The sequence below is a fragment of the Citrobacter sp. Cpo045 genome (assembly GCF_030332875.1).
Taxonomy (GTDB): domain Bacteria; phylum Pseudomonadota; class Gammaproteobacteria; order Enterobacterales; family Enterobacteriaceae; genus Citrobacter; species Citrobacter portucalensis.
In genome coordinates, this window is the sequence record NZ_JAOWGZ010000076.1 from 230686 (window position 1) to 288356 (window position 57671).

54 protein-coding genes (2 of these 54 only partly in view) are annotated in these 57671 nt (G+C 51.9%); 25 read left to right on the plus strand and 29 right to left on the minus strand.

Features of this window, described 5'->3' with window-relative positions; all coding sequences use genetic code 11:
• Both entF and wzz(fepE) read left to right on the plus strand, forming a co-directional pair.
• A protein-coding gene (entF, locus tag OGY13_RS04760) for an enterobactin non-ribosomal peptide synthetase EntF (RefSeq protein WP_213753041.1) crosses the window boundary here: on the plus strand, positions 1-157 show its final stretch. 3734 nt of this gene lie to the left of the window's left edge; only the last 157 of its 3891 coding nucleotides appear in the window; the start codon falls outside the window, past its left edge; it ends in the stop codon at positions 155-157.
• A gap of 229 nt (positions 158-386) precedes the next feature.
• Positions 387-1520 (plus strand): LPS O-antigen length regulator Wzz(fepE), encoded by a 1134-nt coding sequence (wzz(fepE), locus tag OGY13_RS04765; protein ID WP_060682602.1) that lies wholly within the window; start codon positions 387-389, stop codon positions 1518-1520.
• A 46-nt stretch (positions 1521-1566) separates the two neighbouring features.
• Here the strand turns inward: wzz(fepE) and fepC are convergent, their stop codons facing one another.
• The 3 genes from fepC to fepD are packed head-to-tail and all read right to left on the minus strand — an operon-like array spanning position 1567 to position 4357.
• Positions 1567-2364 (minus strand): iron-enterobactin ABC transporter ATP-binding protein, encoded by a 798-nt coding sequence (gene fepC / locus OGY13_RS04770; RefSeq protein WP_167820324.1) that lies wholly within the window; start codon positions 2362-2364, stop codon positions 1567-1569.
• A complete protein-coding gene (fepG, locus tag OGY13_RS04775; RefSeq protein ID WP_186805012.1) occupies positions 2361-3353 on the minus strand; it encodes an iron-enterobactin ABC transporter permease in 993 nt (330 codons plus the stop codon). Before fepG ends, fepC begins: the two co-directional genes overlap by 4 nt.
• On the minus strand, positions 3350-4357 hold the full coding sequence (gene fepD / locus OGY13_RS04780; protein ID WP_003831192.1) for a Fe(3+)-siderophore ABC transporter permease: 1008 nt from the start codon (positions 4355-4357) through the stop codon (positions 3350-3352). The genes fepG and fepD overlap by 4 nt, the downstream gene beginning before the upstream one ends.
• A gap of 109 nt (positions 4358-4466) precedes the next feature.
• On the opposite strand from fepD, the gene entS reads away from it, so the two are divergent.
• A complete protein-coding gene (entS, locus tag OGY13_RS04785; protein WP_003831193.1) occupies positions 4467-5702 on the plus strand; it encodes an enterobactin transporter EntS in 1236 nt (411 codons plus the stop codon).
• A gap of 61 nt (positions 5703-5763) precedes the next feature.
• Here entS and fepB read toward each other — a convergent pair whose 3' ends face one another.
• Entirely contained in the window at positions 5764-6720 is a 957-nt protein-coding gene (fepB, locus tag OGY13_RS04790) for a Fe2+-enterobactin ABC transporter substrate-binding protein (RefSeq protein WP_079934792.1), read from the minus strand.
• A 187-nt stretch (positions 6721-6907) separates the two neighbouring features.
• Between fepB and entC the strand changes: the two genes are divergently transcribed.
• The 5 genes from entC to entH are packed head-to-tail and all read left to right on the plus strand — an operon-like array spanning position 6908 to position 11767.
• Positions 6908-8083, plus strand: a complete 1176-nt coding sequence (entC, locus tag OGY13_RS04795; RefSeq protein WP_186413619.1) for an isochorismate synthase EntC — start codon at positions 6908-6910, stop codon at positions 8081-8083.
• 31 nt (positions 8084-8114) lie between these two features.
• Complete coding sequence (entE, locus tag OGY13_RS04800) at positions 8115-9725, plus strand: (2,3-dihydroxybenzoyl)adenylate synthase EntE (RefSeq protein WP_186413618.1); 1611 nt, start codon at positions 8115-8117, stop codon at positions 9723-9725.
• A 13-nt stretch (positions 9726-9738) separates the two neighbouring features.
• Positions 9739-10596: an isochorismatase gene (locus OGY13_RS04805; RefSeq protein ID WP_003831197.1), complete on the plus strand. Its 858-nt coding sequence runs from the start codon at positions 9739-9741 to the stop codon at positions 10594-10596.
• A complete protein-coding gene (gene entA, locus OGY13_RS04810; protein WP_137377145.1) occupies positions 10596-11351 on the plus strand; it encodes a 2,3-dihydro-2,3-dihydroxybenzoate dehydrogenase EntA in 756 nt (251 codons plus the stop codon). Before OGY13_RS04805 ends, entA begins: the two co-directional genes overlap by 1 nt.
• Positions 11352-11353: 2 nt before the next feature.
• Positions 11354-11767, plus strand: a complete 414-nt coding sequence (entH, locus tag OGY13_RS04815) for a proofreading thioesterase EntH (protein ID WP_032944336.1) — start codon at positions 11354-11356, stop codon at positions 11765-11767.
• Positions 11768-11805: 38 nt separating this feature from the next.
• On the opposite strand, the gene OGY13_RS04820 is transcribed toward entH, so the two are convergent.
• Complete coding sequence (locus OGY13_RS04820; protein WP_213753044.1) at positions 11806-16143, minus strand: autotransporter outer membrane beta-barrel domain-containing protein; 4338 nt, start codon at positions 16141-16143, stop codon at positions 11806-11808.
• Positions 16144-16639: 496 nt separating this feature from the next.
• Between OGY13_RS04820 and cstA the strand changes: the two genes are divergently transcribed.
• Together cstA and OGY13_RS04830 are read left to right on the plus strand one after the other, a co-directional pair.
• Positions 16640-18745, plus strand: a complete 2106-nt coding sequence (gene cstA, locus OGY13_RS04825; RefSeq protein ID WP_008784063.1) for a pyruvate/proton symporter CstA — start codon at positions 16640-16642, stop codon at positions 18743-18745.
• Between the two features lie 63 nt (positions 18746-18808).
• Positions 18809-19006: a YbdD/YjiX family protein gene (locus tag OGY13_RS04830; RefSeq protein ID WP_003022064.1), complete on the plus strand. Its 198-nt coding sequence runs from the start codon at positions 18809-18811 to the stop codon at positions 19004-19006.
• 98 nt (positions 19007-19104) lie between these two features.
• On the opposite strand, the gene OGY13_RS04835 is transcribed toward OGY13_RS04830, so the two are convergent.
• Positions 19105-20193 (minus strand): oxidoreductase, encoded by a 1089-nt coding sequence (locus OGY13_RS04835; RefSeq protein WP_191226278.1) that lies wholly within the window; start codon positions 20191-20193, stop codon positions 19105-19107.
• Positions 20194-20325: 132 nt separating this feature from the next.
• On the opposite strand from OGY13_RS04835, the gene OGY13_RS04840 reads away from it, so the two are divergent.
• On the plus strand, positions 20326-21486 hold the full coding sequence (locus tag OGY13_RS04840) for a pyridoxal phosphate-dependent aminotransferase (protein ID WP_213753045.1): 1161 nt from the start codon (positions 20326-20328) through the stop codon (positions 21484-21486).
• On the opposite strand, the gene OGY13_RS04845 is transcribed toward OGY13_RS04840, so the two are convergent.
• The 4 genes from OGY13_RS04845 to dsbG form a co-directional block, all read right to left on the minus strand.
• Positions 21487-22104, minus strand: a complete 618-nt coding sequence (locus OGY13_RS04845; protein WP_032942666.1) for an IbrB-like domain-containing protein — start codon at positions 22102-22104, stop codon at positions 21487-21489.
• On the minus strand, positions 22089-23312 hold the full coding sequence (locus OGY13_RS04850) for a phosphoadenosine phosphosulfate reductase (RefSeq protein ID WP_057066460.1): 1224 nt from the start codon (positions 23310-23312) through the stop codon (positions 22089-22091). Before OGY13_RS04850 ends, OGY13_RS04845 begins: the two co-directional genes overlap by 16 nt.
• A gap of 164 nt (positions 23313-23476) precedes the next feature.
• Positions 23477-24379, minus strand: coding sequence for a DNA-binding transcriptional repressor CitR (citR, locus tag OGY13_RS04855; protein ID WP_060682591.1), 903 nt, complete (start codon positions 24377-24379; stop codon positions 23477-23479).
• Between the two features lie 203 nt (positions 24380-24582).
• Entirely contained in the window at positions 24583-25329 is a 747-nt protein-coding gene (gene dsbG, locus OGY13_RS04860) for a thiol:disulfide interchange protein DsbG (RefSeq protein WP_032942669.1), read from the minus strand.
• 374 nt (positions 25330-25703) lie between these two features.
• Between dsbG and ahpC the strand changes: the two genes are divergently transcribed.
• From ahpC to OGY13_RS04890, 6 genes are all read left to right on the plus strand, one after another.
• Positions 25704-26267: an alkyl hydroperoxide reductase subunit C gene (ahpC, locus tag OGY13_RS04865; RefSeq protein WP_002894394.1), complete on the plus strand. Its 564-nt coding sequence runs from the start codon at positions 25704-25706 to the stop codon at positions 26265-26267.
• A 154-nt stretch (positions 26268-26421) separates the two neighbouring features.
• Complete coding sequence (gene ahpF / locus OGY13_RS04870) at positions 26422-27987, plus strand: alkyl hydroperoxide reductase subunit F (RefSeq protein WP_020996553.1); 1566 nt, start codon at positions 26422-26424, stop codon at positions 27985-27987.
• Between the two features lie 223 nt (positions 27988-28210).
• A complete protein-coding gene (locus OGY13_RS04875) occupies positions 28211-28765 on the plus strand; it encodes a TorD/DmsD family molecular chaperone (protein ID WP_213752675.1) in 555 nt (184 codons plus the stop codon).
• The gene (locus OGY13_RS04880) at positions 28762-31032 is read left to right on the plus strand and encodes a molybdopterin-dependent oxidoreductase (protein ID WP_128611428.1); all 2271 of its coding nucleotides are present in this window, start codon (positions 28762-28764) and stop codon (positions 31030-31032) included. The genes OGY13_RS04875 and OGY13_RS04880 overlap by 4 nt, the downstream gene beginning before the upstream one ends.
• Positions 31029-31586 carry a 4Fe-4S dicluster domain-containing protein gene (locus OGY13_RS04885; RefSeq protein ID WP_008784074.1) on the plus strand — a complete coding sequence of 186 codons (558 nt, stop codon included), beginning with the start codon at positions 31029-31031 and terminating at the stop codon, positions 31584-31586. The genes OGY13_RS04880 and OGY13_RS04885 overlap by 4 nt, the downstream gene beginning before the upstream one ends.
• Entirely contained in the window at positions 31586-32353 is a 768-nt protein-coding gene (locus tag OGY13_RS04890; protein ID WP_071445768.1) for a dimethyl sulfoxide reductase anchor subunit family protein, read from the plus strand. Before OGY13_RS04885 ends, OGY13_RS04890 begins: the two co-directional genes overlap by 1 nt.
• A gap of 69 nt (positions 32354-32422) precedes the next feature.
• Here OGY13_RS04890 and uspG read toward each other — a convergent pair whose 3' ends face one another.
• Both uspG and rnk read right to left on the minus strand, forming a co-directional pair.
• Positions 32423-32851 (minus strand): universal stress protein UspG, encoded by a 429-nt coding sequence (gene uspG / locus OGY13_RS04895; protein ID WP_003022101.1) that lies wholly within the window; start codon positions 32849-32851, stop codon positions 32423-32425.
• Between the two features lie 183 nt (positions 32852-33034).
• The gene (rnk, locus tag OGY13_RS04900; protein ID WP_003831264.1) at positions 33035-33445 is read right to left on the minus strand and encodes a nucleoside diphosphate kinase regulator; all 411 of its coding nucleotides are present in this window, start codon (positions 33443-33445) and stop codon (positions 33035-33037) included.
• Positions 33446-33720: 275 nt separating this feature from the next.
• Between rnk and OGY13_RS04905 the strand changes: the two genes are divergently transcribed.
• Positions 33721-34551: an alpha/beta fold hydrolase gene (locus OGY13_RS04905; RefSeq protein WP_048235896.1), complete on the plus strand. Its 831-nt coding sequence runs from the start codon at positions 33721-33723 to the stop codon at positions 34549-34551.
• A gap of 96 nt (positions 34552-34647) precedes the next feature.
• Positions 34648-35271 (plus strand): flavin reductase family protein, encoded by a 624-nt coding sequence (locus OGY13_RS04910; protein ID WP_032942675.1) that lies wholly within the window; start codon positions 34648-34650, stop codon positions 35269-35271.
• A gap of 41 nt (positions 35272-35312) precedes the next feature.
• Here the strand turns inward: OGY13_RS04910 and rna are convergent, their stop codons facing one another.
• The 8 genes from rna to citC all read right to left on the minus strand — a co-directional run bounded on the left by rna (position 35313) and on the right by citC (position 42967).
• Complete coding sequence (gene rna, locus OGY13_RS04915; RefSeq protein ID WP_048236469.1) at positions 35313-36119, minus strand: ribonuclease I; 807 nt, start codon at positions 36117-36119, stop codon at positions 35313-35315.
• Between the two features lie 110 nt (positions 36120-36229).
• Positions 36230-37693 carry a citrate/succinate antiporter CitT gene (gene citT / locus OGY13_RS04920; RefSeq protein ID WP_003831271.1) on the minus strand — a complete coding sequence of 488 codons (1464 nt, stop codon included), beginning with the start codon at positions 37691-37693 and terminating at the stop codon, positions 36230-36232.
• 25 nt (positions 37694-37718) lie between these two features.
• Positions 37719-38624: a triphosphoribosyl-dephospho-CoA synthase CitG gene (citG, locus tag OGY13_RS04925; protein WP_137377149.1), complete on the minus strand. Its 906-nt coding sequence runs from the start codon at positions 38622-38624 to the stop codon at positions 37719-37721.
• Entirely contained in the window at positions 38593-39147 is a 555-nt protein-coding gene (citX, locus tag OGY13_RS04930) for a citrate lyase holo-[acyl-carrier protein] synthase (protein WP_003831273.1), read from the minus strand. Before citX ends, citG begins: the two co-directional genes overlap by 32 nt.
• A 3-nt stretch (positions 39148-39150) precedes the next feature.
• Positions 39151-40683, minus strand: a complete 1533-nt coding sequence (gene citF / locus OGY13_RS04935) for a citrate lyase subunit alpha (RefSeq protein ID WP_213752674.1) — start codon at positions 40681-40683, stop codon at positions 39151-39153.
• Positions 40684-40692: 9 nt separating this feature from the next.
• The gene (locus OGY13_RS04940; protein WP_003831275.1) at positions 40693-41601 is read right to left on the minus strand and encodes an aldolase/citrate lyase family protein; all 909 of its coding nucleotides are present in this window, start codon (positions 41599-41601) and stop codon (positions 40693-40695) included.
• On the minus strand, positions 41598-41894 hold the full coding sequence (gene citD / locus OGY13_RS04945; protein ID WP_003831276.1) for a citrate lyase acyl carrier protein: 297 nt from the start codon (positions 41892-41894) through the stop codon (positions 41598-41600). Before citD ends, OGY13_RS04940 begins: the two co-directional genes overlap by 4 nt.
• Entirely contained in the window at positions 41891-42967 is a 1077-nt protein-coding gene (gene citC / locus OGY13_RS04950) for a [citrate (pro-3S)-lyase] ligase (RefSeq protein WP_003831277.1), read from the minus strand. The genes citD and citC overlap by 4 nt, the downstream gene beginning before the upstream one ends.
• Before the next feature lie 391 nt (positions 42968-43358).
• Between citC and dpiB the strand changes: the two genes are divergently transcribed.
• Both dpiB and dpiA read left to right on the plus strand, forming a co-directional pair.
• On the plus strand, positions 43359-45020 hold the full coding sequence (gene dpiB / locus OGY13_RS04955; RefSeq protein ID WP_213752673.1) for a sensor histidine kinase DpiB: 1662 nt from the start codon (positions 43359-43361) through the stop codon (positions 45018-45020).
• A complete protein-coding gene (gene dpiA, locus OGY13_RS04960; RefSeq protein WP_003831279.1) occupies positions 44989-45669 on the plus strand; it encodes a two-component response regulator DpiA in 681 nt (226 codons plus the stop codon). The genes dpiB and dpiA overlap by 32 nt, the downstream gene beginning before the upstream one ends.
• A 134-nt stretch (positions 45670-45803) precedes the next feature.
• Here the strand turns inward: dpiA and dcuC are convergent, their stop codons facing one another.
• On the minus strand, positions 45804-47171 hold the full coding sequence (gene dcuC, locus OGY13_RS04965; RefSeq protein ID WP_153686943.1) for an anaerobic C4-dicarboxylate transporter DcuC: 1368 nt from the start codon (positions 47169-47171) through the stop codon (positions 45804-45806).
• 462 nt (positions 47172-47633) lie between these two features.
• On the opposite strand from dcuC, the gene pagP reads away from it, so the two are divergent.
• Both pagP and cspE read left to right on the plus strand, forming a co-directional pair.
• Entirely contained in the window at positions 47634-48197 is a 564-nt protein-coding gene (gene pagP / locus OGY13_RS04970; protein WP_003831280.1) for a lipid IV(A) palmitoyltransferase PagP, read from the plus strand.
• 189 nt (positions 48198-48386) lie between these two features.
• Positions 48387-48596, plus strand: coding sequence for a transcription antiterminator/RNA stability regulator CspE (cspE, locus tag OGY13_RS04975; protein WP_000034825.1), 210 nt, complete (start codon positions 48387-48389; stop codon positions 48594-48596).
• A 52-nt stretch (positions 48597-48648) separates the two neighbouring features.
• Here the strand turns inward: cspE and crcB are convergent, their stop codons facing one another.
• Complete coding sequence (gene crcB / locus OGY13_RS04980) at positions 48649-49032, minus strand: fluoride efflux transporter CrcB (protein WP_003831281.1); 384 nt, start codon at positions 49030-49032, stop codon at positions 48649-48651.
• Between the two features lie 90 nt (positions 49033-49122).
• On the opposite strand from crcB, the gene OGY13_RS04985 reads away from it, so the two are divergent.
• The gene (locus tag OGY13_RS04985) at positions 49123-49911 is read left to right on the plus strand and encodes a deaminated glutathione amidase (RefSeq protein ID WP_213752672.1); all 789 of its coding nucleotides are present in this window, start codon (positions 49123-49125) and stop codon (positions 49909-49911) included.
• 128 nt (positions 49912-50039) lie between these two features.
• Positions 50040-50243, plus strand: a complete 204-nt coding sequence (tatE, locus tag OGY13_RS04990) for a twin-arginine translocase subunit TatE (RefSeq protein WP_003022699.1) — start codon at positions 50040-50042, stop codon at positions 50241-50243.
• A 98-nt stretch (positions 50244-50341) separates the two neighbouring features.
• Here the strand turns inward: tatE and lipA are convergent, their stop codons facing one another.
• From lipA to mrdA, 7 genes are all read right to left on the minus strand, one after another.
• The gene (gene lipA / locus OGY13_RS04995) at positions 50342-51307 is read right to left on the minus strand and encodes a lipoyl synthase (RefSeq protein ID WP_003022702.1); all 966 of its coding nucleotides are present in this window, start codon (positions 51305-51307) and stop codon (positions 50342-50344) included.
• Between the two features lie 206 nt (positions 51308-51513).
• On the minus strand, positions 51514-52155 hold the full coding sequence (gene lipB / locus OGY13_RS05000; RefSeq protein ID WP_003831286.1) for a lipoyl(octanoyl) transferase LipB: 642 nt from the start codon (positions 52153-52155) through the stop codon (positions 51514-51516).
• Between the two features lie 114 nt (positions 52156-52269).
• On the minus strand, positions 52270-52533 hold the full coding sequence (gene ybeD / locus OGY13_RS05005) for a DUF493 family protein YbeD (RefSeq protein WP_003022706.1): 264 nt from the start codon (positions 52531-52533) through the stop codon (positions 52270-52272).
• A 106-nt stretch (positions 52534-52639) separates the two neighbouring features.
• Positions 52640-53851, minus strand: coding sequence for a D-alanyl-D-alanine carboxypeptidase DacA (gene dacA / locus OGY13_RS05010; RefSeq protein WP_003022711.1), 1212 nt, complete (start codon positions 53849-53851; stop codon positions 52640-52642).
• A 142-nt stretch (positions 53852-53993) separates the two neighbouring features.
• Positions 53994-55103 (minus strand): endolytic peptidoglycan transglycosylase RlpA, encoded by a 1110-nt coding sequence (gene rlpA / locus OGY13_RS05015; RefSeq protein ID WP_057067704.1) that lies wholly within the window; start codon positions 55101-55103, stop codon positions 53994-53996.
• A gap of 10 nt (positions 55104-55113) precedes the next feature.
• Positions 55114-56226 (minus strand): peptidoglycan glycosyltransferase MrdB, encoded by a 1113-nt coding sequence (mrdB, locus tag OGY13_RS05020; RefSeq protein ID WP_003022718.1) that lies wholly within the window; start codon positions 56224-56226, stop codon positions 55114-55116.
• Between the two features lie 2 nt (positions 56227-56228).
• Positions 56229-57671 carry the 3' portion of a peptidoglycan DD-transpeptidase MrdA gene (gene mrdA / locus OGY13_RS05025; protein WP_003831292.1) on the minus strand. It continues 459 nt past the right edge of the window, so 1443 of the gene's 1902 nt are visible here — the last part of the coding sequence; its start codon lies beyond the right edge, outside the window — the gene reads right to left on this strand; the stop codon is at positions 56229-56231.

Genomic DNA, 57671 nt, shown 5'->3' on the forward strand with positions numbered 1-57671 from the left:
GTTAGTACCGGGTGTCAGTCCTGAACGCAGCTGGTTACCGTGGATATCCAGTCTGGATGTTTACCGCCAGGATTGCGCGCATGTTGATATTATTTCCCCTGCCTCATTTGAGGCGATAGGGCCTGTAATAAATGCACTGATTAATAAATCTGTGTAACAAGACGAATATTGCTATCGCGGTGATCGAACAATTCCATAATGTAAATAATATGTTATGGAATTGTTCTTTTTTATGCAATACAAGGTGATGAAAGGGGTGAATAAATTCCGAATATAATTTTTGGTAGGGCGACAAGCACAAAGATTGTTTCGGATAATTCTGACTAGCTGGTAGACTTCTCCCACAGGAATGTTTTTCTTTTAGGAAAGTTTTCAGGTCACGCAACATGTCATCATTAAATATAAAGCAAGATAACGTTTCGGAATTTACTGGGTATCCTCAGCCAACGGCAAACGCAAATGAAATCGATTTAGTGAATCTAATCGAAATCTTATGGCGTGCAAGAACGAAAATTATAGCGACCGTTTTCGCCTTTGCTTGTGTGGGTATTCTGGTCTCTTTTCTGCTGCCACAAAAATGGACCAGTCAGGCCATCGTGACGCCGGCGGAAGCGGTTCAATGGCAGGGATTAGAGAATACGCTGACCAAATTGCGCGTGCTGGATATGGATATTAGCGTTAGCCGTGGTGATGTGTTTAACCTGTTTATCAAAAAATTCCAGTCGCCGTCATTGTTAGAAGAATATCTGCGCTCTTCGCCTTACGTAATGGATCAATTGAAAGGTGCTGATATCGACGAAATGGAGTTGCATCAGGCAATTGTCAGGCTCAGTGAGAAAATGAAAGCGGTTGATACTAACCTGGGTAAGAAGAACGAAACTTCGCTGTATACCTCATGGACACTGAGTTTTACCGCACCTCAGGCCGAAGAAGCCCAGTCAGTGCTGAAGGGATATATCCAGTATATTTCTGCCCTTGTGGTGAAAGAAACGCTGGAAGATATTCGCAATAAATTGTCCATCAAAACCAGTTATGAAAAAGAAAGACTGGAGATGGATCGCGTCAGGCTCAAAAACCAGTTGGAAGCAAATATCCAGCGACTGAACTACTCGCTGGAGATCGCCAATGCCGCCGGGATTAAAAAGCCGGTCTACAGTAATGGCCAGGCGGTGAAGGATGACCCTGATTTCTCTATTTCACTGGGTGCTGACGGCATCGAACGTAAATTAGAAATAGAAAAATCAGTAACGGATGTTGCTGAAATTAACGGTGAATTACGTAATCGCCAGTACCACGTTGAGCAACTGTTAGCGATGAATGTGGGTGACGTAACATTTACGCCGTTTAAATATCAACTTTCACCTTCGCTGCCGGTGAAAAAAGACGGTCCGGCTAAATCAATGATCGTTATTCTGGCCGCATTACTGGGGGGAATGGTGGCGTGTGGTGGTGTTCTGTTGAACCATGCCATGATGTCGCGTAAGCAAAAAATGACGTTTATTGATCAGCAACTGGTGTGATGAATTGTCGTATGGCGGCAAGCTGGCCGCCATACTGTAACGCGTGTTATTTGTTGCGTCCAAGCGGCACCACTAACGGCGTCCCGGCAACCGGATCGTCGATAATCATACAGCGCAGTCCATAGATTTTTTCAATAAGCTGCGCGGTGACGATCTCCTTCGGTGCACCCTCGGCAATAATTTTTCCGTCACGCAGCGCGATCAGGTGTGTTGCATAGCGACAGGCCTGATTCAGGTCGTGCAAAACGGCGGCCAGCGTGTAACCTTTTTCCCGGTTTAGCTCACTCAGCAGTTCCAGCAGATCGATCTGATGACTGATATCCAGCCAGGTGGTGGGTTCATCGAGCAGCATAATCGACGTTTCCTGCGCCAGCACCATCGCAATCCATGCACGCTGACGTTGTCCGCCGGAAAGGGTATCCACACTTTGTGATGCCAGGTGGGTGATACCCGTCGCCTGCATGGCGTTTGAGACCGCAATTTCATCCTCTTGCCGCCAGCGGGTAAACAGCGGCTGGTGTGGGTAGCGTCCGCGGGCAACCAGCTCCTGTACCGTAATATCCCCCGGCGTGGTGGCGTTTTGCGCCAGCAAACCTATTCTGCGGGCGACTTCTTTGCTGGCATAGTGCTGAATATGCTCGCCGTCGAGCCAGACCTTGCCGTGCACGGGCGTCATCAGACGACTCAGCGTGCGCAGTAGTGTTGATTTCCCGCAGCCGTTTGGCCCGATAATCGCGGTGAAATGGCCGTCGGGAATCGACACATTGAGGTTTTCCGCCACGGTAAACTTGCCATAACCCAACGTTAACTGGTCGCCACGCAAACGGGCTACTGATTCGATCATTTTTTGCGGGACTCCTGAATTAACAAGACGATAAGATAAATACCGCCGAGGCTTACGGTGACAACGCCCACCGGAAGCTGATAAGGCATAAACAGCTGTTGGGCGCATAAATCCGCCATCAGCAACAGCAACGCGCCGCACAGCGCCGACAGGGTTAATCCCCAGCGCGATGTACCGCTTATACGTCGCGCGATATGCGGCGCGACAAGAGCAATAAACGAGATAGGACCGGCCAGCGCGGTGGCGGCAGCGGTCAGTACCACCGCAACCAGCATCATCATCAGACGTGAGCGCTCAACGCTGACGCCAAGCGCACAGGCGCTGTCATCACCCATTTCCAGTAAGCGCATCCGGCGTACCAGCAGCGCGGCGCACACCAGCATGATGATAATCAGCGGGGCAGAAGGCCAGGTTTTGGCCCAGGTCAGGCCATTGAGCGATCCGGCGTTCCACAGCCCAGCCGTCAGCGCGGTTTCTAATGATGCTTTCAGCAGTAGCCAGGTGTTGAACGCCACCAGCATGGCGCGAATGCCGATACCAATAATAATCAGCCGGAAGGTGTCGATCCCATTGCGCCAAGCGAGTGCCCAGACCACCAGAGAAGTCAGAATCCCACCCAGCATGGCCGCCAGCGCGATAGCGGTGAGATGCTGTCCGAACAGCACCATTGCCACCAGCACACCGCTCCAGGCTCCGGTATTGAAACCCATCACATCCGGGCTACCCAGCGGGTTACGCATCAGTGACTGAAATACTGCGCCGCTCACACCGAGAGCCGCGCCAATCAATAGCGCCATGAGCACGCGTGGCAAACGCCATTCGGTTACCACCAGCGTAATACTGCGCGGCGCATCGCCGAGCAAGGCGGCAATAATTTGCTGGGTTTCCAGCGTAACAACGCCGCTACGCAGGCTCCACAAACCAATGACGAGACAACCTGCAACCAGCAGCAGGCTGCTGATTATCAGGCGGCGGGAGAGGTGCATCATGCGCCACCTCCGCGCGATTTACGGCGTACCAGAAAGATAAGCACCGGTGCACCGATAAACGCACTGACTACCGACACGCGCAGCTCGCCGGGGACAATCAGGCGACCGATTATATCGGCAATCAGTAACAGAGAAGGCGTTGCCAGTAGGGTTACGGGCAGTGACCAGCGGTGATCCGCCCCCACCAGCCAGCGCGCCATGTGCGGCATCATTAGGCCGATAAAGGCGATAGGACCAACAATCGCGGTCGCACTGCCGCACAGTACGGTAATAACCAGCAGGCCAATAAATTGCGTGCGAGCGACTTTACTGCCAAGCGCGGTAGCGGTGTCGCTGCCGAGACTCAGGCTATTCAGAGCGCGACTGAGAAACAGTGCGACAGCCGCGGCAATCAGTACCGGTACCAGCACAACTTTCAGCGTTTGCAGGCTGCGGATATCCAGTGAGCCGGCTTGCCAGAAACGCAGCTGATCGTAAACGTCCGGGTTGAGCAGGGCGATGCCGGTGGATAATCCTTCCAGCACCGCGCCCAGCGCGACGCCCGCCAGGGTCAGACGTACCGGGCTTAACTGCCCGCCGCCCTGACTACCGGTAAAAGCTACGATCAGCGATGCAGCCAGCGCACCGCAAAAGGCCATCAGCAGCTGTTCTTGCGCAGAGGAAAAGCCGAACAGCGCGGCCCCCAGCACAATAGCGAAGCTGGCGCCGGAGTTGACACCCAGAATGCCGGGATCGGCGAGAGGGTTACGCGTGAGCGTTTGCATTAGTGCGCCAGCCAGGCCCAGCGCACCACCGGCGAGCAGCCCCGCCAGAGTGCGCGGCAAGCGCGCGTCCAGCACGATGGTGCAATCAGCACTTTGACAACTGCCGGTGAGCGCATCCAACACCACGGAGGCAGGTAGCGACTTGGCGCCAATAACCAGACTTAATACCGTGGTGAGAACAAGTAATAACAATAGTCCGGGCACGGCGAAGGCGCGTGTCGCGGAAACAGAGCATGACATATCAACTTCCCTGATAATGATAGTAATTATCGTTATCGATCTTATTTGGATATGTTAGCATGTGCAGCCATCGAATGGATATTGAAAAAGTACCTGGTAAGGCTCTGTAATGAATCGACAATCCTGGCTGCTCAATCTCAGCCTGTTAAAGACCCACCCAGCATTTCGCGCTGTCTTCCTCGCCCGTTTTATTTCCATTGTCTCTCTGGGGCTACTCGGCGTGGCGGTTCCGGTACAGATCCAGATGATGACCCAGTCGACCTGGCAGGTGGGTTTGTCGGTGACGTTGACCGGTAGCGCAATGTTTATTGGCCTGATGGTGGGCGGAGTGCTGGCCGACCGCTATGAGCGTAAAAAAGTGATCCTGCTGGCGCGTGGAACCTGTGGTATTGGCTTTATTGGCCTGTGTCTGAATGCGCTGCTGCCCGAACCGTCGTTGCTGGCGATTTATCTGCTTGGCTTATGGGATGGTTTCTTTGCCTCTCTGGGCGTGACCGCATTGCTGGCTGCGACGCCAGCGCTGGTTGGGCGCGAGAATTTGATGCAGGCTGGGGCGATTACCATGCTGACGGTGCGTCTGGGATCGGTAATTTCACCGATGCTTGGCGGGGTGCTGCTCGCGACTGGCGGCGTGGCCTGGAACTACGGACTGGCGGCGGCGGGAACCTTCATTACCTTACTACCGCTGCTGAGCCTTCCTGCGTTGCCGCCTCCGCCGCAGCCGCGCGAGCATCCGCTGAAATCGCTGCTGGCAGCATTTCGCTTTCTGCTTGCCAGCCCGCTGATTGGCGGCATTGCGCTGCTCGGTGGTCTGTTAACCATGGCGAGCGCCGTGCGTGTGCTGTATCCGGCGTTGGCGATTAACTGGCACATGTCGAGTGCGCAAATTGGCCTGTTGTATGCGGCTATTCCGCTGGGGGCAGCCGTGGGCGCATTGACCAGCGGACAACTGGCGCACAGCGTTCGCCCGGGACTGATTATGCTGGCATCGACCGTGGCTTCATTTCTGGCTATCGGCCTGTTTGGCTTGATGCCCGTCTGGCAGCTTGGTGTGGTTTGTCTGGCGCTGTTTGGCTGGTTGAGCGCGGTCAGCTCTTTGTTGCAGTACACCCTGTTACAGACGCAGACGCCGGAAGCGATGCTCGGGCGAATTAACGGTTTGTGGACGGCGCAAAACGTCACCGGCGATGCGATTGGCGCGGCGTTGTTAGGTGGTCTGGGCGCGATGATGACGCCGGTTGCTTCGGCAAGCGTGAGTGGATTTGGGCTGGTGATTGTCGGTCTGTTACTGCTGCTGCTGTTGGGAGAAGTGCGCCGATTCCGGCAGGTCCCCGTGAATGTCTGATCGCGTTGTGCTCTATAGTTTGTAGGCCGGATAAGGCGTGAGCCGCATCCGGCGCTGAACATTAAAACAGAGCCGACAGACGTTGCAGCAGCAGCGTGGCGCTGTAGTAGTCGAGACGGAAGGTTTCCGTACCCAGGGCGTAAACGCGTTTATTCTGCACGGCTGGCAGATGCGCCAGAAGCGGATTGGCGTAAATAGCGTCGGCATCTTTGCTGTCGCCAGCAAACAGGAACAGCGCTTCGCCGTTCAGGCCTGCCGCCAGGTTCTCACCGCCAAGCTGGATGATATCGTGGCGTTTGCCCTGACTCTGGCTGGTGTGCAAGTTGGCAGGCAGCGTTGCCAGCGTGAACCCTAACTGCTCCATCAGCTTGCCTTGCGCTGACTCAGGCGTCCACAGGTTGGCGCTGTGCGCCGCGGCGGTATATACCAGCGCGCTGACCGGCTGTGGTGGCAGGGTAATATGTTGCTTAACCGCCTGAAGTTGCTTATCAAACTCGGCAATTCGCGCAGCTGCCTGTTGCTCCTGACCGGTAATTTCACCTAACTGGGTCAGCAGCGACTGCCAGCTTTTATCGTCGTAATTAATGATGAGCGTTGGCGCAATGGTGGACAGCTGATCGTATAGCGCGAGGGCAGAATCTCCCCCAGTAGCGCTTACCAGAATCAGATCCGGCATTTGAGCTGCGACGGCCTCGGCGCTCGGTTCGCCGATATACAGGCGGCTCAGTTTGCGTTCTTTTGCTACTTCGCTCCACTGACGTAAAAAGCCCTGCGCATCGCCGATGCGATTGTTCGGCGTAGTGGCACCGCTGGCAATGACCGGGGCATCAATCGCCAGCAGCGAGCCGGTGAGGGTCACGCTGGTGGAGACAATTCGCTGCGGCTTATGCTCCAGCGTATGCGTGCCGCGGCTGTCAGTAACCTGACGCGGCCAGTCGGCGGCGTGACCTGAAGAAATTCCTGAAAGAGATAAACCTGCCAGTAAGAGCACGGTGCGGCAAAAAGAGGGGAGACTCACGAATCGGCTTCCTGTTATCAGCATGAGTAATGCTTCTCATTTTCATTGTTAGCGAGCAAGGATGCAAGCCAAAGTCGCACATTGTGCTACCGCAAGAGTTGACATACCGCCGCTTTACTTTTAGGTTAGCGACCGAAAATATAAATGATAATCATTATTAGAGCCTTTATCATTTTTGGAGGATGATATGGATACGTCACTGGCCGAGGAAAAAACGCAGACTATGCCGACGCTCGCTCCCGACAGTTTTTTCTTTATGTCGCCGTACCGTAGTTTTACGACGTCAGGATGCTTCGCCCGCTATGCGGAACCGGCAATTGATGGCGATTCGCCAGACAGCCCTTTCCAACAGAAAATGAACGCACTGTTTGCTGATGCCAAATCGCAGGGCATCGCGAACCCTGTCATGGTCGGGGCGATTCCCTTTGATACCCGCCAGCCATCATCGCTGTTTATTCCCCAATCATGGCAGAGCTTCTCTCGTACGGCGAAGCAGCAATCATCACGTTACTTTACCGCGCATCAGTCGCTGAACGTCGTTGAACGTAAATCGATCCCGGAACAGGACTTTTTTGAAGATATGGTCGCCCGGGCGGCTGCGCTGACGTCCACTCCGGAAGTCGACAAAGTGGTGTTGTCACGCCTGATCGATATCACCGCCGATGCCAACATTGACAGCGGTGCGCTGCTGGAGCGTCTGGTGGCGCAAAATCCAGCGAGCTACAACTTCCATGTACCGATTGAAGACGGCGGCGTATTGATTGGTGCCAGTCCGGAACTGCTACTGCGCAAAGAAGGCGATCGTTTCAGTTCTCTGCCGCTGGCGGGCTCTGCACGTCGCCAGCCTGATGATGTGCTGGATCGCGAAGCAGGGATCCGCCTGCTGGCGTCTGAGAAGGACCGCCATGAGCACGAACTTGTGACGCAGGCGATGAAAATGGTATTGCGCGATCGCAGCCGTGAATTGCAACTGCCTTCTTCTCCGCAGCTGGTTACCACGCCGACGCTCTGGCACCTCGGCACGCCGTTTGAAGGTAAAGCCAACCCGCAGGAAAACGCCCTGACGCTGGCGTGCCTGCTGCATCCGACGCCTGCGCTAAGCGGCTTCCCACATCATGTTGCGCGCAAGTTTATTGCCGAGCTGGAGCCGTTCGATCGAGAACTGTTCGGCGGCATTGTCGGCTGGTGTGATGCCGAAGGTAACGGTGAGTGGGTAGTGACGATCCGCTGTGCGAAGCTGCTGCGCAATCAGGTACGTTTCTTTGCCGGAGCAGGAATTGTTCCAGCCTCTTCCCCGGTTGCGGAATGGCGTGAAACGGGGGCCAAGCTCTCCACGATGTTGAATGTTTTTGGACTGCATTAAGAGCCTTGTGGACTGGCTTTAAGGAGCAATAATGAGTATTCCTTTCACCCGCTGGCCGGAAGAGTTTGCCCGCAGGTATCGTGAAAAAGGTTACTGGCAGGATTTGCCGCTGACCGACATTCTGACCCGTCACGCCGACAGCGACCATACGGCGATTATTGATGGTGAATGCCATCTGAGCTATCGCCAGCTGAATCAGGTCGCTGACAATCTTGCCTGCAGTTTGCGTTGCCAGGGGATCAAACCCGGCGAAACCGCGCTGGTACAACTGGGCAATGTGGCTGAGCTGTATATCACCTTCTTTGCGCTGCTCAAGCTGGGCGTAGCTCCAGTGCTGGCGCTGTTCAGCCATCAGCGTAACGAACTCAACGCCTATGCCAAACAGATTGAGCCGGCACTGCTGATTGCCGATCGCCAGCATACGCTGTTTAGCGGCGACGATTTTCTTAACGCTTTTGTGGCCGAACACAATTCAGTGCGCGTGGTGTTACTGCGTAATGATGAAGGTGAACACAATCTGCAAACGGCGATAAACCAGCCTGTGACAGATTTTTCCGCCACGCCATCGCCTGCTGATGAGGTGGCGTACTTCCAGCTTTCTGGCGGGACGACCGGGACGCCAAAGCTGATTCCTCGCACTCATAACGATTACTACTACAGCGTGCGTCGCAGCAATGAGGTTTGCCGCTTCACCGGGGAAACGCGTTATTTATGCGCAATCCCGGCGGCGCATAACTACGCCATGAGTTCGCCAGGCGCGCTGGGCGTATTCCTGGCTGGCGGCACCGTGGTGCTGGCGGCTGACCCGAGTGCCACTCTGTGTTTCCCGCTGATTGAACAGCATCAGGTTAACGTCACGGCGCTGGTGCCACCTGCAGTGAGCCTGTGGTTGCAGGCGATTGCGGAGTGGGGCAGTAATGCGCAACTGGCTTCGCTGAAACTGCTTCAGGTCGGTGGCGCGAGACTTTCTGCCACGCTTGCGGCACGTATTCCAGCCGAGATTGGCTGCCAGTTGCAGCAGGTCTTTGGCATGGCGGAAGGGCTGGTGAACTATACCCGTCTGGACGACAGTCCTGAGCGCATCATCAATACCCAGGGTCGCCCGATGTGTCCCGATGATGAAGTCTGGGTAGCAGACGCTGACGGCAACCCTTTAGCCCAGGGAGAGACCGGACGCCTGATGACGCGTGGTCCGTACACCTTCCGCGGTTATTTCAAAAGTCCTGAGCATAATGCCAGCGCCTTTGACGCCAACGGCTTTTACTGTTCCGGCGATCTGATCGCTATCGATCCGGATGGTTACATCACCGTTCAGGGGCGTGAAAAGGATCAGATCAATCGCGGTGGGGAGAAGATCGCCGCTGAAGAGATTGAAAACCTGCTACTGCGCCATCCAATGGTTATCCATGCCGCGCTGGTCAGTATGGAAGACGAACTGATGGGTGAGAAAAGCTGTGCCTGGCTGGTGGTGAAAGAGCCGCTGCGCGCGGTGCAGGTGCGCCGTTTTCTACGCGAACAGGGCATAGCGGAATTCAAATTACCCGATCGTGTTGAGTGCGTTGAGTCATTACCGCTGACTCCAGTGGGGAAGGTAGATAAAAAACAATTACGTCAGTGGCTGGCATCACGTTCACTGGCCTGAAGGAGAAATAGAAATGGCAATTCCTAAACTGCAGGCTTATGCGCTACCAACGGCGCTCGATGTTCCGGTGAACAAAGTCGACTGGGCATTTGACCCTGAACGCGCCGCGCTGCTGATCCACGACATGCAGGATTATTTTATCGGCTTTTGGGGCGATAACTGCCCGATGATGGAGCAGGTCGTCGCGAACATCGCCGCGCTGCGCCAGTACTGCAAAGAGCATAACATTCCGGTGTATTACACCGCTCAGCCGAAAGAACAGAGTGATGAAGACCGCGCTCTGCTCAATGATATGTGGGGACCGGGCCTGACGCGTTCCCCGGAACAACAAAAGATCGTTGAGGCGCTGGCGCCGGATGAAGCGGATACCATTCTGGTGAAATGGCGTTATAGCGCATTTCATCGTTCCCCGCTGGAACAGATGCTCAAGGAAACCGGGCGTAATCAACTGATCATTACCGGGGTGTATGCGCATATCGGCTGTATGACCACCGCAACGGACGCCTTCATGCGTGACATCAAGCCGTTTATGGTTGCCGATGCGCTGGCGGACTTTAGCCGTGACGAACACCTGATGTCGCTGAAATACGTGGCGGGACGTTCCGGGCGTGTGGTAATGACCCAGGAATTATTGCCGACACCGGTCCCGACCAGTAAAGATGCGTTGCGCAGCGTTATTCTGCCGTTGCTGGATGAGTCTGAAGAGCCGATGGATGACGAAAACCTGATCGACTACGGGCTGGATTCCGTGCGCATGATGGCGCTGGCGGCGCGCTGGCGTAAGGTTCATGGTGACATTGATTTCGTGATGCTGGCGAAAAAACCGACCATTGACGCATGGTGGGCGCTGCTCTCCCGCGAGGTGAAGTAATGGCTGGATTTGATTTTGCCGGGAAAACCGTCTGGGTAACCGGCGCGGGTAAAGGGATTGGCTACACCACGGCGCTGGCATTTGCGAATGCAGGTGCTGAGGTGACAGGATTCGATCGCGAATTTCCTCAGGATAACTACCCGTTTGCGACCGAAGTGCTGGATGTGGCGAATGCCGGACAAGTAGCTGAAGTGTGCCAGCGCGTCCTCAAAGCGCGCGAGCGTTTAGATGTGTTGGTCAATGCCGCAGGTATTTTGCGTATGGGGGCCACCGATGCGTTGAGCGCTGAGGAGTGGCAGCAGACGTTTGCGGTTAACGTTGGCGGGGCGTTCAATCTGTTTCAGCAGACGATGGCGCAGTTTCGTCGCCAGCAGGGCGGGGCGATCGTGACCGTCGCGTCGGATGCGGCGCACACGCCGCGTATCGGCATGAGTGCTTACGGCGCGTCAAAAGCCGCGTTGAAAAGCCTGGCGCTGACCGTCGGACTTGAACTGGCGGGCAGCGGTGTGCGCTGTAATGTGGTGTCGCCAGGCTCGACCGACACCGATATGCAGCGCACGCTGTGGGTTAGCGATGACGCGGAGCAACAGCGCATTCGTGGATTTGGCGAACAGTTTAAACTCGGGATTCCGCTGGGGAAAATCGCCCGGCCGCAAGAGATCACCAACACTATTTTATTCCTCGCTTCCGATCTGGCCAGTCACATTACGTTACAGGATATCGTGGTGGACGGCGGTTCCACGCTGGGGGCATGACGATGATCTGGAAGCGTCATTTAACGCTGGATGAACTCAATGCCACCAGTCAGAACACGATGGTGGCGCATTTAGGCATGGTCTATACCCGGCTGGGTGATGATGTGCTGGAAGCCGAAATGCCGGTGGATAGCCGCACGCATCAGCCATTTGGCCTTCTGCACGGCGGCGCATCCGCGGCCCTGGCGGAAACGCTGGGTTCAATGGCGGGTTATCTGATGACCCGCGACGGGCAATGCGTGGTGGGGACGGAACTCAACGCCACGCATCATCGGGCGGTATCGCAAGGGAAAGTGCGCGGCGTTTGCCAGCCGCTGCACCTTGGGCGTCAGAGCCAAAGCTGGGAAATCGTTATCTTTGATGAACAGGGACGACGCTGTTGCACCTGTCGTTTAGGCACTGCTGTGATGGGGTGAAGATAAGCGCGTCGTTTAGACGCGCTTCGTGACACCAGTTACCAGCTATAGCGCAGATTAAAACTCCCGTTGAGATCGCGGTAGTCGTTATTACCTTTCTGACCCGCCGCCTGGACGCTGACGTTCCACTGGCTATTGAGATTCGCCTGAATTCCCACTTTTAGCTCGCTGCGATCGGCAGGAAGATCCTGTTTTACCGTTGCGTTATCAAATGATACGGCCAGATCGTCGGTGGAGTGTAGCCAGTTAATCTCTGCGAATGGCCGGACGGTTGCATCGCCGAATGAAAGCTGGCTATCAATTCGCAGACCAAGACGTGTGGTCCAGCTATCGCCATTTTGCCCGTCTATGCGTGTACCATTTGTCTCAACGCTATCTGCCTCGTAGCGTTGCCAGATAACCTGCGCCTGTGGCGTCAGGCTTACTGTGTTAGCGCTGCTCATATTCATGTCGTAGCGATAACCGCTTTCCAGCGAAATCGCGTGAGCCAGGGAGTCGTAATGCGTTGAACCGGCATTGCCATTCTCGACGCTGTTATTGTAGAAGCCATACTGATACCACGTATCAACATACCAGCCGCGATGTTGCCGGGCATCAGAGAACCAGGTGGCATACGCGCCAAGATTGTAACCGTCGATATCGCCTGTGGCTGTAAACTGACTGCCATCCGCGCCGCGATTTCCGGTGCTGTCGGTACTGCCGTCAAGGTAACTGGCCATCAGGCCAAACGTGATGCTTTGTTGTTCATCGCGCCAGGTTGCAAGGTCGCTGCCAAGCTGAAACTGGGTGTAATCGCTGTCCATGTCGATATTGCCATTTACAGCCGATGTGTCCGTTTTTCCGCCTTTCATTCGCGCCCAGACGCTTCCTTCGGCCGAGCGGTACTGGCTCCCTTCACGATCGAACAGCGTTTGCATCTGCAGGCTACGCGCCAGCCACTGGTTGCCCAGATAAGCGCCTATATCGGCGCGATATTGTGGATTCGATGGGATTACGTCGCTGCCGCTGTCGTCAGGGTCGACAGGTGTCACGTCGCTGCCGCCGTCATCAGGATCAACCGGTGTCACGTCGCTGCCGCCGTCGTCAGGGTCGACAGGTGTCACGTCGCTGTCGTCAGGATCGATCGGGGTGATGTCATCATCCGGGTCATCAGGCGTTTCTGCTTTGGAACGCAAATACCAGCTTTCGTTATCTTCATACAGACGATACTCATACAGCCCGATTTGAATCTGATTGCCAAGAGAAAATGCGTCATCCGATGATATCCCTCCGACGTCGACAATCTCGATACCTTGATCGGTATATGCACCCACGCCATCCACATTATTGATGTAGAGCGTGGTGCTGCCGTTAACATTACCCGAGACAATGAGCTGGTCGGTTGGTGAATTATCATCGCCTAAACTGGCGTTAAGTGAGAGCTGACCGCCGTTGCCCGTGTAGTCGCCGTTGATGATTAACGCATTCCCGGGAGTCGTGCTACTGCTGCGGATTACACCTTGATTGGTTACGTTACCATTAACGATAAACTGGCTATCTGGCGTTGTACGATCACCAAAGCTTAGCAGGCCGACGTTGTTCACAGCACCGTTGATTACCCCGTTACCGCCGAGAGTGGCTCCAGCTTCAACATCGATGCTCTGCTTGCTCCCTTCAGAGCCAATAGCGCCAGAACTAGTCATCCACAGCGTTCCCTGCTGAATGTCTGTGATTCCGCTCCAGGTATTCTTTGCGGTAAGGGTGAGCGTGCCGTCTCCTTTTTTGGTCAGACTTTTACCGTCCCATCCCGTGGTGGCGTTGGGTGAGGTATCTGCAAGCAACCCATTGACGGTAAATGCCTGGCCCGCGTTCAGGGTGAACGTACCGTGTGCAGGCGTAGAGACCGCGGCGGAGTCTCCGGCGTACCAACTGAGCCCCACGCCCAATTCATATTGGGTATTATCAAGGGCATTAACCTGACCAGAAATCGCGATATAGTCGGGCAGGGTATCCGGATCGGTTGAGATCGAAGCGAAATCGCTCACGATTGCGGAGTTGGCATCAATTAGCGTAACCGTGTCGATGTCTGCCAGTTGATTGTTTGAGGTCAGCGCGTTGAGATCCAGCGCATTACCCGAATTGCTGATGTGTAGATCGCCGCCTGGATTAACCTGTCCGCCGGTAATTAGCGGGTTAGCGGACTGACTGGCCAGCGCCGCGGCGCTTAAATCGACGCTGAGAATACTGCTTTCTTTCAGCGTGACCTCATCAGCATGCACAGTGCTGTAAGTTCCGGCTGTGTGGTCTGCCGCCAGCTCAAGGGTTCCTGCGTTGGTCAGCGTCGTGAGCGTGGAATCATCGGTAACCCGCCACTGGCTCTGCTCGGCAAGGTTAAGATTGAGGATTGAATCAATCCCCTGAGCGTTGAAGCTTTCATTAACCGAGGTTGCTCCGGCGAAATAAGAACCCGCGTCCATATTGAGGTTGATATATCCCCAGCCGCTGTTAACGATGTCGCCGGTTATGGTCATTTTTCCTGAGCCACTTACCGTCCCGCCAGGTAGAACATTCCCGCCCGAGGAAACTTTCGGGTTCCAGATGGCAACGCCGCCGTCGGCGATGATGGTGGTATCGCCCGTCAGATTCACGATACCGCCTTCTTGCACCACCACGCCGTAACCACTGCCGTTAGCGCCGGTCATATCAATGGTCAGATTCTCACCATTGATGATGCCTGCATGGGTAAAATCCCCATCGCCGATGGCCCAAAGACCGTAAGGATTTTTACCGCTCATGATGATATCCGTATTGGATATATTGATCGTCGCGCCACTGTATTGGGCTGATGCGCCATAGCCGTTAACCGCGTAGATAGTGTTTCGCTGCTCTGCGGAACCGTTGAAATTTATGGTTGTCGGTGCGCTGTAAGGGGTGTTGGCCACAATACCGTTGGTCGTGTGGCCTGTGGAATTTCTTCCATCAATGCTGCTGCCTTCACCAATGTTGGCGACGGCGGCATGCATGCTGCTCATTAGTGTAAGAGCGGTGGACTGCGCGGTCGTGACGGACAGATTTCTGGCATTGAATTCACTGTATCCTCGGCCGGTCAGGTAAATTGTTGATGCAGTCCCGTTTGCGCTAATGGCGCTGTCTGACCCTAAATCAACCACGCCGCCTTCTATTCGAAGCCCTTCCGTCTTCTGGCCGGTGACGTCAATGGTGAGGTGGTTGGCCTTTACTGTTCCGATGGTATCATCTTTACTGGTTGCCGAATAATCCTCAACAATCATCCCGTATCCTTCGGAGAAACCGTGCACGGTGATGGTGGAATCATTGCCAAAATCCACGTTGCCGCTGATGTTCGCACCCGTACCGGTTGCGGACTCTGTAGAGGTGGTGGAAAGGGTGATATCAAGGTTATCTGCCGTAAAATAACTTTGTGAACCAGAAACAAGTCCATATGCCGTACCTCCAGGCGTTGAGAGCGTAATTGCGCTGTTCTTGCCCAGATTAATTTGGCTGTATTGCCCCTCCTGGATACCATAAATCGTGGTGCCTGTTCCTGTCTCTGATACGGTGAAATCAATGTTCAGCCCGTTCGCGTTAACCTGGGGGTTTTTTCCAAGATAGAGCGCGCTGCCGCCGGCTGTGCCGCTGGTTAATTCTATGCGGCTGTCATCCCCAAAATTGAGCGTGGTACCATTTGCCCAGTATGTGTCGATACCTACAGCCTTACCGGTTGCATCGGTGTTAACCTGGATTAATCCAGCGTTCATGGTTAACGTATTATTGTCGTCATAGAAATAGACACCCGTCGCATTACCATTTTGGGATTCGGTGATAATTTTACTCTTGTTGCCGAAGTTCAGCGTAGTGTTTTCTGTATGAACGTTAATTCCGTAAGCATCTTTTTTACTGATGGTGTTAATTGATATATTCTCGGCGTCTATATTTGTGCCTGGACTGGTGTTGTTAATATAAAGACCTGTGGTTGATGCTGCTTTCGCCGTTCCTGTGTCTGTAACGTTAATCTGTGTACCGGTACCTAAATTATTATTGGCGCTGTTATCAAGTTTTACCCCAATAGAACCACTATCACCGGTAACGTTAATGGTGGTTTTACCATTAATCTGTACGCCTTGCCCCTCAGAGGACAGACTTTCGATACCCGTGGTTCCATCGACTGATGTCACGGTATCGCCATCATTTAAGTTGATGGTTTCACCGCTAAGCGGGCCGTAGTCGCTGGCATGAACGCAATTTGCCGTTAATCCAACTGCCGATAACACCAGGCCTGCGACGGTTGCGCGAACCCGTTGATCGCCCAGCGAGAGTTCTGACGTCACCACAAACATATTTCTCGCGATATTCCAGACGATGCGATAGCATTTATTCATAATTTATATCCTTATACGGCCATCCTGAACAACCTGGCGCTGAAAAATTCTGCTGAATTAATTTTATTTTTATGTGGGGTATTTTGTTATTAAAACTGGTGCTGCAGGTATATTCTTTGTTTTGAAATTGGTGATTAAGGTGAAATAAAGCACTTACTGCATACAAAATCAGGATGGTCTGAATCTCTAAGAGCAATAACCGTTAAGCTGAGAAAGTCAGGTTAATATTGTTAATTAATATCCTTATTAATAATAAAAATATTAAGTGGCACGCTCAGCATCATGCTGAGAGGAGAATTGGATAAAACATAGAGGTGTTGGCACATACTGCGCAATTTTTTCAGTTGTCTCTGCGTTGATAGTGATCAAGTTAACAATACAATGTAAAAAATCAGTGATATATCTGCTTTGCATGGTTGTCAGGTTGTTAAATTCAAAAAAGATGTTATAGAAACAAAATGTAACATCTCTCTGGATCGGACAACGGATAACAACTATGAACAAATCAGGGAAGTACCTCGTCTGGACAGTGCTCTCCGTTATGGGAGCATTTGCCCTCGGCTATATCGCATTAAATCGTGGTGAACAGATCAACGCGTTGTGGATAGTCGTGGCGTCGGTCTGTGTCTACCTTATCGCTTACCGTTTCTACGGCCTGTACATCGCGAAAAATGTACTGGCGCTTGACCCGACGCGTATGACGCCAGCCGTGCGCCATAACGACGGTCTGGATTATGTTCCCACCGATAAAAAAGTACTGTTTGGTCACCATTTTGCGGCAATTGCCGGAGCGGGTCCGTTAGTTGGACCGGTGCTGGCGGCGCAAATGGGCTATCTGCCGGGGATGATCTGGCTGCTCGCCGGGGTGGTACTGGCGGGTGCGGTGCAGGACTTCATGGTGCTGTTTGTTTCTACCCGTCGCGATGGTCGTTCCCTTGGCGAACTGGTGAAAGAAGAGATGGGTCCAACGGCGGGCGTTATTGCGCTGGTGGCCTGTTTTATGATCATGGTGATTATTCTCGCAGTACTGGCGATGATCGTCGTGAAAGCGCTGACCCACAGTCCGTGGGGAACCTACACCGTGGCGTTCACCATCCCGCTGGCGATCTTCATGGGGATTTATCTGCGCTATCTGCGCCCGGGCCGCATTGGCGAAGTGTCGGTCATCGGTCTGGTGTTCCTGGTGTTTGCCATTATTTCCGGCGGCTGGGTGGCTGAAAGCCCGACCTGGGCACCGTACTTTGACTTTACCGGCGTACAGCTGACGTGGATGCTGGTGGGCTACGGTTTTGTTGCCGCCGTCCTGCCGGTGTGGCTGCTGCTGGCCCCGCGTGATTACCTCTCTACCTTCCTGAAAATCGGCACCATCGTTGGTCTGGCGGTAGGGATTCTGATCATGCGTCCGACGCTGACCATGCCAGCGCTGACCAAGTTTGTTGACGGTACTGGCCCGGTCTGGACCGGTAACTTGTTCCCGTTCCTGTTTATTACCATTGCCTGTGGTGCGGTTTCTGGCTTCCATGCGCTGATCTCCTCCGGAACCACGCCGAAGATGCTGGCGAATGAAGGGCAGGCCTGCTTTATCGGCTACGGCGGAATGCTGATGGAATCCTTTGTCGCCATTATGGCGCTGGTTTCCGCGTGCATCATCGATCCGGGCGTGTACTTTGCGATGAACAGCCCGATGGCGGTGCTGGCTCCTGCGGGCACGGTTGACGTAGTGGCTTCTGCGGCACAGGTAGTCAGCAGTTGGGGCTTTGCCATTACGCCAGACACCCTGCATCAAATCGCCAATGAAGTGGGTGAGCAATCCATCATCTCCCGCGCAGGTGGTGCGCCGACGCTGGCCGTCGGGATGGCGTACATTCTGCACGGCGCGCTGGGTGGCATGATGGATGTGGCGTTCTGGTATCACTTCGCCATTCTGTTTGAAGCATTGTTTATTCTGACGGCGGTAGATGCCGGTACACGCGCCGCGCGCTTTATGCTGCAGGACTTGCTGGGCGTGGTATCACCGAGCCTGAAACGTACCGATTCGCTGCCTGCAAACCTGCTGGCTACAGCGCTGTGCGTGCTGGCCTGGGGTTACTTCTTACACCAGGGCGTGGTGGATCCTCTGGGTGGTATTAATACCCTGTGGCCGCTGTTTGGTATCGCTAACCAGATGCTCGCCGGTATGGCGTTGATGCTCTGTGCTGTGGTGCTGTTCAAGATGAAACGCCAGCGCTACGCGTGGGTGGCACTGGTCCCAACGGCCTGGCTGCTGATTTGTACCCTGACCGCTGGCTGGCAGAAAGCGTTTAGCCCGGATGCGAAAATCGGCTTCCTGGCTATCGCCAACAAGTTCCAGGCAATGATCGACAGCGGTAACATTCCGGCGCAGTATACCCAGTCGCAGCTGACGCAACTGGTGTTTAACAACCGCCTGGATGCGGGTCTCACCATCTTCTTCATGGTCGTCGTTGTGGTGCTGGGTCTATTCTCCATCAAAACTGCGCTGGCAGCATTGAAAGAAGACAAACCAACTTCGAAAGAGACACCGTACGAGCCAATGCCTGAGAATGTTGAAGAGATCGTGGCGCAGGCGAAAGGCGCGCACTAATATTCTCTTAACCAACGAGCCCTCTCCTGAACGGGGAGGGCGTTTGTACGACAGGGAAACACTATGTTTGAAACACTCGCCAAAGCCGGGAAGTATTTAGGTCAAACCGCCCGATTAATGATAGGTGTGCCGGATTACGACAACTATGTTGAACATATGCGCGTCACGCATCCGGACCAGACGCCAATGACCTACGAAGAATTTTTCCGTGAGCGCCAGGATGCACGATATGGCGGGAAAGGTGGCGCGAAGTGCTGTTGATTTTTTGCCGGATGGCGTTGATGCTTATCCGGCCTACCACAATGCTCTGACCGTAGGCCTGATAAGGCGAAGCCGCCATCAGGCAACCCGCACCATAATCACACCGTAAACGACTCTACCTTTTCGAATGCTGCACGCAGTGTCTCCGGCGTTAACGTTACCGGCAGGGCGTGAATGGACTCCACCGGGCGCAGAGTGTGCGCAATCACTTTGTCGATTTCGGCGCGGTTATTGATGTTCACTTCCAGTTGAGCTAATCGGGTTGGCAGGTTGAATCGCTGATAAGCGGTAATTAACTGCGCCAGCACGTCATCTTGTCCCAGCAGCGCGCTCTGCACCAGGATGCCGTACGCCACTTTGGTGCCGTGTAAAAACTTCTCGGTTTGTGGGAGGACGGTCAGGCCATTGTGAACAGAATGCGCTGCCGCCACGCGTGTGTAGCGCTCGCCCAGACCACCAACCATGCCGCCTCCGGCAATAATCGCATCTACCACATCGCAAAACGTGCGGCTTAGCGTGCCTTGTTGTTTGTCTGCCAGCGCCTGCTCGCTGCTTTCCAGCAGGACGTCGCGGATGGTCTGCGCGGCTTGAATACCCAGACGTACTGTCAATGGCAGTGTTTCCGGCTGAGGTGCGAGCACGACGGCTTCATACCACTTTGCCAGCGTGTCGCCGATCCCCGCCAGTAAGTATTCTTCTGGCGCATTGAGAACGATCCCGGGTTCGACCAGCACGAGGAAGTTCGCGTCAGGGAAAATTTCGAAATGTAGTGCCTGGCCCGCATCGTTATACCAGACGGAGAGCGGCGTCCAGGCAGCGCAGGTCGCCGCGATAGTAGGGATACCGACAAACGGCAGATCCAGACGACGGGCCAACGCTTTAGCGGTGTCGAGCAATGTACCGCCACCCACGCCAATCACCACACTGCGATCCTCTCCCGACTCTTTTGCCAGTTGGGCAACATCGGTTTCGCTGCAATGTCCCGTAAACAGCAGGCGTTTAGCCTCGGCAAGATGAAAAGCCTCTGGCAGGTAAGGGCGGGCCGCTTCGATGGCGCGTTCACCATAAACCCACACGGCGCGTGAAAGTTGGTCGGCAGTGAAAAAATCGTTCAGTCTCGACAGGCTGCCAGGATGGGAAAAATAGTTGGCTGGGCCGGTGACGACGCGAATTTCGGTATTACTCATGTTGTGTTGTCCTTTTGGCTGTCCTGTCCAGGCAGGTTATTTTTATATAGACGTCTGAACGTCTTGATTGCCAAATACTAGCATCGTGCTATAGTGGCTTCAACCACAACATCACACGCTGGGATAACAATAATGAGTAATAACCCGCTGATTCCGCAAAGCAAACTGCCTAATCTGGGCACCACTATCTTCACGCAAATGAGTGCGCTGGCTCAGCAGCATCAGGCCATTAACCTCTCGCAGGGGTTTCCTGATTTTGACGGTCCACTCTTTTTGCAAGAGCGTCTGGCGTATCACGTCGCGCATGGCGCAAACCAGTATGCGCCGATGACGGGCGTGCAGCCGCTGCGCGAAGCCATCGCGGATAAAACGGCAGACCTGTACGGCTATAAACCTGACGCGAATAGTGAAGTGACTATCACGGCGGGGGCAACGGAAGCATTGTATGCCGCGATCACTGCGCTGGTGCGCCCAGGTGATGAGGTGATTTGTTTCGACCCGAGCTACGACAGCTATGCGCCTGCGGTTGAATTATCCGGCGGTGTGGTTAAACGTATCGCCCTGCAACCACCGGCTTTTCGCGTCGACTGGCAGGCGTTTGGTGCCTTACTCAGCGACCGTACCCGCTTGGTTATCCTGAACACGCCACATAACCCTTCAGCCACTGTGTGGCATCACGCCGATTTTAACGCGCTGTGGCAGGCGATTAAAGAACGCGAGATCTTTGTCATCAGCGACGAAGTTTATGAGCATATCTGTTTCGCCAAACAGGGGCATGCCAGCGTGCTGGCACATTCAGAGCTGCGGGAACGCGCTGTTGCTGTTTCATCGTTTGGTAAGACCTACCATATGACTGGCTGGAAGGTCGGATACTGCGTTGCGCCAGCCGCCATTAGCGCTGAGCTACGAAAAGTTCACCAGTATCTGACGTTTTCCGTCAACACGCCGGCTCAGCTCGCACTGGCGGATATGCTACGAGAAGATCCGGCACACTATCGCGAACTGCCCGCGTTTTATCAGAAAAAACGCGACGTGTTAGTGAACGCGCTGCGTGACAGCCGACTGGAAATTCTGCCGTGTGAAGGCACATACTTTTTACTGGTCGATTACAGCGCCGTTTCCTCGCTTAACGACGTGGAGTTTTGCCAGTGGCTGACCACTGAAGTGGGCGTTGCGGCAATTCCGCTGTCGGTGTTCTGCGCCGATCCTTTCCCGCATAAACTGATTCGCCTCTGTTTTGCCAAGCAAGAATCGACGCTGTTAGCGGCAGCCGAGCGTCTGGTTTCGTTGTAGCTATTTCACAGTCCAGGCTTTGGAGAATCGACGGTCAGCAAACAACGCTTGCAGGCCGTTGATTTGCTTCAGGCGTAACACCTCGTCGCTGTCCATACCAAGATCCTTGCCAATTCTTTCTTCACTCCAGCCCAGTTGCGATAGCTCGCGGACAATCTCGGACATGGCGTGGATTTGATGACGCCCGCGAGCGCGGTTGTGGCGAATGGTTGCCGCCATACGCTCATGGCGTTCGCGTTCTAAACAGGCAACCGGCAGATATCCTTTCAGCCTGGGCCTCAGTGAGGCTTTGGCTTTACCTAACTCGTGGCGGTGGAAACCGTCGACAATTTCGTATTCTTCAGCCGTTGAGTGAACCACTACAATGGGCTGCGTAAACCCGTCAGCTTCGAGGGACTTCAGCAGCAGCTTTTTCTCCGGTGGCGCAACGTTATTGGGGTTGTAGTCATTGGGTGAAATATGATCATTTTTAACCCAAAGTACGCAATCTACGGGCTCCTCGCGAAAGGGACTGACGCTGTGTATTGCCTTTCTGAATTCATTTATGGCTTCAATTCTCTCTGGTTCTGATAAACCAGAAAGAAAGCCGAGGAGTTCCTGAGTTAATCGCTGTTGCATAAGAGTCCCCATTCCTGGCGTTTTGTTTTCATGCGCTCATTGTAGCGTTGATAGTTTTTGGGTTTCGTTGGACTAAATGAGAGAGCCCGGCACCAATAGTCGTTATTCAGCAGGACCTTACAGATACGCCGCCACGACGGAATATCCACTGAACCAATATCTCTTTCCTGGGTTTGTGGGATATTCTCCATGCCTTTTTTCTTATACCACTGTAAATAGACGGCGATTTTATTGCGGTAATGTTCAGCGGTCGTTTCCGGCATACTCTTCAATAACAGCATGGCGTATTCCTGCCAGCTTAAATGTTCGGGTTTTAATATTTTGCGGTGACCGTAAAAATGGTTGTCCTGACCAGCATATATCCCGCCACTTTTTACCCCGCTGACGCGGGAGCACATCATTGCCCAGCGTTCAGGCTCAATAACATGGTAAAGCCACAGCCCCTGGCGTTGTTCTGGTCCAAAGGGTTCGCAGATACGCATGTATCGCGTGGGAACCCCCGCCTGATACATCAGGTTGTACAGGGGATTACACGGGAGCATTGACTTCGCAAACCACGTCCAGATGTCAGCAGTTTTCCAGTCATAAATCGGATAAATATACCAGGTATGCCCGCCGGGGGCGCTGGTGGTCCAGGGTTTGTCATCGGCAAAACGCTGTTTTTTCGAGTTCGCAATGGCGACAAAACGATTATATGACTCATCAGCGCGGATCCCGACCATCATGGCGGCTGGTCGTTTCTGCGAAAACCATTCAGCGAACTCACGAACAAATTGCTCGAAAGTCATACCGGGTTGGTAGAAAGAGAAAAACTCGGGATCGGTAATGGCATCTGCAGGCGGTTGGCGAACCCATTGAGTACCCGGCTCCCAGCATTGCCATTCAGGCTGAAATTGTGACAGTGAATTTTGTGTCGTCAGCGGCAATGCAACCCAATAAAATTCTTCGATGACATCGGAATAATTCTCGCGTAGCGCCTGGACATAGTCGATAGTGCAGGAAAACTGAGCCTCCCAGTCGATAAATAAGACGTTTATTTTTTTCTGTAACTGGCGGGCAATGGCGGCGGTCAGATGTAACATCAACCCCGAATCTTTACCTCCAGAGAAAGAAACGCAGACACGCGGTAGAGTTTCAAGCGTCCAGGTAATGCGTTCCTGTGCTGCTTGCAGAACATTTTTATCCAACGGTATTTTATAAACAGACATATCAAATCCATATCGAATTTTATTATTTGCAGCCATAATAAATGTCCGTAATAGGATAAGCTTTTTCTTGCGGCATGCAATATTTAAATATATTCATTATTTGCATGCCACATTGTCATTGTATGTTTTATGTGAATTATGATGTGCTTTTAATCATGTTACCATTAACTATCTAAGGATAGTTTGTTTATGTATTCTGCGAAGGCTTTATGATTCAATGATGCGCGGTTATACATTATGAATAATTTTATTTTTGGTAATTCAAAATCGGTTTTAATTTCTTTAAATTTCAATGCTGGTTGATAAAGTTCATAAATTTGTTTGGGGAGAAAACCAATAATATCCGTACTGGCGATAACGTTAGCAATCGAGAGTAAGGAATCGCTACTAAAACCTACTTTATGGAATGCCATCGATTCGCTTGCACGGGAACGATAATCTTTAATACCCTGATCTTCAGAGGAAAAATATGTAAATTGCTCTTGTTGGATTTGTTCGAGTGTGCTCGTTTCATTTATTCTGGGATGGTTGCCACTGCACACTAAAACACAGTCAATAGTCTTGAAATGAGTACATACAATAGAACGATTGTGAACTGGCGTTGTTGTAATCACCAGATCGGCTTTACGATAGGCAAGGATGTTTTCGGCCGTTTCTGCTGACATTAATATATCATGATGCTCAATTTCAATATCTGAATTTTCTCTGAGGCTATTAATTAAAGATGTCACATTCAGGTTGGTTGTAATTTGTGGGCTGTAGATGACGAATTTATTTTTCAGGCTGGAACCGTGCATGATATTGATGGTTTGTTCCAGATTATTGAGATTTTTTTCAAGGTGAAGATGAAGGTTTACCCCTGTGACCGTAGGCGTAATGCCTTTGCCTGAGCGAATAAACAAGGGGTCGTTAAACTGTGTACGCAGTCGCTGTAATGACTGGCTGACGGCTGAAGGGGTGATATACAGTGTTGCCGCAGCTTTACTGATGCTCAAATGTTGATAAATACATTCAAAAATTACCAACAGGTTAAGATCGAATTTTTTGAGGTCATAGAGGTTAGCCATGCATACCTTCCTGTGATGGTAATGTATAGGATAATTCAATTGTTGAATAATTTAAATTCTAATCATTCTTAGAGTTTATGTTTATGGCTTAATGAATAATTAACTTAAACTAAAATAACACAGATTGCTTGATGGTTACGATAAAAATACATTTTAAAGAGTGATTGAAATGAGAACCATAACAATCACTCATTCTGTTACCTTTATTTATTTCCCATAATAATATTTAATTTATCTTTATCGGGTAATCCCACTTCCTGTTGTAACGTATCGTCTTTGCTCATGTAGTAGATCGCGGGCGTCACATTAGCACCTAAATCATCCATGAGTTTTTGGTTGATATTCAGTACTTTCATCTGTTCTGGATGGACAGACGTGGGGATTTCCAGCTTCATTTTCCCGCCCGATGCTTCATAGTCATGCCAGGTTTTGGCCGGATCTTTGGATGCCAGGATTGCAGCAGCGGTTGCCGGGCTTTCGGGTTTGATCACGCCAACCAGCAGCGTACGCAGCTGAACTTTACCGGAATCTACCCATGGGCGCGCCTGCTGCCAGAACTGTTTGCAATAAGGACAGAAGGGATCGGCAAACACGTAAACGATGACCGGGGCTTCTTTTTTCCCGTCCAGAATCCACGACGCTTTTTCCATTCGCTGCCACATCTCACGTCCGGCAGGGGCATAGATCTCTTTTTCTATGAGCGCATTACTGAGGTTTTCTCCTTTTTCATTATACATGTAGCCGGAGATGGCATGTTTACCGTCAGGCGTGACATAGATAGTGACCCCCATGTCCTGGTATTTTCCCAGATAGCCTTTCATTCCACCCGGTGCGTCGAAGGGCTTCAGGATCGTAATTCCCTGTTTCTCAATGGCTTTAACAGGGGCAGGGAGCTCCTCTGCGTGCACGATAGCGGGGAGAAGAGTTAAGAGTAAGGTGCGTTTAAACATTGATTTTCCTTATAAAATCAGCAGGAAAGTGGGCTTAATTGCAAAACCTATCACAGCCATAGGTAAGATCGACGGTCTGTCGATTGCCCTTTCTTTAGTTGGGTGATGTAATCCCCATCGCTGTTACGACCTTTGTTAAGGTAATGTAGAGCGCAACACATAGCCAGCCCTGCTGGCACTGACGTTACCTGCGGGTAGCTCGGGTAATGAGGCTCCCTGCAAAGGGGGCCTTTTTTACTTTTATCTTTAGGTTCACAACATGAGTTTGAGTGGGTTGTTAGTTAACGCTTATTGATTTGATAAAGGAAACGCATTAGCCCTGCGAAGAGATTTTCGTTAACTTATCTCTCAACGAAAACACGGAGGAAGTACAGATGTCTTTGATTAATACCAAAATTAAACCTTTCAAAAACCAGGCGTTCAAAAACGGTGAGTTCATCGAAGTAACCGAGAAAGATACCGAAGGTCGCTGGAGCGTCTTCTTCTTCTACCCGGCTGACTTTACTTTCGTATGCCCGACCGAGCTGGGTGACGTTGCAGACCACTATGAAGAACTGCAGAAACTGGGCGTAGATGTGTATTCCGTGTCTACCGACACCCACTTCACCCACAAAGCATGGCACAGCAGCTCTGAAACCATCGCGAAAATCAAATACGCGATGATCGGCGACCCGACTGGCGCCCTGACCCGTAACTTCGACAACATGCGTGAAGATGAAGGTCTGGCTGACCGCGCAACCTTCGTTGTTGACCCGCAGGGTATCATCCAGGCAATCGAAGTTACCGCTGAAGGTATCGGCCGTGATGCGTCTGACCTGCTGCGTAAAATCAAAGCAGCACAGTACGTCGCTTCCCACCCAGGTGAAGTTTGCCCGGCAAAATGGAAAGAAGGTGAAGCAACCTTAGCGCCATCTCTGGACCTGGTTGGTAAAATCTAAGTCGCATAGTTTGTAGGCCGGATAAACGTAGTGCATCCGGCATTCCACAGGCGCAAATTTGCGCCTGTTTCATTCCAGCACCATGACGCAAGTTGCATTAATGCAGTCCCGCAAAATCGGCTTGCATGATGATGTTTTCAGAGAGGGAAGAAGAATGCTCGACACAAATATGAAAACCCAGCTCAGGGCTTACCTTGAGAAACTGACCAAACCTGTTGAGCTGATTGCGACGCTGGATGACAGCGCTAAATCGGCAGAAATCAAGGAACTGCTGACTGAAATTGCTGAACTGTCAGAAAAAGTCACCTTCAAAGAAGACAATACTCTGGCGGTGCGTAAGCCATCGTTCCTGATTACCAATCCCGGTTCTCACCAGGGACCGCGTTTTGCCGGTTCTCCGCTGGGCCATGAGTTTACCTCTCTGGTGCTGGCGCTGTTGTGGACCGGTGGCCATCCGTCAAAAGAGGCGCAGACGTTGCTGGAGCAGATCCGCGATCTCGACGGTGATTTTGAATTTGAAACCTATTATTCACTTTCCTGCCATAACTGCCCGGACGTGGTGCAGGCGCTGAACCTGATGGCGGTGCTGAACCCACGTATCAAACATACGGCGATTGACGGCGGTACTTTCCAGAACGAAATCACCGATCGTAACGTGATGGGTGTTCCGGCGGTATTTATGAACGGCAAAGAGTTCGGTCAGGGGCGTATGACGCTGACTGAGATCGTGGCGAAAGTGGATACTGGCGCAGAAAAACGTGCGGCTGAAGAGCTGAATAAGCGCGATGCTTATGACGTATTGATTGTCGGTTCTGGTCCTGCAGGTGCGGCGGCAGCGGTGTACTCTGCACGTAAAGGCATTCGCACCGGTCTGATGGGCGAACGTTTTGGCGGTCAGGTCCTTGATACTGTTGATATTGAAAACTATATCTCAGTACCGAAAACTGAAGGTCAGAAACTGGCAGGCGCGCTGAAAGCACACGTTGATGATTATGATGTCGATGTGATTGACAGCCAGAGCGCGAGCAAACTCATTCCAGCAGCGCAGGAAGGCGGTTTGCATCAGATTGAAACGGCCTCCGGCGCGGTGCTGAAAGCACGTAGCATTATCATCGCCACCGGCGCGAAATGGCGCAACATGAACGTTCCGGGTGAAGATCAGTATCGCACCAAAGGCGTAACCTACTGCCCTCACTGTGATGGCCCGCTGTTTAAAGGCAAGCGTGTTGCGGTGATTGGCGGCGGTAACTCCGGCGTTGAAGCGGCTATCGACCTGGCAGGTATTGTTGAACATGTGACGCTGTTGGAGTTTGCTCCTGAAATGAAGGCTGACCAGGTGCTGCAGAATAAGCTTCGCAGTCTGAAAAACGTCGACATCATTCTGAATGCGCAAACGACAGAAGTGAAAGGCGATGGCAGCAAAGTTACTGGCCTGGAGTATCGTGACCGTGTGAGCGGCGATGTTCACAATGTGGAACTGGCAGGTATCTTTGTTCAGATTGGTCTGCTGCCGAACACCAACTGGCTGGAAGGCGCCGTTGAACGTAACCGTATGGGTGAAATCATCATCGATGCCAAGTGCGAAACCAGCGTGAAAGGTGTTTTCGCTGCCGGTGACTGCACCACCGTACCGTATAAGCAGATTATCATCGCGACCGGTGAAGGCGCGAAGGCCTCGTTAAGTTCGTTTGATTATCTGATTCGCACGACAGTAGCATAAAAAAAGTAAGACTCACCTGCAATGCCAAAACCGCCAGTCATCCGCTGGCGGTTTTTTATTTCCATACACTTAAATTGTCAATTCTTGAAACAATAAACCGTTTAAAACATTCACTTAATTAGCCTGATCATTATTTTCATCAAAGAAAGAGAGGGCGTTATCTTTATTATATTAACCTGCATTATTTTTTCATTTGTTGTGTGAATAAATGGTTGGTTAATTCATGGGTGAAATATATGAAACCCTGACGATCTTTGAATCGACAGGGTTATTGTTACGTGATTTTTTTATCTCTCACGATAGTTACACGCTGAAAGCGGCTTATTCAGCTTTAGATACAAATGCCTCAACGCTAACAGAGCAGGAGTGGTTGGAGGCGGAGTACGACTTCAATGCACTATTTGTTGGGCCGCAGACGCTAAAAGCCCCGCCGTTCGCTTCGGTATACCTTGAAGAAGATGCCCTCGTAATGGGTAAATCAACCTTAAGCATTCGGGAATTCATGGCAAATATAGGTCTATCTATAAACCATGTAAATAATATCCCAGATGATCATATTTCCTGCGTATTGGAATTAGCAGTTTTATTATCGGCAAATGCCAGGATATCAGCAGAATACCAGATCGTTATGACTCGATATGTAATTGAGTATATAGCGATATGGGTGCCCGCGTATATAGAAAAAATACATATAAATGCACAAACCGTTACGTTGAAAAACGTTGCGGAAAGGTTGTCTTTTTGGCTTGATGAATTAAACACGAGAGTATCAATATGAGTAATGAACCGGGAGTTCTGAACAGACGTTCATTTTTGAAAGGGTTGATTGCCCTTGGAACGGTGGCTGCCCTGCCAGGGGGATTGCTGACTTCACGCTGTGCATTGGCGCAACCGCCAATTCCGTTTAATCCCAAAACCTACAAAATCTATCGTAACGCCTGTCCACGTAACTGCTATGACACTTGTAGCCTGAAAACCTGGGTGAAGGATGACGTCATCACCTTTGTGGAAGGCGCGCCTGAATCAACGTTTACGCATGGAACTCCGTGTGTGAAGGGATTGAGCTATCCACGTAGGGTATACAGCCCGGACCGCATTAAATATCCGATGGTTCAGGATGTTCGCGGCAGCGGTAACTGGCGTCGTATCTCCTGGGATGAAGCAATGCAGCGCATTGCGACCAAGATGCTGGAGATTAAAAAGAAAGATGGTTCAATGTTGGGTCTGGCGCTGACCAAGTACTCAGGCAAATTTGGTGTATTGAACTATGCCGTTGAAGGGATGATGTCTTCACTGGGTTACACCACCCGTTTTGCCGGAACACCTTGCTGGCCAGCCGGTATCGACGCGCAAAACTACGACATGGGCGACATGTGGTGTAACGACCCGGAAGATATGGTGAAAGCCAAATACATTATTATCTGGGGCGCTAACCCGGCCTGGTGCTCTATGCACACCATGAAGTACATCTATCAGGCGCGGGAAAAAGGCGCAAAAGTGGTCGTTATCGATCCACTGTTAACCCAAACCGCTGCGAAAGCCGATCTCTATTTACGTGTTCGGCCAGGATCAGATGGCGCTCTGGCGCTGGGCATGGCACGCCACCTGGTGGACAAAGGATTGGTTGATCAGGATTTCGTTAACAACTATTCCCATGGTTATGCTGAATTTGAAGAGTATTTGCGTAATAACGTTACCGTAGAGTGGGCATCTGAAATTTGCGGGCTGTCGGCGGATGTTATTCGCCAGTTGGCGGAAGAATTTACCGCGGTTAACCCTGCTACCGTGTGGATTGGCTACGGCATGCAGCGCCATGTCAACGGCGGCGCTAACGTACGGGCGATCGATGCCTTTGTGGCAATGACCGGCAATATTGGCATTGAGGGTGGTGGCGCTCGCTACGGTCATTTGCATACCTGGGGCTTTAACTACAATGCCATGTTGCAGAAGCCACCGGTAGGCTCTATCGGGATGCCGGGGGCGGCGGGCACAACCAGCGAGTTTGGTTCTGCGGGGGAAGTCGCACAGTATTCCGATCGCTCGTTGAATATCAACCAGACCGCAAAGGGAATTCTGGAAGCCAATGAGCCGCCAGTCCGAATGCTTTGGGTTGCCTGTAAGAACCCGTTTGCTCAGGATTTTGATCGCAGCAAGATGGAAAAAGCATTCGAAAAACTGGAAATGGTGGTGTGCGCCGACCAGTTCTTTAACGAGACCGTCCAGCATGCCGATATCGTTTTGCCTGTCACCACAGCCTTTGAAGAGTGGAACGTAGACGCCTCATATTGGCACTACTGGCTCTCAATCAACCAGCCTGCAATTAAGCCAATGTATGAGGCAAAATGCGATCTGGAAATCGCCGTTTTACTTTCCCGCACAATCAACAAGCTGGAGCCGGGTTCTTGCACATTCCCGCAGGAGTTCGATCATAAGCGCTGGCTGGACCAGGAGTTCAATGACGGAATGGCCAAAATGTTTGGTATCTCCTCCTGGGATGATTTACTGGAAGGGCCGAAAAAAGCCATTCTGCCAAGTTCTGCGGCCTGGTATGACCGTAAGTTTAAAACGCCCTCTGGAAAGTTTGAGTTCAAATCTGAGCTGTGTGAGAAAAATGGTCATACGGCGCTGCCGGAATACAAACCGGAGGCAAAAAGCACGTTGCCATTCCACCTGTTTACGCCGCATGTCCAGTTCGGTATCCATTCCCAATTCATCAACCTTGACTGGATGCAGGTCTTCTATCCTGAACCGTTTGTTTATATGCACCCGGTTTCCGCCGGGAAAAGAGGCATCGCTGAAAATGACCTGGTGAAAGTGTTTAACACCGCAGGTGAGGTGGAGTTACGTGCGAAGGTAACCGCTAACGTTCCGGAGGATTTCCTGGTGATGTACGAGGCTTGGTTCCCGAAACGGAAATACAACGTTCAAAACGTAGTGGCGGATACTCCAGCCGATATGGGCTTGATGAAAACTGGTGCACCAGGTGCGGCCATCCATAGTCAGTTTGCGGACATCATTTTGATCGATAAAGGAGCAGCGGTATGAGGCGCGCGTTTTTAGTTAATAGCGATAAGTGTATCGGCTGCCGTGGCTGTGCGATGGCGTGTAAGAGTTTTAACCAGCTGGAGCCAGAACGTTTCTGGCGCTACGTCTACCCGCTGGATAAAGAAATTTATCCGCATGAAGAGCGAGCGTTCTACTCGCTGGCCTGTAACCACTGCGAAAATCCGGCCTGCCTGGCGGCTTGTCCGGTAGAGGCGTACACCAAACGTGAGGATGGCGTTGTAGTGCATAACCCGGAACGTTGTATCGGATGCAAAAACTGTATTCGCAACTGTCCATACGGTGCGCCGCGCTTTAATGAAGAGACGAAAAAAGCGGAAAAATGCAGCATGTGCTATGAGCGTCTTGATGTTGGCATGCAGCCGGCGTGCGTGAATGCCTGTCCGGTAGGTGCGCTGACGCTTATCGATCTGGATGCCGATCCTATACCTGATAATGCGGTGCAGTATCCGCCGGGATTCCCGCGTATGCCGCAGCTTAATCCTGGCACGCGTTTTATCCTTGCGCGTCAACCAAAGCAGCCGGAGGCCAAGTAATGGAAAAGTATGAACTTCCTCTGGTCATTTTTACCGTATTAAGCCAAATGTCGGTTGGGATCACGCTCATTCTGACGCTGCGTGTGCTGCAAGGAAAACTGGAGAGCAAGCGCCTGTACTGGCTGGTAAGTGGACTGGTTCTGGCGGCGGCGTCCGTGGCGGCGATATTACACCTTGCGCATCCGGATCGCGCCTACGATGCCTTGATCAACCTGCAGCACGCCTGGCTGAGCCGAGAGATTCTGGGCGCCACTTTATACGGTGCAGCTGTCGGGGTGACGTTTTTGGCAAAAGGGCACAAAGCACCAGCTGTTCTGGCCTCTGTTCTCGGTATCGCACTGGTGGCGGTACAGGGGATGACCTATGCCGCCCCGGCAATGGTGGCGATTGCCAACGGTCTGACAATGCTGTTGTTCTTCATCACGGTGTGGGTGATGGGGTGTGCTGCGATTCCACTGCTTAACCTCGCACCTGCCGTTGCTGCATTGCGCCAGGGGATTGTCGTGTGTATGGCAGTCATGATCGCCGCACCCATTATCTGGCTAAGCGGTGGCACCATCATGCAGATGACGGCGCATGCCTGGCTGACGTCGCCACTTTATCTGGCGAGTCTGGTGTGTCTGGCGGTGGCCTTTGTGCTTAGCCGTCAGGGCGAGCGTCGCGCAAAAGCGCTTTTCGCCCTGCTGTTTGTTGGCATATTCCTGAGCCGTCTGACGTTTTTTGGCGATACGATCAGCTCCATCGTGAATATCGGCCATTTGTATTAATCGTGAGGTAATAAAAACCCCTGTCAGGCGTTAACCTGGCAGGGGTTTTCTTTAGCAAATCAGTGGCTGTTAACGAACAACCAGCACTGGCAAAGTCGCGTGTCGAACAACGCTGGAAGCGTTAGAGCCGAGCAGATGGGTGCTGATTGATGGGTTACGCGAACCAATGACAACGACATCCGCATTCAACTCTTCACCCAATTCGTTGACCACGTCACGTACGCTGCCAAAGCGGACGTGTTGTTTAATACGGGAAGGATCGATGCTGAAGTGACCAACCATCGTTTGCAGACGGGTTTCCGCTTCGTGTTGCAGATGCTCTTCAAAACGACGGACATCGGCTGCAAAGCGGTGCAGGCTTAAGCTCGCTGAGCCTGGCAGCACATGCAGTAGATGGATAACCCCTTTATCCTGGGCCAGAAATTCTGCATGGCGAATAGCCTTGTCGCTCAGTTCCATTTCGAATACATCAACTGGCATTATGATTGTGTTGTACATAAACATTCTCCTTGTCATTACATGAACACATAACAGCATAGTATTAAAAATGATTCTGTCAGTCACGACACAGATTTATGTTTTGCGAACAGGAAAGAAAGCGAGGAGCAGGGAGATCTAACCGGAAAGAGGATGCGGATGCATCCCCTGTAAGATAAAGCGAGTGGCTTTGATAAGACAGAGTTAGCGCAGGTAGTCGCCTGCAGCTTCAGGCTGGTACTCAAGCTCGATAACTTCGAGGTGCGTTGAGGTCCCGCCTGGCAATTCCCAGTGAATGGTATCACCAACGCGCAGCCCCAGAAGTGCAGCGCCGACAGGTGCCATTACCGAAAGCTGTGTGTTGCTGTCAGTCATAGTAGCCGGATACACCAGGGTACGCACACGGACTTCGCCATCACTCAGATTGCGGAATTTCACGCGGCTGTTCATGGTCACGACATCGTGCGGCATGGTTTCTGGAGAACACATTTGGGCACGATCCAGCTCGGCGTTAAGGGCGTCGGCAATCGGTAAACCAGCAAACGCAGGTTGCTCCAACAGGCGGTCAATGCGTTCCGCATCGAGGTCGTTAATGATGATAGTTGGTCTGGACATTTATTACTCCATGTCGTCGATACTGCGGGTGCGCAGGTAAATAATCCCAAAAGAAAACCCTCACCGTCAGGCGGCAAGGGTTTAGCTTTTATGATGATACTGAGACTTACCCCATGTTTGAAGTGATTTAGTTCACATTCAGGTAAATCATCAACATTGTCGCATATGGTGTGATTTTAGCCGAAAAACGTGATCGTTCTCCAATTTGCATTATGCTTTTTAAGCGCTCGCTGCGGGCGCGTCAAACAACTCAGTGTTCCGCGACAGGAGATCTCATGAGCCAGTACGACAAACTTACCTTGAAAGACGGCAGCTATTTGCATTTTAAAGACTGGGGAAGTGGACAACCTATTGTGTTTAGTCACGGTTGGCCGCTGACGGCAGATGCGTTTGAAGATCAGATGCTGTTTCTTGGATCGAAAGGATTTCGTGTGATCGCCCATGACAGGCGCGGACATGGGCGTTCGGCCCAACCCTGGGATGGACATCATATGGATCAGTATGCTGACGACCTGGCTGAACTTACCGCGCATCTCAATCTTAAAGATGCCGTACATGTTGGGCACTCTACCGGCGGTGGGGAAGTGGCTCGTTATATTGGCCGGCATGGGACGCAGCGGGTGGCAAAAGCGGTGTTAATTGGCGCGGTGACGCCCATTATGATCAAGACTGACTTTAACCCAAATGGCGTGCCGAAAGAGGTATTCGATGGCATCCGTGAGGGGGTTGTGAACGATCGCGCCGCCTTTTTCTATGAGCTGACCGCTGCATTCTATGGCTACAATCGTCCTGGCGCAAAAGAGTCGAAAGCCGTCAGGGAAAGTTTTGTTGAACAAGGTTTACAAGGTTCCATCAAAGCGTTGTACGACTGTATACACGCGTTTTCGGAAACAGATCTGCGTGAAGACCTCAAAAAGATGACCATCCCGACGCTGGTGATCCACGGTGATGACGATCAGATTGTTCCGTTTGAAACCTGCGGAAAGGTCGCGGCGGAAATGCTGCCGGACTCGCAGTTAAAGGTATATGTCGGCGGCTCGCATGGCATCTGCACCACCCATAAGCAACAGATCAACGGTGACCTGCTCAACTTTATTCAGTCGTAATCGTTGGCAGATTGTTCTACGCTGATCTTCTTTTTCCAGGGGGATGAGCGAAGCATAATTTGTGCTGCGCTGACGTTAACTTCAACAGGGAACGCTATGTATTTCTATCAACCGTCACAGGGACACGGCTTACCGCATGATCCGCTAAATGCCATCATTGGACCGCGCCCGATTGGCTGGATTGCGTCGCGTGACAGCAACGGTCGGCACAATCTGGCACCATACAGTTTCTTTAACTGTTTTAACTATCATCCGCCGATTATCGGTTTCGCCAGCAGCGGCTGGAAAGACAGCGTGCAGAATATTATCGAAACCGGTGAATTTGTCTGGAACCTGACGACTCTTGAGCTGGCCACTGCGATGAACGAAACGTCAGCCAGCTTGCCGCACGGTGAGGACGAGTTTTTTGCCGCCGGGCTTAGCAAGGCAGATAGCCGGATAGTCAACGTGCCGCGCGTGGCGCAAAGCCCGGTCAATTTTGAGTGTCGCTTATCGCAAAGCCTGCAACTGACTACCGCTGATGGCTCACCGGTTGATACCTGGCTGGTGTTGGGAGAAGTGGTAGGCATTCACATAGATGAAACGCTCCTGGAAGACGGCATCTATCAGACGGCGAAAGCGAAGCCGGTACTGCGTGCAGGTGGGCCAACGGCATATTATTCGATCAGTGAAACACATCGTTTTGATTTAGTTCGCCCGGACGCCCGTGCAAAACGCTAAGTTTACGGACCGACGCCAGCTCGCAGCGTCGGTCGCAAGTTTCAGTATCCCACTTTGTCGATAATAAACTGTTTACCGCAGCTACCCGGATGCGGTTGCGGTAAGAATGACTGGGCAGATAACGTCTGGTTGATGTTGTCGGCTTTCAGGGATAACTGGATCTCAGTGAGATACGCTGGATTGCCGTGGCAGCTTAGCTTCACAGCTTTGACGTTCTCTTTGCCCCAGCTTTTGGCAACGGCGGCGTCAAATGCGTTACGGCTGACGGTTTTGCCGTAGTTTTCCGCCAGGAATTTGCCCACCTCGCTGTCCTTAACCTCATTATTCAGCCGCACCATCGTGCCGAAGTACGCGTCGGGATCAAAACCGAAACACGCGCCATGTTTGGCATACTCGTAACGTTCCAGACAGGATCTTCCTCCAGCGCCGGGCATTACGGCGCTGAGTTTTGCCGCGCTTTCCAGCGACAGCCCGGTTTCGGGGGCCGCGCATTTACGGCTGGCGCGGGCTTCAGGCAGGTTGGGAATAGGGCGAGTCGCGCAGCCAAAACGCATCCAACGGCGATTGTCTACTCCACGGGCAGCAATGGATTTAGGCAGGCTGGGCCATAAACCGTGAACGGTCAGGAAATCAGCTTTGTCTGCGCTCTCTTTTTGCAAACGACATTCGTCAGGCTCCTGACGATTACGCTCGTGTTGGCTCTGACAAAATCCGGTTTGCCAGGAGAGAGCCAGCACGTAGCTGTCAAAATCAGCGTACTGTTTTGCCTGAAGTTCATCGGCCTGAGCTGCAGAAACTGGTAGCAGGAGTGCTGCCAGCAACGAAGAATAACGCCATGTTGATGTCATGATGATTTCGGACACTTATATAAATTCTGAATATCATCTATTTAATCATAAAAAATGCCAGTCAGGTTTAGCTGACTGGCATCATTTTCATCAAGCGTGAACGGGAATGATTAGCTCCACATTGCCAGAATCGGCCAGCCGACCAGCAGAAGCATAGCGATGTAGATAACGCCGAAAATAGCACCCAGACGCCAGTAGTCTTTGGACTTCACATAACCACAGCCGTAGATGATAACGCCTGGGCCTGTTGCATATGGAGTCAGACAGCCCATGATACCGATGGACAGTACCAGCAGGATACACAGGTGTTCCATCGGCACGCCCGGGATACCTTTACCGACGGCCAGAATAACCGGCAGCATGGTGGCGGTGTGAGCGGAAAGGCTGGCAAACAGGTAGTGAGCAAAGTAGAACACCAGCACCAGAACGATCACGGTCGCGTTAGGCGAGAAGCCTTCCAGGTGCGTGCTCATAGTGTTGGCGAACCAGTCGATGAAGCCTGAACGGGTTAAACCATTCGCCATAACGACCAGCGTGGCGAGGTTAACCAGAGTGTTCCATGCGCTGTTATAACGGGTAATGTCTTTCCACGGTACAACGTGCAGCGCCAGCATCAGGGAAACAGCCAGCAGGCCCACTGCGGTTGCATCAATCAGTTTACCACCGAAGACCCACAGACCCAGACTGAGCAATACCAGACCGATCAGCGTTATCTCTTTACGGGTCAGTTTACCCATGCCTTTCAGTTCATCACCGGCCCAAGCGGCAACTTCAGCACTGTGAGTAACTTCTGGTTTGTACAGAACGTATGACAGCCACGGAGCAACGATCAGCAAAATAATACCGACCGGCAGGAAGCTGAGGAACCACTGCAACCAGCTGATTTGAATACCGGCAATTTTGTTGACGAATTCCAGACCCAGCACGTTAGGCGCAGCGCCGGTCACGAACATCGAGGAACTCAGGCTGGTACTGATGACCATCATCCACATCAAATATCCACCGATACGGCGCGCGGAAGGATCGTTCGGGAATGATTTAAACAACGGCGGCAGGTTTTTGATAACCGGGAATACGGTGCCACCGGTACGCGCAGTGTTAGATGGAGTAAACGGTGCCAGCAGAATGTCGATGATAACAATCGCATAGCCCAGCGTCAGGGTACGTTTACCCATGAATTTCACCAGGAACAGCGCGATACGACGACCCAGACCGGTGACTTCATAACCCAGTGCGAAGATAAACGCACCAAACACCAACCACACGGTGGTGCTGGAGAAGCCAGCCAGACCCCATTTCAGCGCTTGCTTACCCGCTTTAAACGCCGGGTCGGCCAGTTCTGAAGCATCAAACAGCAGATAGTTGCTGCCGATAACGCAGATCGTTACGGCGATAAAGCTGATCGCTGTTGCCGGAATTGGCTCCAGGATCATACCGACGATCATCGCCACAAACACGGCAAAGTAGTGCCAGGCCTGTGGAGGCATTCCATCAGGGACGGGGATAAGAAACATGACACCCATGACGACCAGGGGGGCCAATAACTTCCATATTTTATCTTTTGCTAAAGACATGTGTGTGATTCTCCGGAAAGGATCTTTAATTGTGATAATGATGAACTTGTGAAATCTGAGCTAAGAACCAGGTGACGATCAGCAGATCGGCGCAGCCTCCGGGACTGAGGTTGCGTTCAATGCACTGTTGGTCGAACTGGTGTAGATATTCGAGATCGGCAGGGGTACGAATCCCCCCTTGCTGCATCAGGGCGGTGGCCTGCTGCTGTAGCCAACGCAGACCTTCTGCGCCGCCACGTGAAGCCACGTTGGTGTCGCCGTTGATAGACATCAGCAGCAATAATGTGTCGAGTAACGCCAGTTCAGGGTCGCGGCCCTGAGTCAGCAGTGCGCGGTAGTGCGGCAGGGCATGCTGGATGACTAGCGGATATCCCGCTTCGGCTTCGCCCCGTGCGCCGGTTAATCCCAATTGCTGATAAAGACGTTGGCCAGCCGTGAGTTGTTGATTGTTCTGGCGCAGTTCGCGCTCGGTCAGGCCACGGCAAAATGTTGCTGCCGTAGAGCAAATGGTTTCAGCGGTAACAGTGAGTTGGAGCTGGTGCAGGCGGCCAATGGCGGCGCACAGCAGTCCCAGTGAAAAGATACTCCCTTTATGGGTGTTCACCCCGGCGGTGGCGCGGAACATATCGGCTTCGCAGGCCATGCCCAGCGGGCGCAGTCCTTTCAATACATCCTCAGGCGACAGCTGTGCGCTAAACGCCCCATATTCAATAAAACGTGGTAGCCATGAATGAATCGCTTCAGCGCTGCGATGAAAATCTTCCAACGCCATATCTTTATGCGCGCCGTTGTTAATACGATCTACCAGACCGGGTTTGGGCGACAGGTTGACTTCAGTCAACATGGCGCGCCACGCAAGCGTTGCGTAAGCATCAGGCAGATCCAGAGGAAGGACTGCGTTATTGGTTGATGTTGCGGGAATCGGCATCATGCAGCAGTGCCTCCATCTGAGTGAGTAAGTCGGAAAGCGCGTGGGTTTTACCCCGCGCACAGTCGGCAGCACTTTGCTCGCACAGCAGACAGCGGCGGGCAGGGAGTGCGAAATGACGCCGGGACAGAATTTCCCCTTCAGGGGTCAGGACATCGATATCCCATAGCCGTCCCAGCGGGTGTGAATGCTCAAGTTCAATTGTGGCGAGCTTGAGGTCGTGGGCCGGAGCCTCAATAGACAAAAGACCTTCTGGACCGCTGGCAGAAACCAGCGCTGTTTGCTCCCTGACAATCCAGGTGGATTGTTTCGCCAACGCGAGCAAGGCGGTTACGCCGTGATTAAAGATACGACGGGTTAATTCGCTGTCTTTAATCGGTCCCGGTGCGACGACGGTAAACGAGACCAGCGGCGCAGAGTGGCGTGTCAGCCACTCCTGTTGCCTTGCCTGTCTCTCATCGCGGCTGGCTAGCAGCTCGGGAATGGAAACCGCGTGTTGGGTGGCGTATTCAGGGAGCAGGTGCATGGTTTATTCCTTCACCTGATGCACAACGTCAATCACTGAACCATCGCGGTAACGCACAACAGCAATCACGCGGTCAGTGAATTCGATAGCGCGTGGCTGACCGGTGAGCTGCTGTGCACGTTCGCGCAGCCATTCAATGGACACCACTTTCATACCGGCTTCTTTCAGACGTTCTGCCAGTTCCGGACGTGTAGGGTTGACGGCGATACCGTGGTCAGTGACCAGAATGTCAACGCTGGAGCCTGGGGTTACGCAGGTCAGCACGTTATCAACCAGGGTCGGGATGCGTCCGCGAACCAGCGGCGCGACGATGATAGACAGCGCAGCGGCAACCGCGGTATCGCAGTGACCACCGGATGCGCCGCGCAGTACGCCGTCAGAACCGGTCAGTACGTTAACGTTGAAGCTGGTATCAACTTCCAGCGCGCTGAGCACCACGACGTCCAGACGATCGACGGATGCGCCTTTTGAGCCCCAGTTGGCATACTGGTTGGCACTGATCTCAATGTGGTTTGGATTGCGGGCCAGCGATTCTGCGGCGTTACGGTCAAAACTCTGAACGTCCAGCAGTTTGCGAATCAGGCCTTTTTCGTGCAGGTCAACGATGGTAGCGGTAATGCCGCCCAGCGCGAAGTCGGCACGGATATCGCGGCTGCGCATTTTGTCTTCCAGGAAACGCGTAACGGCCAGAGAGGCGCCGCCGGTTCCTGTCTGCAGTGAGAAGCCTTCGTTGAAGTAGCCGGAATTAGCAATGACCTCAGCCGCGCTACGGGCGATTAACAGTTCACGCGGGTTGGTGGTCATGCGGGTCGCATCGGCACCAATTTTGTCCGCATCGCCGACCTGATCGATCTGCACGATCAGATCTACCTGATCCTGCGTAATGCTGGCCGGGTTATGCGGATAGGTCAGCAGCTGTTCAGTCAGCAGGACAACCTGTTTCGCGTTTTCGGCGTCTACGCGGGCATAGCCCAGTGAGCCGCAGCACGCTTTACCGGTATAACCGTTGGCGTTGCCAAACTGGTCGCAGGACGGCACGCCGAGGAACGCCACATCAATGCTGAGCTCGCCACTTTGCACCAGGTGCACACGGCCACCGTGGGAGTGAATTTGTACCGGTTCGGCTAGCAGGCCACGTGAGATTTCTTCCGCCAGCGGGCCACGCAGACCGGAGGTATAAATGCGGCTAACCACGCCCTGACGGATGTGCTCAACCAGCGGAGCATGGCAGTCGCTCAGAGAGCTGGAGGCCAGCGTCAGATTTTTAAAGCCCATATTGGCGATGGCGTCCATCACCAGGTTAATCGTCAGATCGCCACCACGAAAAGCGTGGTGGAAAGAGATAGTCATACCATCCTGTAAACCTGAACGACGAATAGCGTCTTCCAGGTTAGTGCACAGCTTTTTGTCGCGCGGTTTTTGCGCCTGCAATTCTACTTTTGCGGTGCTCTGATAAGCGGAAAGCTCACTTTCTGCATGACGGCTCCAGGTCGCCACGCGATCCTGGCGTTGAGACTGTTCGATTTTCTGCGTCATTTTTTTGCCTTATTCTTCGCGAATGCCGGAAAGTTCTGCACGGGAGATAACCAGAAGGGCGCGCTCGATAACCGGGCTGTCGACCATTTTGCCGTTCAGGGAAACTACGCCACGACCTTCGCGAGCAGCGGCTTCAGCGGCTTCCACAACCAGACGGGCGTGAGCCAGTTCTTTGCGCGTTGGGGCGTACAGGTTGTGCAGGAGTTCGATCTGGCGCGGGTTGATGAGCGATTTGCCGTCAAAACCCAGTTGCTTGATATGTGCGGCTTCGTGCAGGAAACCCGCTTCGTTGTTGGCATCGGAATACACGGTGTCGAACGCCTGAATACCGGCAGAACGTGCAGCCTGCAAAATAGAGCAGCGGGCAAACAGCAGTTCAGTACCTTCCGGTGAGCGCTCAGTGCGCAGGTTACGTACATAGTCTTCCGCACCCAGGGCAATACCGATCAGACGTTCGGAAGCATGGGCAATTTCTACCGCGCGGGTAATGCCTAACGGCGATTCGATGGCGGCTAACAGACCGGTGCTGCCTGGCTCACGGCCACAGGCGTTTTCGATACGCAGAATTTCGCTTTCGATGTCGATGACATCCTGCGCGGTATCGGTCTTCGGTAAACGTACGATGTCAGCACCGCCACGTACCACGGCTTCAAGGTCGTTGATACCCCATTCGGAGTCGAGGGCGTTTACACGCACGATGGTTTCAACGTCGTGATACAGCGGATGCTGCAGCGCGTGGTACACCATGCGGCGAGCGGTATCTTTTTCACGCAACGCGACGGAGTCTTCCAGGTCGAACATCAGTGCATCTGCCGGGTAGATGAACGAGTTGCTGACCATGGCGGCATTGGCGCCCGGTACGAACAACATGCTGCGGCGAGTACGAGTTTTACGTTGTTGCAAAGATTCGGAAATCACTGGCAATCCTCCCATGGCAGTGCCGGAATACCGCCAGCGCGGGCCAGTAGTGCTTCCAGTCGCGCACGTAAAATGCAGTCCAGTGCGCCTTTATCATCAACATTCAATTGCACGCCGCGTACGTTGTAGCGGGACAGAACGTCCAGAATGGTGGCCCGGATGGCATCACCGAACTGCTTTTCGACGCTACTGTTAACCTGCAGGTCAATATCCTGCGAATCGAGTGGGGCGATGCGAATCATCACATCACCGGACTCGAGTGTGCCTGCGACGGCTGCCTGGTTTATTTTCATTTTTCACCTGTTGCTAATGCGGGGGTATTTTGGCGGACTGCCGCACCCGATGAGGCTCGCTCAACCATGCTTTGCAGATACTGCAGCGTGGCGTCAGGGACCAGGGATGCGATAGCCGTGAGATCTTTTTTAACCAGCAGCTTGCGCACCCAGGAGGCGGAAATCGGCATCTCCTGGAAGCACAGCCGCTCAATTTCCACCAGTTCAATCGGCGGGGCGGGAAGCGTTGGGGTCTCCAGCCAGTAGCGCATATCGTTGTTGTACTGGGAGGTGACGGTGCAATACGGCTCAGTACCGACGAAGCGGTGCGTGACTCCGAGAGCCGGAGCCAGATACTGGCGGAAGATTTTCAGGTCTATTTCGGTGTAGCAGTGGTTAATAACGCTCTGCTCTTTGATGAAGTAACACGGGAACGTGGCGCGGGAAATGATGTACTCCGAACCGCGATGCACGGTTAAACGTGGAATGTCTTTTGTTCCTTTAAGCACCAGATCCAGGCGGTCTTCATACGGAAAACGTGAGGTATCTTCTTTCACCAAAAACAGATGCAGCCAGTCACATTGCGCGGCCGCCTGTTGGATCAGAAAACGGTGTCCGTTGGTGAAGGGGTTGGCGTTCATGACGATACAGCCAATTTTTTTCCCATCATGACGCTGTTTTGCCAGTGATTCGGCGTAGCGTTTCAGACGTGTGGTGCTGTTTTCCATCAATACCATAATGCCGGGAACGCTGGTGAGCGTAGAAAAACCGCACTGTTTAAACAGCGATTCGTACTCGGTTTTGGTATAGATGAAGAGGTGCGTACAATGGCGTTCATAGGCAAGGTTGATTAACTCAGTCGCCAGCGTCAGCGCTAAACCCTCGCCGCGGACAGATTCACAGATTGCGACACACTTAATAATATTCCCAGCGATACCACCGCAGGCAATCAGACGGTCGTCACGGGTGACGGTGATAAATACTTCGACGGTCGTATCTACGCTCAAATCATTCTCTTTCAGAAATTGCGCGATAGCCGCCATCTTTTTATTTTCTGAGCGTTTCACTTGCGTGAATATATTATTACCGAACATAGTGAATAGAGCCCCGATGCTATATTTGTTACTGGGTTTCTGTTTTTGTTGCTCTGTTTAGCAACCTGATAACGTTTTGTTTGCAATTGAAGGGAATGGTTTTTTATTACGGAGTATTTCTTTTTTTCCCTGCTGCATACATCGTAAGGGGTATTTTGGAGGTGATTTTTGATTTATTTCACAATAAGTTAGAAGGTTTTAATGTGTTTTATGGTTTTAAGTTTTTTAATTAATTTAACCCTAAAATAAGGTGTGGTTTTAATTTGTTTAATTGATTTAAGGTGGGGAATCTGCAACGATCTTGTTTTATACCATAACGTGTAAATAGAACATTTTAATTACAACTACAATGAGAAATTAGTTTTAGTTAACGTCGGTGAGGAAAAATGTGATGGCAGAACAGAAAAATAAAACACGGTTTCCTTTTTTCCGCAGTCTGGCGTTTCCTTTACGTATCTTTCTGCTCATTCTGGTCGTTTCTGTTTTTATCATCGCCGCCCTGGCACAATACTTCACCGCCAGCTTTGAAGATTATCTGGCAACGCATGTCCGCGATATGGCAATGAATCAGGCCAAAATCATCGCCTCTAACGACAGTATCATCACGGCGGTTAAGCATCGTGATTACAAGCGGTTGGCGACGATTGCCGACAAACTGCAGAGCGGAACTGACTTCGACTATGTGGTTATCGGGGATACCAACTCTATTCGTCTGTATCATCCGAACCCGGAAAAGATTGGCTATCCGATGCAGTTCACCAAACCCGGCGCGCTGGAAAAAGGGGAGAGCTACTTTATTACCGGTAAAGGGTCCATCGGGATGGCAATGCGCGCTAAAACGCCCATCTTTGATGACGATGGCAAAATCATTGGCGTAGTCTCAATTGGTTATCTGATCAGCAAAATTGATAGCTGGCGATCGGACTTCTTACTCCCGATGGCCGGTGTGTTTATCCTGCTGTTGCTGGTACTTATGCTGCTCTCCTGGTTTTTCGCTGCCCATATTCGTCGGCAGATGTTGGGTATGGAACCGAAACAAATTGCGCGTGTGGTACGTCAGCAGGAAGCGTTGTTCAGCTCGGTATATGAAGGATTGATTGCCGTGGATCCTGATGGATATATCACCGCAATAAATCGCAGTGCGAGGAAAATGCTGGGGCTGTCTTCACCTGGGAGAAAGTGGCTTGGAAAACCGGTGAGTGATGTGGTTCAGCCAGCGGACTTTTTCACCCAACAGATTGCGGAAAAACGACAGGACGCGATGGTCAACTTTAATGGACTGAGCGTTATCGCCAACCGTGAGGCGATTCGCTCCGGTGACGAACTGCTTGGGGCAATCATCAGTTTTCGTAGTAAAGATGAAATTGCTACTCTTAATGCGCAGTTAACGCAAATCAAACAGTATGTAGAGAGCCTGAGGACGCTGCGTCATGAGCACCTGAACTGGATGTCGACCATCAATGGTCTGCTGCAAATGAAAGAGTATGACAAGGTTCTGGCCATGGTGCAGGGAGAATCCCAGGCGCAACAGCAACTGATTGACAGCCTGCGCGGCGCGTTTGCCGATCGTCAGGTAGCCGGTCTGTTGTTTGGCAAGGTGCAGCGCGCGCGGGAACTGGGTCTCACCATGACTATTGTTCCGGGCAGCCAACTGCATCAACTCCCCGAGGGGCTGGATAGCACAGAGTTTGCAGCAATTGTTGGCAATCTGCTTGATAATGCATTTGAAGCGAGCTTGCGCACCCAGCAAGGCAACAAGGTCGTCGAACTCTATTTGAGCGATGAAGGGGATGACGTGATCATCGAAGTTGCCGATCAGGGATGCGGTGTGCCGGAAGCATTGCGTGAAAAAATATTTGAACAGGGTGTGAGCACCCGTACCGATGAACCAGGTGAACATGGCATCGGTTTGTATCTTATTGCAAGTTATGTGAGGCGCTGTGACGGGGTGATTACGCTCGAAGAAAACTCCCCCTGCGGCACCTTATTTTCTTTATTTCTTCCGAAAGTGAAAAAAAACAATGACGGAACCATTAACGCTATTGATCGTTGAGGATGAAACGCTACTGGCGGAAATGCATGCTGAATATATCCGCCATATACCCGGCTTCAGCCAGATTTGGCTGGCGGGTAATCTTGCGCAGGCGAGGATGATGATTGAGCGTTTTAAGCCCGGTTTGATTCTGCTCGATAACTACTTGCCGGACGGCAAGGGAATTACCTTATTGCATGAGCTAACCCAGGCGCGTTATCCGGGCGGTGTGGTGTTTACCACGGCGGCCAGCGACATGGAAACAGTCTCCGAAGCTGTGCGCAGCGGCGCGTTTGATTACCTGGTCAAACCCATTGCCTACGAGCGGCTGGGGCAGACCCTGACGCGTTATCAACAGCGTCGACGTATGTTGGCGGGTAATGATAGCGCCAGTCAAAAGCAGATAGATGAGATGTTTAATGCCTACGCGCGGGGCGAGCCGAAAGGGGATTTACCGACTGGGATTGATGCCTTAACGCTGAATGCAGTGCTGAAATTATTCGCCGATCCGACGGTACACCATACAGCAGAAACGATCGCCCAGGCGCTCACCATCAGCCGAACGACTTCCAGACGCTACCTGGAGTACTGTGCCAGCCGTCATTTGATTATTGCGGAGATTATTCACGGTAAGGTGGGTAGGCCGCAGCGTATCTATCACGGCGGCTAAATGCTGATTTCTGACGTAGGCCGGATAAGATGCTTTAGCATCGACATCCGGCAACGTTGCAGTCGAAATGCCGGATGCGGCGTGAATGCCTCATCCGGCCTACATTTCTCTGAGTATCAGCCGCCAACGACGGCTTAAGAAGAACCTGGTACCATCACTTCAGTTGCGATAATCACAACCAACAACCCAACCAGAACCGGAACCGAGGTACGTTTCACCACTTCGAACGGAGAAATCTTCGCCATACCTGCAACAGCAACCACCACGCCGGAGACCGGGGAGATTGTGCGTCCAAGGTTTGACGCCTGCAGCATCGGGATAACAAGGTAAGCTGGGTTAATGCCGGAGGAATGCGCCAGCTTAGGGATCATCTCAACGAAGGCATAGAACGGAGCGTTACCGGAACCCGTAGTCATTGCCGCCAGCATAGTCAGGATCACCAGCACCATCATCAGAATAATGCTCGCCGAACCAAACGAGGTGGCGATAGATATCAGACTCTGAATAAAGCCGATTGTGCTCAGGCCTTGGGCAAAAACACCCGCAGCGACTAACAACATCACCACGTTAGCAAAGGCATCCGCCATGCCACGGTAAGCGACTTCCAGACCAGAGAAAACCTTTTGGGTGTTGAACCCACGTACGAACTCCAGAATAGCCGCGATGAGCATGCACAGAACCAGAATCGTAATGATATGCAGCTGTGGACCCCATTTACCATCAAAAATCAGGACGCCAACAATCGGGGTAAACGGCAGAATGGCGTAAAATGACGGAGCAGTCGTGGTGATTTCAGCCACATCTAACATTTCATGAGAAATGTTCTCTTTTTTATCCAGAAAACGCTGCCAGAAAAAGTGGGCAATCGCCATAGCAATGATGGCGGCAATGGAAATTGGCAGCGTGGTTTTAAAGGCGAAATCGATCAGCGGCATTTCCGCAGCTTTTGCCGCCAGCACCACATCACCGGATGTTGGTGAAAGAATAATTGCAGCAGGGGAGGCACAAATGGCCGCTGCGGCGCCACGGCTGATCCCAACGTTAACCATGACCGGGAACAGTGTTGCCATCAGCAATACGCCCAGACCGGTTGCTGACGAAACCGCCAGTGACATCAGGCAGGCGACAAAATAGGCGGCAATCATTAGCAGGTAAGGAGAGTTGATGTATTGCAGAGGCTTGGAGGCCAGCTTAACGACCATATCGTTCGCGCCAATGTGGGTCATATAAGCGGCAAAACCACACAGCATCATGATCATCATGCCGAGATCGCCACCACGGCTCATCAGCAAAATTTTAATATATTCAACAATGTCTGTTGCCGTATAGCCCGTTGATGCCGCGCTGGACGGCAAAACTTTATGCCCCATCAGCGCACTGATAATCAGCAAAACCAGACCACCAACAAACAGTACGCCTGTCGCGGAATAACCTTTAATGATGTAGCGCGCTACACCCACAATAACCACAACCCCAATAAGGAGTTCAATAAATGTCAACATCGTTTCCCCTGTCGCATTGCTGCCCAGAAAGTAAAAAAACTAAAAAAAGTAAAAAGTGGTGACAGAATGTGCCTAATAAACCGATAACTCTTGCTGATTAAAATCAATAAAAATACGGATTCAAGCGATGGTTAAGCCGTTTTTTCAGCATCGCGGTTTAAAAAAGAATCTCACAATAAGAAACTGTGAAGCGCAGCGCTGATGTGTGTGTTTTGTGGCGATGATGAATATCAATTGTTAATTTATTGTGATGCTATTTAACTTTTTTCGCAGGAAAGAACAATTTATTGGCAATAAAGAGAAAATAGTTCCTATTAGATGGCTCAATAAACTCATGGATAATTATCTTAAAAATTATAGGCTGAGGATTATTCTGATTTTTTAGCTGCGCATTTTTGTTAAGCTAACATTAAGGTTGGGTTTGCTACAATTAATAATAAATCCCAGGATGGTAATTAAGTTGTGATTGTCGCTAAACGATATTTTCTCATTTTTTCATTTCTTTTTATTCAGTTAGCTTTCATTCCCCAGGGCGCTGCTGAAGATAAAGGCTGGTTCGCTACTTTTAAAGACAACGTCAGTGAAACCTGGCAGCAGCCAGAACATTATGATCTGTACGTGCCGGCTATTACCTGGCATGCTCGTTTTGCTTATGATAAAGAAAAAACGGATCGCTACAATGAACGCCCATGGGGGGCGGGCTTTGGTCAATCCCGTTGGGATGATAAAGGTAACTGGCACGGGCTTTATATAATGGCCTTTAAGGATTCCTACAATAAATGGGAACCCATTGGTGGTTATGGCTGGGAAAAAACCTGGCGACCGCTGGCAGATGAAAATTTCCACACAGGTCTCGGTTTTACCGCCGGTTTTACCGCGCGCGATAACTGGAACTACATTCCGGTACCCGTGCTGTTACCGCTGGCATCGATAGGGTATGGTCCGGCAACGTTCCAGATGACCTACATTCCGGGAACGTACAACAACGGTAACGTCTACTTTGCATGGATGCGTTTCCAGTTTTGATGGACTACCTGTATTGTCAGGTGGATTATTAAAAAGTCTTTTAAAAACAGTGTGATATTAACTTTAACTGAAAAATAACGCGACATTTATCACTTTTTGATAAAGTTCGACTGGACAAAGTCCACCACAATTGTTGTACTGATACCCGACACAGCATTTGTGTCTATTTTTCATGTAAAGGTAATTTTGATGTCTAAGATTAAAGGTAACGTTAAGTGGTTTAATGAGTCCAAAGGATTCGGTTTCATTACTCCGGAAGATGGCAGCAAAGACGTGTTCGTACACTTCTCTGCAATCCAGACCAATGGTTTTAAAACTCTGGCTGAAGGTCAGCGTGTAGAGTTCGAAATCACTAACGGTGCCAAAGGCCCTTCTGCTGCAAACGTAATCGCTCTGTAAGCATACGACAGCAAGCATTCAAAACCCGCTTAATTGCGGGTTTTTTTTCGCTTCAGTGCGCGGGAGAGGCCGAAACCAGCCAGAATGCCAGGGCGGTCATCGCAAATGATCCCAACAGATTAACCAGTACATTCACCATAGCCCAACCAAAGCGTCCTTCCTGTAGCAAAAACACCACCTCAGCTGAGAAAGTGGAAAACGTTGTCAGTCCCCCGCAAAAGCCAGTGGTAATCAGTACCTTCCACATTGGATCAATGTTTGTCATGCGATTAAACCATGCCAGACCCATACCAATGATAAATGCGCCAAGTAAGTTTGCAGCCAGCGTACCGAATGGGATGGCCTGATGTAGCGGGTTAAACCTCATGCTCAACATCCATCTTGCTACACTACCTGTACCACCACCGATAAAAACCGCTAAAAGGAGTTGTAACACTGCATAATCCTGCTATTTGATTGTATATAGGATGAGTGTAACGCTGAATAATCGTGGTTGGCGAGCCTAACAACGTTTTCTGGAGGGAATATGTTCGTTGCAGCAGGGCAATTTGCCGTGGGACCTTCATGGGAAAAAAATGCAGAAACCTGCGTCTTTTTGATGTCACAGGCTGCAGGAGAGGGGGCGTCGCTGCTGGTATTACCGGAGGCACTTCTGGCCCGTGACGATCTGGACCCAGACCTGTCAGTGAAATCAGCTCAACTGCTGGAGGGCGGATTTTTGACGCGCTTGCTGCGAGAAAGCGCGCAAAACGAGATGACGACAATCCTGACGATTCATGTTCCTTCTGTGCCAGGCCGGGCGTTTAACATGCTGGTGGCGCTACGGGCAGGTCAGGTCGTGGCCCATTACGCTAAATTACATCTCTATGATGCCTTTTCGATTCAGGAGTCACGTAATGTTGATGCAGGGGACGCCATAGCGCCGCTGCTGGATGTAGACGGGTTAAAAGTAGGGTTAATGACCTGTTATGATCTGCGCTTTCCTGAGCTGGCGCTGGTGCACGCATTGCAGGGAGCGGAAATTCTTGTCTTACCCGCAGCCTGGGTTCGGGGATCGCTTAAAGAGCATCACTGGGCTACGCTTTTGGCGGCAAGAGCGTTAGATGCGACGTGTTACTTGATTGCGGCGGGAGAGTGCGGTAACAAGAATATCGGCCAAAGCAGGGTCATCGACCCCTTTGGTGTGACCATTGCTGCTGCGGCAGAAACGCCCACGCTAATTATGGCCGAGGTTTCCGCCGAGCGGGTGAGGCAGGTTAGGGCACAACTCCCGGTGTTAAGTAACCGACGCTTTGCTCCACCGCAATTATTATGACGTTTTTTTAAACAAGGCTTGATTCACCTTGTTACAGATTGCTATTGTGTGCGCGCGTCGAAAGGCCGTTAATATTCTCAGGTTAATATGGCGCTTTATGCAGCCTGGTTTAAGTCAAGAAGGTATCTATGGGTGAGATTAGTATTACCAAACTGCTGGTGGTTGCCGCACTGGTTGTTCTGCTGTTTGGTACCAAGAAGTTACGTACACTGGGTGGAGACCTGGGAACGGCAATCAAGGGCTTCAAGAAAGCAATGAACGACGATAATGCCGATGCTAAGAAAGATGCTGATGGTAGCGTTCAGGCTGAGAAGCTTTCTCATAAAGAGTAATGTCAGGAGCATGATGCTCTTACTGCATACTCTGCATGAAAAAAAACCGGCAATTTGCCGGTTTTTTTATTGCTGATATGTAAGTGAGTATTACACGATTACTTCACTTCCAGCCCTTTGGCCTGCATGTCAGCATGGTATGAAGAGCGAACGAATGGACCGCAGGCTGCATGGGTAAAGCCCATTGCCATAGCTTCGGCTTTCATCTCATCGAACTCATCCGGGCTCACATAGCGTTGAACCGGCAGGTGATGGCGGCTTGGCTGTAAATACTGCCCCAGCGTCAACATGGTTACACCATGGCTGCGCAGGTCACGCATGACCTCAATGATTTCCGCATTGGTTTCGCCCAGACCGACCATCAGACCTGATTTGGTCGGAATCTCCGGGTGCGCTTCCTTGAAACGTTCCAGAAGCTTCAGTGACCAGTTGTAGTCAGCACCTGGACGAACATTGCGATAAATACGTGGTACGTTTTCGAGGTTGTGGTTAAACACATCCGGCGGGGTGGCCGTGAGGATATCCAGCGCACGATCCATACGACCACGGAAGTCAGGCACCAGCGTTTCGATTTTAATCGACGGGCTTTTCTCACGAATAGCGGTGATGCAGTCAGCAAAGTGCTGAGCACCGCCGTCACGCAGATCGTCGCGGTCAACGGAGGTAATGACGACATACCGCAGCGCCATGTCAGCAATCGTCTGAGCAAGTTTTAACGGCTCGTTAGCATCAGGAGCAACCGGACGGCCATGGGCAACGTCACAGAATGGGCAACGGCGGGTACAGATTGCGCCGAGGATCATAAAGGTTGCAGTTCCGTGATTGAAACATTCAGCCAGGTTAGGGCAGGAAGCTTCTTCGCAGACAGAGTGCAGGCCATTTTTGCGCATTGCCGCTTTGATGCCCTGGATGCGAGTGGAGTCCGCTGGCAGTTTTATTTTCATCCATTCCGGTTTACGCAGCAGGGCTTCACGCTCTGTTGCCACATTTTTTACCGGGATAAGAGCCATCTTATCGGCATCGCGGTATTTAACACCGCGTTCCATCACAATGGGTTTACTCATAGCTTGCGTGTTCCAGTTGCGAATTACGAAGGAAAGCGTTTCAATTCAAGGGAATGTTGCATTTATCAACTATTTTTGAATTAGTGATACGCAGTATATCATTGAAACGGGCCAGAAAGCAGCCTGACAGGCTGGCAAAATGTAAAATAGTTGTTGTTTTGTGCCATTTGCCACAACATATGCCGTGGCAAAGTATGCGCGTATTTTCAGTCCGCGATGTACTCGTGCGGTGGGTTACCCAACAGCGCCAGAATGTTGGCCAGCAGCCTTGGGCGAATGCTCTCGGTCGTGGCTGTGCTATCCCACTGCGATACCTTCGCCATTTCCATTCCGGCATAACCACAAGGATTGATACGCAGGAAAGGCGACAAGTCCATATCCACGTTGAGTGCTAAGCCGTGAAATGAACATCCTTTACGAATACGTAACCCCAAAGAGCAGATTTTCTTCTCTCCAACGTATACGCCTGGCGCATCGGCTCGCGGGTGGGCGTCAATACCGATTTCCGCAAGGGTATTCACAACGGTTTGCTCCAGCAGCGTAACCAGTTCGCGAACGCCAAGTTTACGACGCTTCAGGTTCAACAGCACATACATGACCTGCTGGCCCGGCCCGTGATAAGTCACCTGACCGCCACGATCGCTCTGGATCACCGGAATATCTCCTGGCATCAGTACGTGCTCTGCTTTACCTGCCTGACCCTGGGTAAAAACAGGATAATGCTCTACCAGCCAGATTTCGTCATAACTGTTTTCATCGCGGGTATCGGTGAATTCGTGCATGGCCAGAGAAACTGGCTCGTAAGGTTGAAGACCGAGCTGGCGGACAAGAATTTTATCCTGATACAAAACGGCATCTCCGTAGATACTCACATAGAGTAGAGAATATAAAAGAGGGGAAAAAGTATATCACAGGAGGGAGGGGTTACCCGAGCGGGGATGCTGCGGGTAACCAACAGGTTTTTACAGTACCATGCGTACGATATCGATATTGCCTAATTCTTCGTACAGCGTTTCAACCTGCTCAATGTGTGTAGCAGTAATAGTGATTGAGACCGAGTGGTAGTTGCCTTTGCTGCTCGGTTTTACCGTCGGAGAGTAATCACCTGGCGCATGGCGCTGTACCACTTCAACCACCTGATCAACCAGCTCAGGCAACGCCTGCCCCATTACTTTGTAAGTAAATGGAGTAGGGAATTCAAGCAGTTCGTTAAGTTTGGTTTTCATGTCAGCTCCGGCGTTACATCAATAAATAATAACTCCCACAGTGCGTGGGAGTTATCTGGATACCTAGTATATGGGGACGTAAATCACACTTTCAAGTGTTCGATTTTTAGCCAAACCAGTGATGGAACATTAATTTAATGTAATCAATGATTTTCCCAAAGAAGTTGCCTTCAGGGATTTCCTGCAGGACTACCAGCGGGCGCTGCTCAATGGTTTTGCCATCCAACTGGAAGTTGATGGTGCCGACAACCTGGTTTTTCTGCAGCGGTGCGTGCAGTTCTGTGGTGTTCAGCACATAGCTTGCTTTCAGATCTTTCATGCGGCCGCGCGGAATAGTCAGGTAGACATCTTTATCTACGCCTAACGATGCACGATCGGTATTACCAAACCAGGCGGGCTCTGAAGCAAACTCTTTACCGACTTTCAGTGGGTTCACGGTTTCAAAGAAACGGAAGCCCCAGGTCAGCAGTTTTTTACTTTCGGTTTCACGACCTTTATAGGTGCGGCCACCCATGACGGCGGAGATCAGACGCATCTGACCTTCGGTTGCGGATGCAACGAGGTTATAGCCAGCCTTGTCGGTATGACCGGTTTTGATACCGTCGACATTCAGGCTGTTATCCCACAGCAGGCCGTTACGGTTTAACTGACGGATGCCGTTAAACGTGAACTCTTTTTCTTTATAGATAGAGTATTCGTTAGGCACGTCGCGAATCAGCGCCTGACCAATCATCGCCATGTCGCGAGCCGAGCTGTATTGACCGTCAGCATCGAGACCATGAACGGTCTGGAAGTGGGTGTTTTTCAGGCCCAGCGCGTTCACATAGCTGTTCATCAGACCGACGAAAGCATCCTGGCTGCCGGCTGCGAAGTCCGCCATTGCTACGCACGCGTCATTACCGGATTGCAGGTTGATACCACGGATAAGCTGAGAAACAGGAACCTGCATGCCAGGTTTCAGGAACATCAATGATGAACCTTTAAAGACCGGGTTACCTGTAGCCCAGGCGTCATTGCCGACGGTGACCAGATCGGTTTCTTTGAATTTCCCGGCTTTCATCGCCTGGCCGATGACGTAGCTGGTCATCATTTTGGTCAGACTGGCGGGATCGCGGCGAGTGTCAGCGTTCTGTTCTGCCAGAACTTTGCCTGAATTGTAATCAATCAGGATATATGACTCCGCATCGATCTGCGGAACACCCGGGATCATGGTTTTAATATTCAGGTCATCGGCATGGGCAGCAGAGAGAGAAGCTGCGCAGAGAGCCGCGGTGAGCGCCATACGCTGCACGAAACGAGCGGAAAAAGTGGTCTTCATGGTCTGAACTACGACGTCCGTGATGAAATTAAAAAAAGTGCCCTACTATAGCAAATGCAAAACGGGCAGGCATCTGACTTTCCGCGTGACTTTGTTAATGTCATTTACAGAAACTGACAGTTCAGATACCTGATTTACGTTATTACACGCCGGTGATGAAGGACTGTAATTGCGCCTCGGCTTGAAGACGCTGCTGCAATGTGGAGGCTTCAGCTTTGCTGGCGAACGGCCCCATCTGGATACGCCAGACTGCGCCGTTTTGTACCACCCGACCTGGGACGCCAAATTGCTGGCTTAAACGTTTTTGATACTGCTGCGCACGCGACTGCTCGCTGACTGCGCCAACCTGAACCACGTAGCGTCCGTTGGCTACTGCCGCTGGCGCAGGTGCAGCGACGGCGGCTGGTGTTGCTGCTGGCGCGGTTGGCGTTACCGGTGCGGTGGTGGTCGGTTGCGGAGCCGGAGTCGGCTCGCTACCTTCCAGCACGCCTGCAGCGAGTGTGGTCGGCGCACCGAGGAATCCACTGCTGTTCACTGGCGCACCGGTTGTATCATCGCTTTTCAACGTGGAATTGCTGATCGGACGAATATCGCCTTGCGGCTGACCCACATCCGATGGCGCAGGCATGCTGCCCATACTGCCACCGCCGCTTAAATCAGGACGCGCGGGCAGGGCATAGGTTTGTTTCGCTACCGTGGTACAAGCCATTCCCGGCCCGGACAATGAACCATCCTGGGCGACGATGATCGGGTCGATACGCACTTTGGTATTGTTGGAGGTATTCAGACGGTCGGCTGCTGCACGTGAAAGTGAAATCACGCGATCGTTGCCATAAGGGCCGCGATCGTTAATGCGCACGACAATCATCCTGCCATTTGCCAGGTTAGTTATTCTGGCATAGCTTGGGACTGGCAGCGTCGGATGCGCTGCGGTTAACTGCATCGGGTCGAACGCTTCACCAGACGCGGTTAAGTTGCTTCCGGGTTCCGCATCATAGATAGCGGCAAGCCCTGCCTGGCTAAAGCGGGAAGGGTCCTGGACGATTTTGTAGCTCTTACCATCACGCTGATAGTCCTGATTCGCCGTTGGGTTCAGGGGTTCAAAGCGCGGATCGGCCCCGCTGATTTCAACAATCGGACCATTACACACCGCAGGCTGCGGCGCGACAGCACCCTGTTGCTGACCATCATCACTCGAACACGCCGCGAGCATTCCTGCTGCGATGCAGATACCAAGCCACTGCTTACGCATTGCGTACCCCTTACACGCTTTTCGACAACATTTTTCTATGGGTATGGATCGACATAACAATCCCGAACCCAGCCATCAGCACGATAAGTGCCGAGCCTCCGTAACTAACCAGTGGGAGAGGAACGCCAACCACGGGCAGAATACCGCTCACCATACCAATATTTACGAAGACATAAACGAATAATATCAACATTAAACCACCCGCCATGACGCGACCAAAGGTGGTTTGCGCGTGGGCAGCGATCCATAACCCGCGCATAATCAGCAAAATGTACAGCGCCAGCAGAATTAAGATCCCTACCAGACCCAGTTCTTCCGCTAATACCGCGAAGATAAAATCTGTATGACGTTCGGGTAAAAACTCAAGCTGTGACTGCGTACCGTGTAGCCAGCCCTTACCACGTAGACCGCCGGAGCCAATAGCAATTTTAGACTGAATGATGTGATAACCCGCACCCAGCGGATCGGTTTCCGGATCGAGTAACATCATGACGCGCTGACGTTGATAATCATGCATCAGGAAGAACCACAGTATCGGGATAAACGCCGCAACCAGGACTACCGCAACACCGATTAAACGCCAGCTCAAACCAGAAAGGAACAGAACAAACAGACCGGAAAGAGCGACCAGTATTGAAGTTCCGAGGTCTGGCTGGGCGGCCACCAGCAGGGTGGGCATAAATATCAGCACCAACGCAATGGCGGTATTTTTTAGCGATGGCGGGCAAACATCACGGTTGATGAAGCGCGCGACCATCAGCGGCACGGCAATCTTGGCGATTTCGGAAGGCTGAAAACGCACAATCCCCAAATCCAGCCAGCGCTGCGCGCCTTTGGAGATAGCGCCGAAGGCATCTACTGCCACCAACAAAATGATGCAAAAGATGTAGAGATAGGGAGCCCAGCCTTCATAAACTCGGGGCGGGATTTGCGCCATCACCACCATGATGACCAGGCCCATCGCGATCTGACCGACCTTGCGCTCCATCATGCCAATATCCTGGCCGCTGGCGCTCCAGATGACCAGCGAGCTGTAAACCAGCAGCGCCAGCAAAATAAGCAACATCGTGGGATCGATGTGGATTTTGTCCCAGAATGTTTTTTTGTTCGGATTATCCGTCACGATTATTGGTCCTCCGCTGCTGCAACCGCGGGGTTTTCTGCAGGCAGATTGGTGTTATTGTCGCCCAACATAATGTGGTCAAGGATCTGGCGCATAATGGTACCCACAGCCGGGCCCGCGCCACCGTTTTCAAGGATTATGGCGACAGCAACCTGGGGCTTATCATAGGGTGCGAAGGCCGTCATCAGCTTGTGGTCACGTAAGCGCTCGGCGATCTTATGTGCGTTATAGGTTTCATTGGCTTTCAGGCCAAAGACCTGTGCAGTACCGGATTTCGCCGCAATTTTGTAAGGTGCGCCAGCGAAATATTTGTGTGCAGTACCGTTAGGACGGTTGGCTACACCGTACATGCCGTCTTTTGCGATTTCCCAATAACCGGAATGAATGTCACCAACGGGTGGTTCGTGCGGCTGAATCCACGGCACTTGCTTGCCGTTTTCTGCCGTACTCATCAGCAGATGCGGAACTTTTACCAAACCGTCGTTGATAAGGATCATCAGCGCTTTACTCATCTGGATAGGGGTTGCTGTCCAGTAACCCTGACCGATGCCGACCGGAATGGTATCACCCTGGTACCATGGCTTTTTGAACCGTTTTTGCTTCCACTCGCGGGTTGGCATGTTTCCGGCGCGCTCTTCGGCAAGATCGATACCCGTATATTGACCGTAGCCAAACTTGCTCATCCATTCTGAAAGGCGGTCTATCCCCATATCATAGGCGATTTGATAGAAAAACGTATCCGCCGACTCTTCCAGAGAACGGGTGATGTTCAGATGGCCGTGCCCCCATTTTTTCCAGTCGCGGTAACGTTTTTCAGAGCCCGGTAATTGCCACCAACCCGGATCGAACAGACCAGTATTGCGGGTGATGACGCCTGCACTTAATGCAGAAACCGCGACGTAAGGTTTAACCGTCGAAGCAGGAGGGTAGACACCCTGAGTTGCGCGGTTAACCAATGGGGTATTCGGGTCATTGAGCAACCCGGAGTAATCTTTACTCGAGATACCATCGACAAACAGGTTCGGGTCGTAGCTCGGCATGGACACCAGTGCGAGAACGCCACCGGTACGCGGGTCGGTGACTACCACCGCGGCACGACTGCCCGCCAGCAGCGTTTCGATGTACTGCTGGAGTTTCAGGTCAAGGGTGAGATAGATATCGTGCCCGGCCTGCGGCGCCACTTCTTTCAGTTGGCGAATGACGCGGCCACGGTTGTTCACTTCAACTTCTTCATAACCCGTCTGGCCGTGAAGTACGTCTTCATAGTAGCGTTCAATACCCAATTTACCGATGTCGTGCGTCGCCGCGTAGTTGGCCAGCTTGCCGTCTTTGTCCAGGCGGTCCACGTCTTTATCGTTGATCTTCGATACGTAGCCAATGACGTGGGTCAGCGCAGAGCCGTAGGGGTAATAGCGGCGTTTATAGCCTTTAACTTCGACGCCGGG

Coding starts and splice junctions, on each gene's coding strand:
- fepC (WP_167820324.1), bottom strand. CDS start 2,364: ATGATCGAATCAGTAGCCCGTTTGCGTGGCGACCAGTTAACGTTGGGT.
- fepG (WP_186805012.1), bottom strand. CDS start 3,353: ATGATGCACCTCTCCCGCCGCCTGATAATCAGCAGCCTGCTGCTGGTT.
- fepD (WP_003831192.1), bottom strand. CDS start 4,357: ATGTCATGCTCTGTTTCCGCGACACGCGCCTTCGCCGTGCCCGGACTA.
- entS (WP_003831193.1), top strand. CDS start 4,467: ATGAATCGACAATCCTGGCTGCTCAATCTCAGCCTGTTAAAGACCCAC.
- entC (WP_186413619.1), top strand. CDS start 6,908: ATGGATACGTCACTGGCCGAGGAAAAAACGCAGACTATGCCGACGCTC.
- entE (WP_186413618.1), top strand. CDS start 8,115: ATGAGTATTCCTTTCACCCGCTGGCCGGAAGAGTTTGCCCGCAGGTAT.
- OGY13_RS04805 (WP_003831197.1), top strand. CDS start 9,739: ATGGCAATTCCTAAACTGCAGGCTTATGCGCTACCAACGGCGCTCGAT.
- entA (WP_137377145.1), top strand. CDS start 10,596: ATGGCTGGATTTGATTTTGCCGGGAAAACCGTCTGGGTAACCGGCGCG.
- entH (WP_032944336.1), top strand. CDS start 11,354: ATGATCTGGAAGCGTCATTTAACGCTGGATGAACTCAATGCCACCAGT.
- OGY13_RS04820 (WP_213753044.1), bottom strand. CDS start 16,143: ATGAATAAATGCTATCGCATCGTCTGGAATATCGCGAGAAATATGTTT.
- cstA (WP_008784063.1), top strand. CDS start 16,640: ATGAACAAATCAGGGAAGTACCTCGTCTGGACAGTGCTCTCCGTTATG.
- OGY13_RS04830 (WP_003022064.1), top strand. CDS start 18,809: ATGTTTGAAACACTCGCCAAAGCCGGGAAGTATTTAGGTCAAACCGCC.
- OGY13_RS04835 (WP_191226278.1), bottom strand. CDS start 20,193: ATGAGTAATACCGAAATTCGCGTCGTCACCGGCCCAGCCAACTATTTT.
- OGY13_RS04840 (WP_213753045.1), top strand. CDS start 20,326: ATGAGTAATAACCCGCTGATTCCGCAAAGCAAACTGCCTAATCTGGGC.
- OGY13_RS04845 (WP_032942666.1), bottom strand. CDS start 22,104: ATGCAACAGCGATTAACTCAGGAACTCCTCGGCTTTCTTTCTGGTTTA.
- OGY13_RS04850 (WP_057066460.1), bottom strand. CDS start 23,312: ATGTCTGTTTATAAAATACCGTTGGATAAAAATGTTCTGCAAGCAGCA.
- citR (WP_060682591.1), bottom strand. CDS start 24,379: ATGGCTAACCTCTATGACCTCAAAAAATTCGATCTTAACCTGTTGGTA.
- dsbG (WP_032942669.1), bottom strand. CDS start 25,329: ATGTTTAAACGCACCTTACTCTTAACTCTTCTCCCCGCTATCGTGCAC.
- ahpC (WP_002894394.1), top strand. CDS start 25,704: ATGTCTTTGATTAATACCAAAATTAAACCTTTCAAAAACCAGGCGTTC.
- ahpF (WP_020996553.1), top strand. CDS start 26,422: ATGCTCGACACAAATATGAAAACCCAGCTCAGGGCTTACCTTGAGAAA.
- OGY13_RS04875 (WP_213752675.1), top strand. CDS start 28,211: ATGGGTGAAATATATGAAACCCTGACGATCTTTGAATCGACAGGGTTA.
- OGY13_RS04880 (WP_128611428.1), top strand. CDS start 28,762: ATGAGTAATGAACCGGGAGTTCTGAACAGACGTTCATTTTTGAAAGGG.
- OGY13_RS04885 (WP_008784074.1), top strand. CDS start 31,029: ATGAGGCGCGCGTTTTTAGTTAATAGCGATAAGTGTATCGGCTGCCGT.
- OGY13_RS04890 (WP_071445768.1), top strand. CDS start 31,586: ATGGAAAAGTATGAACTTCCTCTGGTCATTTTTACCGTATTAAGCCAA.
- uspG (WP_003022101.1), bottom strand. CDS start 32,851: ATGTACAACACAATCATAATGCCAGTTGATGTATTCGAAATGGAACTG.
- rnk (WP_003831264.1), bottom strand. CDS start 33,445: ATGTCCAGACCAACTATCATCATTAACGACCTCGATGCGGAACGCATT.
- OGY13_RS04905 (WP_048235896.1), top strand. CDS start 33,721: ATGAGCCAGTACGACAAACTTACCTTGAAAGACGGCAGCTATTTGCAT.
- OGY13_RS04910 (WP_032942675.1), top strand. CDS start 34,648: ATGTATTTCTATCAACCGTCACAGGGACACGGCTTACCGCATGATCCG.
- rna (WP_048236469.1), bottom strand. CDS start 36,119: ATGACATCAACATGGCGTTATTCTTCGTTGCTGGCAGCACTCCTGCTA.
- citT (WP_003831271.1), bottom strand. CDS start 37,693: ATGTCTTTAGCAAAAGATAAAATATGGAAGTTATTGGCCCCCCTGGTC.
- citG (WP_137377149.1), bottom strand. CDS start 38,624: ATGATGCCGATTCCCGCAACATCAACCAATAACGCAGTCCTTCCTCTG.
- citX (WP_003831273.1), bottom strand. CDS start 39,147: ATGCACCTGCTCCCTGAATACGCCACCCAACACGCGGTTTCCATTCCC.
- citF (WP_213752674.1), bottom strand. CDS start 40,683: ATGACGCAGAAAATCGAACAGTCTCAACGCCAGGATCGCGTGGCGACC.
- citD (WP_003831276.1), bottom strand. CDS start 41,894: ATGAAAATAAACCAGGCAGCCGTCGCAGGCACACTCGAGTCCGGTGAT.
- citC (WP_003831277.1), bottom strand. CDS start 42,967: ATGTTCGGTAATAATATATTCACGCAAGTGAAACGCTCAGAAAATAAA.
- dpiB (WP_213752673.1), top strand. CDS start 43,359: ATGGCAGAACAGAAAAATAAAACACGGTTTCCTTTTTTCCGCAGTCTG.
- dpiA (WP_003831279.1), top strand. CDS start 44,989: ATGACGGAACCATTAACGCTATTGATCGTTGAGGATGAAACGCTACTG.
- dcuC (WP_153686943.1), bottom strand. CDS start 47,171: ATGTTGACATTTATTGAACTCCTTATTGGGGTTGTGGTTATTGTGGGT.
- cspE (WP_000034825.1), top strand. CDS start 48,387: ATGTCTAAGATTAAAGGTAACGTTAAGTGGTTTAATGAGTCCAAAGGA.
- OGY13_RS04985 (WP_213752672.1), top strand. CDS start 49,123: ATGTTCGTTGCAGCAGGGCAATTTGCCGTGGGACCTTCATGGGAAAAA.
- tatE (WP_003022699.1), top strand. CDS start 50,040: ATGGGTGAGATTAGTATTACCAAACTGCTGGTGGTTGCCGCACTGGTT.
- lipA (WP_003022702.1), bottom strand. CDS start 51,307: ATGAGTAAACCCATTGTGATGGAACGCGGTGTTAAATACCGCGATGCC.
- ybeD (WP_003022706.1), bottom strand. CDS start 52,533: ATGAAAACCAAACTTAACGAACTGCTTGAATTCCCTACTCCATTTACT.
- dacA (WP_003022711.1), bottom strand. CDS start 53,851: ATGAAGACCACTTTTTCCGCTCGTTTCGTGCAGCGTATGGCGCTCACC.
- rlpA (WP_057067704.1), bottom strand. CDS start 55,103: ATGCGTAAGCAGTGGCTTGGTATCTGCATCGCAGCAGGAATGCTCGCG.